The organism is Fictibacillus norfolkensis, assembly GCF_014836645.1.
Classification (GTDB): Bacteria; Bacillota; Bacilli; order Bacillales; family Fictibacillaceae; genus Fictibacillus; species Fictibacillus norfolkensis.
In genome coordinates this window covers 56,745-113,184 of record NZ_JACSQM010000002.1, presented here as the reverse complement: position 1 = coordinate 113,184, position 56,440 = coordinate 56,745, and the positions used below count along the sequence as shown (strand labels likewise).

Annotated in this window: 66 protein-coding genes, 3 pseudogenes, 1 riboswitch and 1 other annotated feature (2 of these 71 only partly in view); of the genes and pseudogenes, 46 read left to right on the top strand and 23 right to left on the bottom strand. The window is 38.6% G+C overall.

Going from position 1 to position 56,440, the window contains the following annotated elements:
* Window positions 1-700: the 5' end (the start) of an alanine/glycine:cation symporter family protein gene (locus H9648_RS04870; RefSeq protein WP_191752790.1), read on the bottom strand. The gene continues 707 nt to the left of window position 1, outside the view; only the first 700 of its 1,407 coding nucleotides appear in the window; the start codon lies at window positions 698-700; its stop codon lies off the left edge, out of view.
* A 298-nt stretch (window positions 701-998) separates the two neighbouring features.
* On the opposite strand from H9648_RS04870, the gene H9648_RS04865 reads away from it, so the two are divergent.
* Window positions 999-1,547: a class I SAM-dependent methyltransferase gene (locus tag H9648_RS04865; protein WP_318243485.1), complete on the top strand. Its 549-nt coding sequence runs from the start codon at window positions 999-1,001 to the stop codon at window positions 1,545-1,547.
* 49 nt (window positions 1,548-1,596) lie between these two features.
* Here the strand turns inward: H9648_RS04865 and H9648_RS04860 are convergent, their stop codons facing one another.
* Window positions 1,597-1,950, bottom strand: coding sequence for a DUF2512 family protein (locus tag H9648_RS04860; RefSeq protein ID WP_191752789.1), 354 nt, complete (start codon window positions 1,948-1,950; stop codon window positions 1,597-1,599).
* 225 nt (window positions 1,951-2,175) lie between these two features.
* Here H9648_RS04860 and H9648_RS04855 point away from each other — a divergent pair, with 225 nt between their 5' ends.
* The 6 genes from H9648_RS04855 to H9648_RS04830 all read left to right on the top strand — a co-directional run bounded on the left by H9648_RS04855 (window position 2,176) and on the right by H9648_RS04830 (window position 4,998).
* On the top strand, window positions 2,176-2,412 hold the full coding sequence (locus tag H9648_RS04855) for a glycine--tRNA ligase (protein ID WP_137790051.1): 237 nt from the start codon (window positions 2,176-2,178) through the stop codon (window positions 2,410-2,412).
* 99 nt (window positions 2,413-2,511) lie between these two features.
* Window positions 2,512-2,688, top strand: a complete 177-nt coding sequence (locus H9648_RS04850; RefSeq protein WP_191752788.1) for a hypothetical protein — start codon at window positions 2,512-2,514, stop codon at window positions 2,686-2,688.
* Window positions 2,684-3,112, top strand: coding sequence for a Nif3-like dinuclear metal center hexameric protein (locus H9648_RS04845; protein ID WP_191753216.1), 429 nt, complete (start codon window positions 2,684-2,686; stop codon window positions 3,110-3,112). The genes H9648_RS04850 and H9648_RS04845 overlap by 5 nt, the downstream gene beginning before the upstream one ends.
* 145 nt (window positions 3,113-3,257) lie before the next feature.
* A complete protein-coding gene (locus tag H9648_RS04840; protein ID WP_191752787.1) occupies window positions 3,258-3,818 on the top strand; it encodes a tyrosine-type recombinase/integrase in 561 nt (186 codons plus the stop codon).
* A gap of 22 nt (window positions 3,819-3,840) precedes the next feature.
* The gene (locus H9648_RS04835) at window positions 3,841-4,749 is read left to right on the top strand and encodes a YitT family protein (protein WP_404825646.1); all 909 of its coding nucleotides are present in this window, start codon (window positions 3,841-3,843) and stop codon (window positions 4,747-4,749) included.
* 18 nt (window positions 4,750-4,767) lie between these two features.
* The gene (locus H9648_RS04830) at window positions 4,768-4,998 is read left to right on the top strand and encodes a DUF3953 domain-containing protein (protein WP_191752786.1); all 231 of its coding nucleotides are present in this window, start codon (window positions 4,768-4,770) and stop codon (window positions 4,996-4,998) included.
* 38 nt (window positions 4,999-5,036) lie between these two features.
* On the opposite strand, the pseudogene H9648_RS04825 reads toward H9648_RS04830, so the two are convergent.
* Window positions 5,037-5,576 (bottom strand): annotated as a pseudogene (locus H9648_RS04825) (HAD-IIIA family hydrolase); the annotation flags it as partial.
* Window positions 5,577-5,596: 20 nt separating this feature from the next.
* Window positions 5,597-6,025: a PH domain-containing protein gene (locus tag H9648_RS04820; protein ID WP_191752785.1), complete on the bottom strand. Its 429-nt coding sequence runs from the start codon at window positions 6,023-6,025 to the stop codon at window positions 5,597-5,599.
* Between the two features lie 429 nt (window positions 6,026-6,454).
* Between H9648_RS04820 and H9648_RS04815 the strand changes: the two genes are divergently transcribed.
* Window positions 6,455-8,134, top strand: a complete 1,680-nt coding sequence (locus H9648_RS04815; protein ID WP_191752784.1) for a hypothetical protein — start codon at window positions 6,455-6,457, stop codon at window positions 8,132-8,134.
* Window positions 8,135-8,178: 44 nt separating this feature from the next.
* On the opposite strand, the gene H9648_RS04810 is transcribed toward H9648_RS04815, so the two are convergent.
* Window positions 8,179-9,201, bottom strand: a complete 1,023-nt coding sequence (locus H9648_RS04810) for a C40 family peptidase (protein ID WP_191752783.1) — start codon at window positions 9,199-9,201, stop codon at window positions 8,179-8,181.
* A gap of 885 nt (window positions 9,202-10,086) precedes the next feature.
* Window positions 10,087-10,648: pseudogene (locus H9648_RS21065) on the bottom strand (site-2 protease family protein); the annotation flags it as partial.
* 196 nt (window positions 10,649-10,844) lie between these two features.
* On the opposite strand from H9648_RS21065, the gene H9648_RS04800 reads away from it, so the two are divergent.
* Window positions 10,845-11,249 (top strand): hypothetical protein, encoded by a 405-nt coding sequence (locus tag H9648_RS04800; protein ID WP_191752781.1) that lies wholly within the window; start codon window positions 10,845-10,847, stop codon window positions 11,247-11,249.
* 39 nt (window positions 11,250-11,288) lie between these two features.
* On the opposite strand, the gene H9648_RS04795 is transcribed toward H9648_RS04800, so the two are convergent.
* The 3 genes from H9648_RS04795 to H9648_RS04785 all read right to left on the bottom strand — a co-directional run bounded on the left by H9648_RS04795 (window position 11,289) and on the right by H9648_RS04785 (window position 13,931).
* Window positions 11,289-11,651, bottom strand: coding sequence for a hypothetical protein (locus H9648_RS04795; protein ID WP_191752780.1), 363 nt, complete (start codon window positions 11,649-11,651; stop codon window positions 11,289-11,291).
* Window positions 11,652-11,841: 190 nt separating this feature from the next.
* The gene (locus H9648_RS04790) at window positions 11,842-12,420 is read right to left on the bottom strand and encodes a GNAT family N-acetyltransferase (protein WP_191752779.1); all 579 of its coding nucleotides are present in this window, start codon (window positions 12,418-12,420) and stop codon (window positions 11,842-11,844) included.
* 14 nt (window positions 12,421-12,434) lie between these two features.
* Window positions 12,435-13,931 (bottom strand): HD domain-containing phosphohydrolase, encoded by a 1,497-nt coding sequence (locus H9648_RS04785; protein ID WP_191752778.1) that lies wholly within the window; start codon window positions 13,929-13,931, stop codon window positions 12,435-12,437.
* Window positions 13,932-14,236: 305 nt separating this feature from the next.
* On the opposite strand from H9648_RS04785, the gene H9648_RS04780 reads away from it, so the two are divergent.
* On the top strand, window positions 14,237-14,965 hold the full coding sequence (locus H9648_RS04780; protein WP_191752777.1) for a TraR/DksA C4-type zinc finger protein: 729 nt from the start codon (window positions 14,237-14,239) through the stop codon (window positions 14,963-14,965).
* 41 nt (window positions 14,966-15,006) lie between these two features.
* Here H9648_RS04780 and H9648_RS04775 read toward each other — a convergent pair whose 3' ends face one another.
* Window positions 15,007-15,642, bottom strand: coding sequence for a LysE family transporter (locus H9648_RS04775; RefSeq protein ID WP_191752776.1), 636 nt, complete (start codon window positions 15,640-15,642; stop codon window positions 15,007-15,009).
* A gap of 144 nt (window positions 15,643-15,786) precedes the next feature.
* On the opposite strand from H9648_RS04775, the gene H9648_RS04770 reads away from it, so the two are divergent.
* Window positions 15,787-16,362: a cysteine hydrolase family protein gene (locus H9648_RS04770; protein ID WP_191752775.1), complete on the top strand. Its 576-nt coding sequence runs from the start codon at window positions 15,787-15,789 to the stop codon at window positions 16,360-16,362.
* 117 nt (window positions 16,363-16,479) lie between these two features.
* The gene (locus tag H9648_RS04765) at window positions 16,480-16,716 is read left to right on the top strand and encodes a hypothetical protein (protein WP_191752774.1); all 237 of its coding nucleotides are present in this window, start codon (window positions 16,480-16,482) and stop codon (window positions 16,714-16,716) included.
* Window positions 16,717-16,758: 42 nt separating this feature from the next.
* Here the strand turns inward: H9648_RS04765 and H9648_RS04760 are convergent, their stop codons facing one another.
* Window positions 16,759-17,313 (bottom strand): ribonuclease FAU-1 family protein, encoded by a 555-nt coding sequence (locus tag H9648_RS04760; RefSeq protein ID WP_191752773.1) that lies wholly within the window; start codon window positions 17,311-17,313, stop codon window positions 16,759-16,761.
* A gap of 118 nt (window positions 17,314-17,431) precedes the next feature.
* Between H9648_RS04760 and H9648_RS04755 the strand changes: the two genes are divergently transcribed.
* The gene (locus H9648_RS04755) at window positions 17,432-17,827 is read left to right on the top strand and encodes a hypothetical protein (RefSeq protein ID WP_191752772.1); all 396 of its coding nucleotides are present in this window, start codon (window positions 17,432-17,434) and stop codon (window positions 17,825-17,827) included.
* Window positions 17,828-18,706, top strand: coding sequence for an alpha/beta fold hydrolase (locus H9648_RS04750; RefSeq protein WP_191752771.1), 879 nt, complete (start codon window positions 17,828-17,830; stop codon window positions 18,704-18,706).
* Window positions 18,707-18,754: 48 nt separating this feature from the next.
* Here the strand turns inward: H9648_RS04750 and H9648_RS04745 are convergent, their stop codons facing one another.
* Window positions 18,755-20,056: a purine/pyrimidine permease gene (locus H9648_RS04745; RefSeq protein WP_191752770.1), complete on the bottom strand. Its 1,302-nt coding sequence runs from the start codon at window positions 20,054-20,056 to the stop codon at window positions 18,755-18,757.
* A gap of 237 nt (window positions 20,057-20,293) precedes the next feature.
* On the opposite strand from H9648_RS04745, the gene H9648_RS04740 reads away from it, so the two are divergent.
* The gene (locus H9648_RS04740; RefSeq protein ID WP_191752769.1) at window positions 20,294-20,554 is read left to right on the top strand and encodes a hypothetical protein; all 261 of its coding nucleotides are present in this window, start codon (window positions 20,294-20,296) and stop codon (window positions 20,552-20,554) included.
* Window positions 20,551-20,808 carry a flagellar biosynthesis anti-sigma factor FlgM gene (locus H9648_RS04735; RefSeq protein WP_171005494.1) on the top strand — a complete coding sequence of 86 codons (258 nt, stop codon included), beginning with the start codon at window positions 20,551-20,553 and terminating at the stop codon, window positions 20,806-20,808. The genes H9648_RS04740 and H9648_RS04735 overlap by 4 nt, the downstream gene beginning before the upstream one ends.
* A 3-nt stretch (window positions 20,809-20,811) precedes the next feature.
* On the opposite strand, the gene H9648_RS04730 is transcribed toward H9648_RS04735, so the two are convergent.
* Entirely contained in the window at window positions 20,812-21,219 is a 408-nt protein-coding gene (locus H9648_RS04730; protein ID WP_318243484.1) for a phage holin family protein, read from the bottom strand.
* Window positions 21,220-21,427: 208 nt separating this feature from the next.
* On the opposite strand from H9648_RS04730, the gene H9648_RS04725 reads away from it, so the two are divergent.
* From H9648_RS04725 to H9648_RS04705, 5 genes are all read left to right on the top strand, one after another.
* Window positions 21,428-21,709: a hypothetical protein gene (locus tag H9648_RS04725; RefSeq protein WP_191752768.1), complete on the top strand. Its 282-nt coding sequence runs from the start codon at window positions 21,428-21,430 to the stop codon at window positions 21,707-21,709.
* A 328-nt stretch (window positions 21,710-22,037) separates the two neighbouring features.
* Window positions 22,038-22,997, top strand: a complete 960-nt coding sequence (locus tag H9648_RS04720) for a GGDEF domain-containing protein (RefSeq protein ID WP_191752767.1) — start codon at window positions 22,038-22,040, stop codon at window positions 22,995-22,997.
* 101 nt (window positions 22,998-23,098) lie between these two features.
* Window positions 23,099-24,130 carry a YkvI family membrane protein gene (locus H9648_RS04715; RefSeq protein WP_191752766.1) on the top strand — a complete coding sequence of 344 codons (1,032 nt, stop codon included), beginning with the start codon at window positions 23,099-23,101 and terminating at the stop codon, window positions 24,128-24,130.
* Window positions 24,131-24,197: 67 nt separating this feature from the next.
* On the top strand, window positions 24,198-24,521 hold the full coding sequence (locus tag H9648_RS04710; RefSeq protein WP_191752765.1) for a nucleoside triphosphate pyrophosphohydrolase: 324 nt from the start codon (window positions 24,198-24,200) through the stop codon (window positions 24,519-24,521).
* Between the two features lie 246 nt (window positions 24,522-24,767).
* Window positions 24,768-25,565: a DeoR/GlpR family DNA-binding transcription regulator gene (locus tag H9648_RS04705; protein ID WP_191752764.1), complete on the top strand. Its 798-nt coding sequence runs from the start codon at window positions 24,768-24,770 to the stop codon at window positions 25,563-25,565.
* A 44-nt stretch (window positions 25,566-25,609) separates the two neighbouring features.
* Here H9648_RS04705 and H9648_RS04700 read toward each other — a convergent pair whose 3' ends face one another.
* The 3 genes from H9648_RS04700 to H9648_RS04690 are packed head-to-tail and all read right to left on the bottom strand — an operon-like array spanning window position 25,610 to window position 27,226.
* On the bottom strand, window positions 25,610-26,368 hold the full coding sequence (locus tag H9648_RS04700) for a DUF4097 family beta strand repeat-containing protein (protein ID WP_191752763.1): 759 nt from the start codon (window positions 26,366-26,368) through the stop codon (window positions 25,610-25,612).
* On the bottom strand, window positions 26,365-26,913 hold the full coding sequence (locus tag H9648_RS04695) for an HAAS signaling domain-containing protein (protein WP_191752762.1): 549 nt from the start codon (window positions 26,911-26,913) through the stop codon (window positions 26,365-26,367). The genes H9648_RS04700 and H9648_RS04695 overlap by 4 nt, the downstream gene beginning before the upstream one ends.
* 1 nt (window position 26,914) lies before the next feature.
* Window positions 26,915-27,226 (bottom strand): PadR family transcriptional regulator, encoded by a 312-nt coding sequence (locus H9648_RS04690; protein WP_191752761.1) that lies wholly within the window; start codon window positions 27,224-27,226, stop codon window positions 26,915-26,917.
* A 231-nt stretch (window positions 27,227-27,457) separates the two neighbouring features.
* Between H9648_RS04690 and H9648_RS04685 the strand changes: the two genes are divergently transcribed.
* Both H9648_RS04685 and H9648_RS04680 read left to right on the top strand, forming a co-directional pair.
* Window positions 27,458-27,634: a hypothetical protein gene (locus H9648_RS04685; RefSeq protein WP_191752760.1), complete on the top strand. Its 177-nt coding sequence runs from the start codon at window positions 27,458-27,460 to the stop codon at window positions 27,632-27,634.
* A 155-nt stretch (window positions 27,635-27,789) separates the two neighbouring features.
* On the top strand, window positions 27,790-29,112 hold the full coding sequence (locus tag H9648_RS04680) for an APC family permease (RefSeq protein ID WP_191752759.1): 1,323 nt from the start codon (window positions 27,790-27,792) through the stop codon (window positions 29,110-29,112).
* 66 nt (window positions 29,113-29,178) lie between these two features.
* Here H9648_RS04680 and H9648_RS04675 read toward each other — a convergent pair whose 3' ends face one another.
* Entirely contained in the window at window positions 29,179-30,207 is a 1,029-nt protein-coding gene (locus H9648_RS04675; RefSeq protein WP_191752758.1) for a YecA family protein, read from the bottom strand.
* A 194-nt stretch (window positions 30,208-30,401) separates the two neighbouring features.
* Between H9648_RS04675 and H9648_RS04670 the strand changes: the two genes are divergently transcribed.
* A complete protein-coding gene (locus H9648_RS04670) occupies window positions 30,402-31,307 on the top strand; it encodes a DUF4349 domain-containing protein (RefSeq protein WP_191752757.1) in 906 nt (301 codons plus the stop codon).
* A 131-nt stretch (window positions 31,308-31,438) separates the two neighbouring features.
* On the opposite strand, the gene H9648_RS04665 is transcribed toward H9648_RS04670, so the two are convergent.
* Window positions 31,439-31,669 carry an IDEAL domain-containing protein gene (locus tag H9648_RS04665; RefSeq protein WP_137790020.1) on the bottom strand — a complete coding sequence of 77 codons (231 nt, stop codon included), beginning with the start codon at window positions 31,667-31,669 and terminating at the stop codon, window positions 31,439-31,441.
* 367 nt (window positions 31,670-32,036) lie between these two features.
* Window positions 32,037-32,142, top strand: a riboswitch (TPP riboswitch).
* Between the two features lie 87 nt (window positions 32,143-32,229).
* Here H9648_RS04665 and thiD point away from each other — a divergent pair.
* The 9 genes from thiD to H9648_RS04620 all read left to right on the top strand — a co-directional run bounded on the left by thiD (window position 32,230) and on the right by H9648_RS04620 (window position 38,526).
* A complete protein-coding gene (gene thiD / locus H9648_RS04660; RefSeq protein WP_225218739.1) occupies window positions 32,230-33,054 on the top strand; it encodes a bifunctional hydroxymethylpyrimidine kinase/phosphomethylpyrimidine kinase in 825 nt (274 codons plus the stop codon).
* A complete protein-coding gene (thiM, locus tag H9648_RS04655) occupies window positions 33,041-33,943 on the top strand; it encodes a hydroxyethylthiazole kinase (RefSeq protein ID WP_225218738.1) in 903 nt (300 codons plus the stop codon). The genes thiD and thiM overlap by 14 nt, the downstream gene beginning before the upstream one ends.
* Complete coding sequence (gene thiE / locus H9648_RS04650; RefSeq protein WP_191752756.1) at window positions 33,940-34,614, top strand: thiamine phosphate synthase; 675 nt, start codon at window positions 33,940-33,942, stop codon at window positions 34,612-34,614. The genes thiM and thiE overlap by 4 nt, the downstream gene beginning before the upstream one ends.
* 6 nt (window positions 34,615-34,620) lie before the next feature.
* Window positions 34,621-35,133 (top strand): energy coupling factor transporter S component ThiW, encoded by a 513-nt coding sequence (gene thiW / locus H9648_RS04645; RefSeq protein ID WP_318243494.1) that lies wholly within the window; start codon window positions 34,621-34,623, stop codon window positions 35,131-35,133.
* 67 nt (window positions 35,134-35,200) lie between these two features.
* On the top strand, window positions 35,201-35,440 hold the full coding sequence (locus H9648_RS04640) for a hypothetical protein (RefSeq protein WP_191752755.1): 240 nt from the start codon (window positions 35,201-35,203) through the stop codon (window positions 35,438-35,440).
* 179 nt (window positions 35,441-35,619) lie between these two features.
* A complete protein-coding gene (locus H9648_RS04635) occupies window positions 35,620-36,222 on the top strand; it encodes a winged helix-turn-helix domain-containing protein (RefSeq protein ID WP_191752754.1) in 603 nt (200 codons plus the stop codon).
* The gene (locus H9648_RS04630; RefSeq protein WP_191752753.1) at window positions 36,219-36,428 is read left to right on the top strand and encodes a hypothetical protein; all 210 of its coding nucleotides are present in this window, start codon (window positions 36,219-36,221) and stop codon (window positions 36,426-36,428) included. The genes H9648_RS04635 and H9648_RS04630 overlap by 4 nt, the downstream gene beginning before the upstream one ends.
* A 15-nt stretch (window positions 36,429-36,443) precedes the next feature.
* Window positions 36,444-37,025: an ATP-dependent Clp endopeptidase proteolytic subunit ClpP gene (gene clpP, locus H9648_RS04625; protein WP_191752752.1), complete on the top strand. Its 582-nt coding sequence runs from the start codon at window positions 36,444-36,446 to the stop codon at window positions 37,023-37,025.
* A gap of 265 nt (window positions 37,026-37,290) precedes the next feature.
* The gene (locus H9648_RS04620) at window positions 37,291-38,526 is read left to right on the top strand and encodes an MFS transporter (protein ID WP_191752751.1); all 1,236 of its coding nucleotides are present in this window, start codon (window positions 37,291-37,293) and stop codon (window positions 38,524-38,526) included.
* Window positions 38,527-38,618: 92 nt separating this feature from the next.
* Here the strand turns inward: H9648_RS04620 and H9648_RS04615 are convergent, their stop codons facing one another.
* Entirely contained in the window at window positions 38,619-39,470 is an 852-nt protein-coding gene (locus tag H9648_RS04615; protein ID WP_318243483.1) for a DUF1206 domain-containing protein, read from the bottom strand.
* A 19-nt stretch (window positions 39,471-39,489) separates the two neighbouring features.
* Window positions 39,490-40,578, bottom strand: a complete 1,089-nt coding sequence (locus H9648_RS04610) for an AI-2E family transporter (RefSeq protein WP_191752750.1) — start codon at window positions 40,576-40,578, stop codon at window positions 39,490-39,492.
* Window positions 40,579-40,732: 154 nt separating this feature from the next.
* Between H9648_RS04610 and H9648_RS04605 the strand changes: the two genes are divergently transcribed.
* The 11 genes and pseudogenes from H9648_RS04605 to H9648_RS04555 all read left to right on the top strand — a co-directional run.
* Complete coding sequence (locus tag H9648_RS04605; RefSeq protein ID WP_191752749.1) at window positions 40,733-41,749, top strand: LacI family DNA-binding transcriptional regulator; 1,017 nt, start codon at window positions 40,733-40,735, stop codon at window positions 41,747-41,749.
* 88 nt (window positions 41,750-41,837) lie between these two features.
* Window positions 41,838-42,560 (top strand): ThuA domain-containing protein, encoded by a 723-nt coding sequence (locus tag H9648_RS04600; RefSeq protein ID WP_191752748.1) that lies wholly within the window; start codon window positions 41,838-41,840, stop codon window positions 42,558-42,560.
* Window positions 42,561-43,042: 482 nt separating this feature from the next.
* Entirely contained in the window at window positions 43,043-44,080 is a 1,038-nt protein-coding gene (locus tag H9648_RS04595) for a Gfo/Idh/MocA family protein (protein WP_191753208.1), read from the top strand.
* The gene (locus H9648_RS04590; RefSeq protein ID WP_191752747.1) at window positions 44,077-45,132 is read left to right on the top strand and encodes a Gfo/Idh/MocA family protein; all 1,056 of its coding nucleotides are present in this window, start codon (window positions 44,077-44,079) and stop codon (window positions 45,130-45,132) included. The genes H9648_RS04595 and H9648_RS04590 overlap by 4 nt, the downstream gene beginning before the upstream one ends.
* A 1-nt stretch (window position 45,133) precedes the next feature.
* Entirely contained in the window at window positions 45,134-46,102 is a 969-nt protein-coding gene (locus tag H9648_RS04585; protein WP_144701413.1) for a sugar phosphate isomerase/epimerase family protein, read from the top strand.
* 218 nt (window positions 46,103-46,320) lie between these two features.
* Window positions 46,321-46,545, top strand: a binding site (T-box leader).
* Between the two features lie 37 nt (window positions 46,546-46,582).
* Window positions 46,583-48,022, top strand: a complete 1,440-nt coding sequence (gene proS / locus H9648_RS04580) for a proline--tRNA ligase (protein WP_404825644.1) — start codon at window positions 46,583-46,585, stop codon at window positions 48,020-48,022.
* Window positions 48,023-48,143: 121 nt separating this feature from the next.
* Entirely contained in the window at window positions 48,144-48,464 is a 321-nt protein-coding gene (locus tag H9648_RS04575; protein ID WP_191752745.1) for a PadR family transcriptional regulator, read from the top strand.
* 13 nt (window positions 48,465-48,477) lie between these two features.
* Entirely contained in the window at window positions 48,478-49,515 is a 1,038-nt protein-coding gene (locus H9648_RS04570) for an HAAS signaling domain-containing protein (RefSeq protein WP_191752744.1), read from the top strand.
* A 93-nt stretch (window positions 49,516-49,608) separates the two neighbouring features.
* Entirely contained in the window at window positions 49,609-50,517 is a 909-nt protein-coding gene (locus tag H9648_RS20965; RefSeq protein WP_191752743.1) for a GNAT family N-acetyltransferase, read from the top strand.
* Window positions 50,518-50,606: 89 nt separating this feature from the next.
* Window positions 50,607-51,860 carry a dicarboxylate/amino acid:cation symporter gene (locus tag H9648_RS04560; RefSeq protein ID WP_191752742.1) on the top strand — a complete coding sequence of 418 codons (1,254 nt, stop codon included), beginning with the start codon at window positions 50,607-50,609 and terminating at the stop codon, window positions 51,858-51,860.
* Window positions 51,861-51,944: 84 nt separating this feature from the next.
* A pseudogene (locus H9648_RS04555) lies at window positions 51,945-52,214 on the top strand (pentapeptide repeat-containing protein); the annotation flags it as partial.
* A 25-nt stretch (window positions 52,215-52,239) separates the two neighbouring features.
* On the opposite strand, the gene H9648_RS04550 reads toward H9648_RS04555, so the two are convergent.
* From H9648_RS04550 to H9648_RS04540, 3 genes are all read right to left on the bottom strand, one after another.
* On the bottom strand, window positions 52,240-53,238 hold the full coding sequence (locus H9648_RS04550; RefSeq protein ID WP_191752741.1) for an inorganic phosphate transporter: 999 nt from the start codon (window positions 53,236-53,238) through the stop codon (window positions 52,240-52,242).
* Window positions 53,239-53,250: 12 nt separating this feature from the next.
* Entirely contained in the window at window positions 53,251-53,868 is a 618-nt protein-coding gene (locus H9648_RS04545) for a DUF47 domain-containing protein (protein WP_191752740.1), read from the bottom strand.
* Between the two features lie 260 nt (window positions 53,869-54,128).
* Complete coding sequence (locus H9648_RS04540; protein WP_191752739.1) at window positions 54,129-54,722, bottom strand: TetR/AcrR family transcriptional regulator; 594 nt, start codon at window positions 54,720-54,722, stop codon at window positions 54,129-54,131.
* 145 nt (window positions 54,723-54,867) lie between these two features.
* Here H9648_RS04540 and H9648_RS04535 point away from each other — a divergent pair, with 145 nt between their 5' ends.
* Window positions 54,868-55,755, top strand: coding sequence for an ABC transporter ATP-binding protein (locus tag H9648_RS04535; RefSeq protein ID WP_191752738.1), 888 nt, complete (start codon window positions 54,868-54,870; stop codon window positions 55,753-55,755).
* Window positions 55,752-56,440 carry the 5' portion of an ABC transporter permease subunit gene (locus H9648_RS04530; protein ID WP_191752737.1) on the top strand. It continues 118 nt past the right edge of the window, so the window shows 689 of its 807 coding nt (coding positions 1-689); the start codon lies at window positions 55,752-55,754; its stop codon lies beyond the right edge, outside the window. Before H9648_RS04535 ends, H9648_RS04530 begins: the two co-directional genes overlap by 4 nt.

Sequence of the window (56,440 nt, the reverse complement as noted above, 5' to 3'; positions counted from 1 at the left end):
CAGGAAGTTCTGTAAGATTTGTAACCATTACAAACAGAGCTATAAGGATATAAAGTCCAGCCATAATTGGAACGATGATTTCTGATACTCTAGCTATCCGTTTAATGCCACCAAAAATGATAATTGCAGTTACAATGGCTAAGAAAATACTTACATAAACAGGTTTTATATCAAAAGATTGTCCAAACGCACTTGCAATCGTATTCGATTGAACAGAGTTAAAGGCAAGTCCGAACGTGATTGAAATTAAAATGGCAAAAATAACACCCATCCAACGAGCATTCAATGCTTTTTCCATGTAATATGCAGGTCCACCGCGGAATGCGACCCCATCTCGAACTTTGTAGATCTGAGCTAACGTACTTTCTACGAATGCAGATGCAGAACCGATTAATGCGATCAGCCACATCCAGAATACAGCACCAGGGCCACCAGCTGTAATAGCAAGTGCTACCCCCGCCAAATTACCTGTACCTACGCGAGAAGCGGTACTGATACAGAAAGCCTGAAACGAAGAGACGCCTTTTTTATCAGCTTTTGCCCCTTCACCCAAAAGCCGAATCATCTCGCCAAACATGCGGAACTGAACAAACTTTGTTCGAACCGTAAAATAAAGTCCTAACCCAATCAACATAACAATTAGGATATACGACCATAAATATGTGTTAACACTTCCTATGAAATTGTTGATCCAATCCATACATACACCTCATTTAATCTTTTGTTTATCTCAGCTGTACACTTTTTTTAATGTAACAAAAGCTTACATATTAATCAATTATAATTTTTTCCACTAACATTTTCATAAAAGATAGATGATGAATGCCTTTGAGTCTCGGGATATTTTACTCCACTTAAATATTCCCTGAACGATGTATGTACAAACAGAAAAAAATGGAAAAAGATTTCACGGTTCTCTATTTTCTCACCAACTTTTAGCATCTGAATATACTAGATAAAATCGATTGTAATAATCGGAATTAAAGTAGGTGTTGAGGGTGGATGGCGGAACCCCTTTATTTATACAAAAGTTTTTACAATCACCAAAACAAGTTGGGAGTCTTTTTCCAAGCTCTCTTAGCTTAGCAAAGAAAATGACGGCTCCCCTTTGCTGGGATCATATAGACATCGCTGCTGAATTAGGAGCAGGTACAGGTGTAATCACAAAAGAGATCATTCGAAATTTAAAGCCTGGTTCAGAGCTTTATATCTTTGAAAAAGATGAAGAGATGAGAAAAAAACTTAAACTTCAGTTTTCTAGAAATACGGTCTGTGAAGATGCTCGTTACATCCTAACTAGCATAGAAAAAGAGGAAGAAACTTTAGATGCAATTTTCTCAGGGCTGCCTTTTGCAAATTTTACTCGTGACTTGCAAAGAGAGATTGTCGAGGAAGTATATCGGTCGCTTCGGCCAGGTGGAGTATTCGTAGCTTTTCAATATTCTACTCAGATGAAAAAAACGTTTCAAGATTTTTTTCGTACTGTCGAAATTGCATTTGTCCCGAAAAATTTCCCTCCTGCATTCGTATATACTTGTGAAAAATAGATGAGAACAATAAAAGTGATTCGTTTCAATAAGAACGAATCACTTTTTTTTAGCGATATGAGTGATCCATGTGATCTGAAATCAAATGCTTATGAACCATTGCTTCCATACAGGTTATCAAGATAGCCACAAGAAACGAACCCCATAATGAGATAGTTACCCCAGGCAATACAAGCCCTAGTAGATAGACGAGTACAAAGCTTACAGCAAAATCAACAGTTAGTTGTTTGCCATAGGAAATTCGAGGAACCATGATATACTCCAGCAATACACCTAAAGGAGCTAGTATGACGGTAATCCAAATATAAGGTTGAACGAACTCGAAATCCACGCTTCTAAATAAAAAGTTTGCTAAAACAAGTGCGAGTGGAATACCTAAAATTTTTATCATCAAACTTTGCATGTTTCTTTACTCCTGTCCTAAATATGTTTAAGAGTGATTTAATCATCTTCTATACTTCAACAGCACAATCTTAAACAAAAACTTTAATAACAATCCTTTATCAGAATGAACGTTGTAGCGTTGTTTTATACCTATTTTAAAAACTTCTAAATGAAAGTGTCATAAAACATCAAGAGAGTGGGTATTACTTCTGTAAGAAAGTAATGAACAAGGAGGCTATGAGAAGTGGAATATTCACTCTATAAGAAGGACGGAAAGTTTCCATGTGATGTTACCGTTGATTATGACAATATGGTCTTTACAGTGCGTGACAGTGATACAACAGGTGAAGTGTTCAACAGTGCGAGTGAAGTTGCTCAATGGATCAAACAGCATTGGTCTGTTGATCAGTTCCAAAGGCCAGATGACTATTATGATCTAATGAAGCACCTCGAGAATTCATTAGAGGATGAAACGGAATAAATACTAACCATCGACCAAGTATTAAGTACTTGGTCTTTCTTATAGCTCTATATGGAAAAACATGTAATAATGGGTGAAACAAGAAATGGAGATATCTTTATGAAAATGAATGATTTTGAAAATTTGATCACCCAACTATTTGGAGTATGGCTTAAGGAGTTTGAAAACGAGGGAGAATATGGTTTTACGCATAAAGTTGAGAAAGAGATCAACGTGATCGCTTATGCTACAAACTTAACGCCAGAGACCGAGTACAGCTTTATTCGAACAAATTAAAGTCGATGAAATTACGACCTTTTCCACATTTAAGGATAATCAAGAGTTTCCAGGTATCGGCCTCTATCATGAGCCACGTTCATTTATGGAACTTAAAGAGAGACTTGAACATGTGTTGGGAGAACCAGTAAAAGCATGGGAAAATCATGATCGTCCAATCAACAAGGTAGGAATCCTTACAGGTGCAGGAAATCATACAGCACTTATTCAATATGCAAAGAATCAAGATTGCGATGCATACATTACGGGAGAACAAACATTGTATTCCGTGCAGTATTCAAAATTTGCAGGCATTCACTTGTTTGTGGGAAGTCATACATTTACTGAAATTTTTGGATTAGAAAACTTGGTGATTCGAATGAAGGAAATCTATCCAGATGTAAAAATGGTTCAAATACAGGAAGAACATATAGAATCGTATTGAGTCAAACCTTCTAATTTTTAGAGGGTTTTTTCTTTTAGGAAAAGTAAAGATTAATAAAAGCAAAAAAGTGAGCATATCTTTTCTAATGTTACATAACCCTTTGGTATAATAGTATTAAGTAACATCATATAAGGTGGATATTCAGATGGAATATGTTGAAGCTTTAAGAGATATTAAAGAGATCAATGCGATTAAACGTTATTTAAAGAAAAACTCCGTGCGTGATTATGTTCTATTTGTTTTAGGAATCAACACGGGTTTGAAAATTACTGAATTGCTCTGCATGCAAGTAAAAGATTTACTATCGGAAGATTTAATCGTTCAAGATTTTTATTCTGTTCCTAATAAAGAGGGAAACAAAGAAGTTTTCTTAAACGAAACAGTGAAGAAGATCATTGTTCAGTATGTTGAATGTGCAGAACTAAAGCGAGAAGATTTTTTATTTCTATCCAGGAAAACTAAGTTGCCGATTACTCGACAGCAAGCATATCGTGTCATTCATCAAGCTGCAGAACATGCAGGGATCAAAGGTAAGATTGGTACAAACTCGCTGCGAAAAACATTCGGCTACCATGCCTATAAAAGGGGAGTAGCCATATCTCTATTACAAAGACATTTCAACCATTCAAGTCCTTCTGAAACACTTAAATATCTAGGGATCTCTAGGGAAGATCCTATTAAAACACAGATTGACGTAAGATTATAAGGGAAAGCGTGGAGGTACACTTATGACAGGAGAGGCGATTACAAATACGCAAGCCATGGAACAAATAAAAAAACAGCACAAAAAGTTAACGAAAGGAAAACTCGCTACAAGGGCCATCCTAATTACTTTCGGAGCCATATTGATGGCAGTCGGACTTGAAATATTCTTAGTGCCAAACAATGTTATTGATGGTGGGATTGCAGGTATCTCGATCATGCTATCTCACATAACAGGATTGAAATTAGGACTCTTTCTATTCGCATTGAACTTACCATTTATTTTTGTTGGTTATAAGCAGATCGGAAAAACATTTGCTTTTTCAACATTATACGGAATCATCGTTCTTTCGATCGCAACAACATTATTGCATCCCGTTCCACCGTTTACAGACGATTTATTATTAGCCACAGTTTTTGGGGGCATCTTTATCGGTGTCGGAATCGGAATGGTCATTCGAAGTGGTGGGTCATTAGACGGGACAGAAATCTTAGCTATACTCTCAAATAACAAACTGCCTTTTTCTGTTGGTGAAATTATTATGTTCTTTAATATCTTTATTCTCGGTGCGGCAGGTTTTGTTTTCACTTGGGATAGAGCGATGTACTCTTTAATCGCATATTTTATCGCATTTAAAACGATTGATTTAACAATTACAGGACTTGAGGAATCGAAGTCTGCTTGGATCATCAGTGATAACCATAAAGAAATTGGGGATGCCATTCTTCATCGTTTAGGACGTGGCGTTACATATCTAAAAGGAGAGGGCGCGTATACGGGTGACGAAAAAGGTGTCGTTTTCTGTGTGATCACACGTTTAGAAGAGGCAAAGCTCAAAGATATTGTCGATGAATTTGATACGAGTGCCTTTTTAGCGATTGCTGATATTGCTGAAGTAAAAGGCGGAAGGTTTAAGAAAAAAGGAATTCATTAAAGTAGAGGAGGGGTTTCTATGTTTCGTAAGTTGAAAATTGTTTTTTCTGCAGTCGTTTTATTACTTGCGTTATATAGCATAATTACAGATAATCCTGACATTGCACCTTTTACTTCTCTTGGATTAGCTTTTTTATTACTTGTTATGGGGTTTGAAGAACGACAAAAAAAGAAAAAGTGGATCAGCTATCTCTGTTTTTTTGCATTTGCTGTAAACTTTTATGTTTCTGTACAATCCTTTCTCATTTAAAAGTAAAACGCCTAGATTTTTTCGAGGCGTTTTTTTACTTATTGCACATGTTGGGTTGTATGCGTATGCTCAAACAGCCATGTCATTCCTTCTTTTAACGTTGCAGAGACATGATCTGGTTGAATAATAGAAGAGGTATGATTTTGATCCCATGATGCTTTGCCAGAACCGGTTAGAACTAATATGGCGATGCATCCAGCAGTTTTGGCAGCTGCAATGTCTGTCCATCGGTCACCAAACACGGCACACCTTGACAGATCCAGATGATGATCACTTGCTGCCTTTTTTAACATACCAGTAGAAGGTTTTCTGCATTCGCAACCTTCTGAATGGTGGTGCGGACATAGATACACATCATCAAATCCAAACGCATTTAATTCAGTGTGAAAGTCTGTTTCGGCTGCAGCACCACGACTGATTCCAGGCTGATTCGTGAATGAAAAAACAGGAATATTTCTGGATTTAAATGTTTGAATGACTTCTTCCGTATAATGAAAGAGTTTAAAATTCCCTGGGTACTCTATCTCGTCTGAACCACCGATCGTGCCGTCACGATCTAAAAAAACAGCTTGATAGTTTCTTTCATCAACAGCAGCTCCTAATCATATTTAATTGTTGCATTCGGACATCTCTCACTTAATTTTTGTAAAAATTCATCTCTATTTTTTGGAGAGATAAGAGCCATTCCAAACTGATACGTAATATTGATTCGTTTCAAAGAGAGTGCGGGACTCGATAGGGGATTCAGCGTCTTATGCGCAGATGAAATTTCACGATAGGGAATTCTTTTTTTGATCGGACCACTTCTAATGATTAGTTCTTTTTCTCCTAAAACGTAGTAGGTTGTAAACCAAAGCCAACTGATAAAGGCAATCAGGGTAAGATTAATGACGACTGTAATCAATATTCCTAATAGATCTGCTTTTTCTGTTAGCAAGGCATATGTACTGATGTAAGCGCCATAACCAATAGCGCCCCAAAGAAGTAAGCATAGCCACCAATCTTTTTTTGATGGGAATTTCATCATGTAACAACTCCTATAAAGTGAATAATGGACATCGTTAAAAGATAAAGAATTAAAAAGAAGAACAACGTAATGATCCCTGCATTTTTCTTTTGGTAAGCGAGTTTTAAAAAAAGAATCACTATAAAAAGTATAAGGATATTAAGAATAAATTGGACGGGAGCTCCTGTGCCTTCAGGTAGGTAGTTAGTGATTAAAAACGGTAATAGATTAGGGAACACGATAACGAATACTAAAGAACAGCCTAATAACCTAAACCTAAGGGACAAATTCCTCACATCCTTTTTATTCCATTATAAAGTAAAAACAAAACGGCAGGTCTTTAATTTTTCTAAGTTTTTCTCATTCGAAAATATGTTATGGAACTTTTTACATATTCAATCGTATTGCTTAATAGGGTTAAGAAGTAAATGTTAAAAAAGGGGATAGTTTATGAACATCTTGTTATTTTCCATCATTGTGGGGCTTGCTGCAGCATTGGTAATCTTTCCGATCACTAGCAGCAAAAAGCCAGTTAAAGAAGAGAAGAAAAACAATCTGACTGGGGCAATGATCGGTACTATCATTTGTACCGTTCCTGTTGTATTTGTTTTCTACTATATAACAAATCTCGATCGCAATATTTCTTCCATTTGGATTTTAGCGATTATTGTTACAGCCATTGGTGCGTTTTTTGCAACAGGTAAAGAGAGATTGATCAAGCTAGTCTTATTTCTTGTCAGCTTGATGATTGGTATCTTTATTCTTTCTGCTGGACTATTTAATTCGGATGAAAAATATCAGTCATCCAAAATGGCAGAAAAGACAGAGATCGAGTCTTTTGATGAGAAAGAAACTCCGGCAAGTGTGCCGCCTAAGTTTGCAAGAAATAAAATGAGAAAGTCGTTCGGTCAAGTACCAAACACGAGCTTTTATGAACTAGGAAATCTGCAGATTCAAAAAGTGGATGGTAAATATGTTTATATCGCACCCGTAGAGTTCTCTGGACTTTTTAAGTGGTGGAACGGTGATGTGACACCAGGGTACTTTACATTAAGCGCGACTGATTCTTCAGCAAATCCAAAGTTTATCAAATCTGAGATGAGCTATACACCATCTTCGTATTTTAATAAGAACGTTGAACGTCACATGCGTTCAAGTTTTCCAGAGTACATTTTCTACGGAGATCCGCAACTAGAGATCGATGATGATGGAAAGCCGTTCTACATTCGCTCCTATGGAGAGTTCATCTCAGCTCGTAACGGCTTTAAAGTAGAAGGTATTGTTGTAACAGATCCGGAGAATGGGAATACAAAGAAATATTTGATCAAGGATATTCCAGCCTTTATTGATGGCGCTGTATCTCCAGAAACAGTCAGTCTTCAAAACAGCTATTTTGGTAATTATGTACATGGTTTTTGGAACAGCAAATTCGGTAAAAAAGATGTAAAACTGCCTTCTGATGAAGGAACAGAAGCGAATGTGAGCCCGATTTTTGATGAGAATGGAGATATGTTTTACTTTACCGACTTCACAAGTCCGAAAGAGGGAGTCGACTCTATGCTCGGTTATTCATTAACAGATGCAAGAACGGGGAAGGCGACCTATTACACTGGTAATCTTGAAGAGTCTTATATGGATTCTGAAGGAGCTTTAGAGATCATAGAAAAGAAATTTATCGAGAAAAAATGGGACGGTGAGATGCCTGTACTCTATAACTTTTATGGAGAAGCAAGCTGGCTGACCCCTGTGCTAGATTCGAATGGATTCTTACAAAACTATTTTATCGTTTCTGCTGCAAACCCAGAGATCTCTGTATATGCAAATACACCGAATGCTGCAATAAAACAATATAAAACAGCATTGCAACGAGGTGGAGGAACAGTGGACGGAACATCAAATGCTGAAGAAAAACAGATTTCTGGAACCGTTCTTCGTGTATATAAAGAAAAAGTTGGAGATTATACGACTGTTTCCTTCTTGTTGGATAACCGTATGAGCTATATTGTATCTTCAGAAAGTAATCCGCTAGCCATCTATTTAAAAGAACAAGATAAGGTTAATGTAACCTATCAAAATACAGGGGAAGCATTCTTACCGGTAACGGAAATGAAAATAGAAGGTTTAGAATAATAGAAGGTAATAAAAAGGCAGAGCACATCGTGCTCTGCTTTTTATTATGGTTGTGGAATGTAACGACGTGCACCTGAGAACTCTACTGCATATGCAGGTGTTGAGATCGGATCCAGTCTTACTGTAGAAGCTGTATTTGGAGAGTGGATCATCATACCGTTTCCTGCGTACATCGCAACATGATGAACACGTCCTTTTCCTTCATCATAAGCAAAGAACATTAGATCCCCTGGCTGCAGTTGGTCTTTATCAACGATCAGCCCTTCTTTAGACTGTGGTCCAGAGTCTCTTGGAATCGTAATGCCATTTGCTTTATGGATAGTGTGTGTAAAGCCAGAACAGTCAAACCCAAATCCTGATGCACCAGCCCATAAATAAGGAAGACCGAGAAATTTCTTAGCTTCTTCTACAAGAGCTTCTCCAGTTGGAACTGGAATATTACTTTCACTTTTGTATACTTTTGCATCTTTCGCATCAAGCCAACGAACTTTTCCTTGTGGTGTTAAGACGGCGATTGTTTTTGAGACTTTCTTAATAACGGGTAACTTCGTGTTATAGCTTATTTCAAGATCTTTTTTATGTCCAAATGGTCCTTTTGAAAGAAACGCCGTTGGGCTCGTGATCAATGCAAAGTGCTTTCCTTCAGCTTTACTGTAATGCTTAGAATAAGTTAATTGTGAAAGAGGCATCCATCCCGGATAGCCGAGCTCGTTTCTAGGTGTAGGCTGGCCGTAGACCGCAACTTTTACCCAATCACCTTGTTGCTCTAAAATATGTACTTTTTGACCGTATAGGGCTTGTGTTTCAAGTTCCCCAACTAGCCAAAGCTTCTCTTCATACGTCATACTTGTTGTCCAGCTACGTAAGTCAACAGGGTTTGAAACGGATGGATCATCTACAGGTCTTACTGCATCAGGTCCAACCCAAAGAGTCGCTGCAGCAACATTTACATACATGTCTTTTCCAACAAGATCTTTGTTTGGTGTTCCTTTTTCAGCTGAAGCTGTGTTTGAAAATATACCAAGTATCACAGCGAGTGAAAATAATACTTTAAGAAATTTTTGCATCGTGATATTCGCTCCTTTTGTCTATTTTTCTACACCATTCGTGTTATTGATGAGGCATTCCTTTTATCTATCCAAAAGATAAGACAAAAAGCCCTTTGTACGTTTATGGATTTCTGTAGCCAATGTACTATAAACAAGTTGATGCAGGTAAAAAGAAGGGTATTAAAAAAACACCTCCATCAAGAGGTGCTTTCTAGGTCTAGCTGATTAAGAAACGATTTGCATCCATAAGTTCATTGCCGTATACAACAAAAGCAGATAAGACTCCCGCTAACAATAGGTACATAATCAACACGCTCACTTTTGTTTTTGTGTTGGAGACGTAATAGTTCTTTGTTTGCTCAAATTGTTTCTCTGTTTTCGCTTTTTCAGATAACAGGCTTTGTTCATAAGCTTCAAACAAGCTGCTATGGCTAAAGTTCTGAAGCTCTGGCAAAGATGCGATTTCTTCAGGATCAGCTTCTTGATACATGTTTTGAATATATTCTCTCTGACGTTGATTGCTCTCATATTCATTTAAAAGTGTTTGTAAGAAACGTTCACGATTGTTTAATATTTCAATTTCTACTAATGTACGATGCTTACGAATCTTCTTCTTATCCTGTAGAACAGGAAATGAAGAACCAGATGGCATATTTCGTTTTAGTCTATCTTTGGAAACTCGCACATCTTCTAAGTAAGTTCCGATGATATAACCAAAGTTCGGCATGTCTTTGTACTCATTCATCTCTTGATTGATCACAGTAAGTTTCTCTTGTTCGGATTGATACAGAGTAAGCGTTTCTTTTAACTTGTTTTGTTCGAAGTCTTCACGAACTCGTTTCCACCAAGTTAGGATACCGAAAATGAAGATTAAGAAAATGATGGGATCTGGTGATATGAACAAATAAGGCAGAACAAGTAATAAGCCAATGAACCAGATCTTAGTAGATAGAACCCCAACGATTCTTCCGCCATCGAGTGGTGAGACGGGGAACAAGTTAAATAAGTTGATCATTGCCCCTAAAAAGATGACCAAGCCCCAGAATGGTTCTGCAGTCGCTTCATACAGAAACACAGCTGGTAAGAAAGATAATAACCCGAACAATGGTCCTGCATACGCGATATACGCTTCGTCTTTAGCATTTTTAGGCATCTCTTTCATACCTATCGCCGCCCCCATAAAGGGGATGAAGATCGCTGGCGATGTTTTTATTCCTTTTAGTTTAGCTGCGACTAAATGGCCCATCTCATGCACAAATATAAGATAAACGATGGCTACTGCGAATTTCCAGCCATAAAATGCCGCATATGCACCAAGTGATATGAACATGGAGATGAGTGTTGCGAATTTCCCTAATTTAAGCAGGCCGAATACCCACTTTAATTTACTTAACAGAAACAAACCTATTCCCGCTATGATGGTCCATATACGGGATTGGTTTTGTTTTTCAGCTTTTTGAGCCATGTACGAATCCCCCAACTATAGTTTCTTATTTCTATCTTATAGGAAATACGTTGAAAGGGGAAAGAAGTTTCTCTTTTAGAAAAATCCTTTATAGACGGTTTTTTGATAGAAAAATAGGGGTATACGACATTTAAGTACCCCTCTATTGATGGGAAAGTGTTGCGAATGCTGTTATAGATAAGAAGGAGTGATGAGTTTGGCTTTACATGACCATCCATACATTAGTGATGCATTTGTTATGAACAAATCAGAAGTGATTAAAGCAGTAGAAGCATATTTATTACGCGAAGGCTATGAAACTGAAATGTGCAATGAGATAGACGGTGTAGATTTGACTGCAACGAATGAATATCATACACTTCTCATCGCAGCGCAAGGAAATATGTCTGAATTAAGTGGCTATCAAAACCAGAATGAATTTTTCCTTAAATTTGTAAATCTACTAAAAAGTCATGAAAAAAATCCTGCAAAAACCTTAGTACTTGCTCATCCTGACACTCCAAGTTATCGTGAAAAAGCGAATAAGATCAAGCATGCGTTGGATGATTTAGATATGGTAAGATTTTGGATTAAAGAAGATGGAACGATAGAGTGGGAATAATAATAGCTTAAAGAAAAGGCACCGGAAAAGATTCCGGTGCTATTTTACTTTTTCAATTGTATCATGGCTTGCTTCATACAATTCTGGCAAAACTTCCATCTCTTCAATTTCCCGCTTTGTTTTTTCAGTTCCTAATAAGTAGAGATATCTAAATAACTCGTATACAAGCTTGCTGTCTTTTCCTCGATGGTATTCAGCATGTGATTCGGAAAAGTGTCTTTTCGGTGAGAAAACATCCAAGCCTTCTTGTTTATTGTTCGCATGCATTTTAGCAAAAAGATGCTCTAGCTGTTGCTTCTCATCATAAGAAGCTAGAATCTCAAAATAATGAACATGGTCGTCAGTAGGAAGGGGCTGTAAATCACCTTTCGCTGTTACATAAAACGTTCCTTTTTGTTCCATACCTGATTACCTCCTTTTTCCTTTTCATACCTCTAGTAAGTTACTTTGAAACCTATTTTGGATTAATGTAAGGCTATCTTCTAAATAGGAATATAGACCATGAAGGCGCACTCTGCCTTCATGGTCTATTCCAAAGCAACAAGTTCTAATAGCACAATCCTTAATAAAAGAGTAAAAATAAAACAAGAAGCTAAAGACTATTAGCTTCTTGTTCATACAAATCTGCGTTCTTTTTTAGTAGGGAATAGATGTACATATCATAGTAGTGGTCACCGACTCTTTGATGTTCCTGTAGTAATGCTTCTTCATGAAAACCAAGTTTAGATACTAACGCACGGGAAACTTTGTTTTCGGGTCTGATCACAGCAGCAATCCGATTAAATTCCATCCCGTTGAATCCGTAATGAAGGATGGCTCGTAACGCCTCGATCATGAATCCGTTATTCCAATAGGCACGATTTAGTTCATAACCAAGCTCTGTTCTTCGATCTGATTTGCTCCAATTGTGAAATCCGCATGTTCCGATGAGTTTATCTTGTTCTTTTAAAATGATTCCCCAACGTATTGAACTTCCTGTAGTAAATCCTTTTTCAAACGCTTGAATAAGCTCATAGGCTTCTTCTTCAGTTTGTAAAGGTGCCATTCCATAATAACGTAATGCGTCACCATCTGAGAACGCTGCATAAATTTCCTTTATATCTGACTCAATGACTGGTCTTAGTCTTAGTCTATCTGTTTCAATAACTGGAAAATGATCGTATGTATTCAAAAATAACCTCCTGTTTAAGAAATGGATTTTAATGACATCTCTTCAATAAAAAGTTGGGCTAAGTATGGATCCCATTGTGTGCCTTTTCCATCTTCCAAAATGGCCAATGCCTTTTCATGAGTCATCCCTTTACGATATGGCCGATCAGACGTCATTGCGTCATAAGCATCGGCAACAGCAATGATCCTTCCGAAAATAGGAATGTTTTCTCCAGCCAGCTGTTCAGGATAACCTTTCCCATCATAACGTTCATGATGATAACGAACCCCAGGTAGCAACGGTTGCATAGCATCAAAAGGCTGTACTTGAGCAAGGATATCAGCACCTATTACCGGGTGTTTTTTTATTTGCTCAAATTCTTCTGATGTTAATTTAGATTCTTTTAGTAGTACTACATCGGGTATTCCAATTTTTCCAATGTCATGCAAAAGTGCGGCTTTCCGAAGCTGGACCAATTGTTGAAACGGCAATCCAGCCATCTGACCGATCTTCATTGCATAATCAGCAACTCGTAAACTATGTCCTGCTGTATATGGATCACGTGCATCCAAGGTTGCGGCCATCGTCGCGAAAAAACTTTCGAGCAGCTGTTTATTTTCATGCTCACGAGATTGTATCGCATGAGCCATATGGTTAAAACCTTTTATGAGTTTAGAAAATTCATCTGAATACAGATCATGAACTTTTGCATTAGAATTTCCCGTGCGGACTTCATACATTCCTGTTTGTAGTTCGTCCATAGGCTGCTGAATATCTTTAAACAACAAGTAGGCTCCGTAGATAGCAAAAGAAATACCGATCAATAAGATAAAGAAAGCCCAGCTCCAATACGATCCATTCACAGGCGCTGATAGATGGTATAGTCGTACTTGATTCGCAAGTGCGAATAAAAGAAGTGGAAACGTTCCAATAAATAAAGTACTCCATTGAATTTTTCGTTGAATAGATATGTGTTTAGCCGTTGCTAAAGACAGTATTTTCCCATGGTCCTTAAGCGTTCTTTCTTGAATGGTACGAAGCACAGGCTGAACGGCTTTGGTGGTTAAGAAGAATTCAATAATCGCATGCATACCTGCTACTAAAATCGCTCCCAATGATGCAAGGTACATGTAATAATAGGGAAGTGATAAATAATCTAGTGAGATCGCTATAGCAGTTAAGGATAGTGCTGGTATAGATAATCCTAACAGATGCGGACCGAGAATTCTCTTTACAGTTCTGATTGGGAAATGATGCGCGTGAAAATATGTTTTTTCAGCGAGCTGTAAAGCAGGTTTTTGTTTTGAAAAGTAATTTTTAAAAATAGCTGTATGCATACGAAAGAAAACATATTCGAGTGAAAACATAATCACACAAGAAGCAAGAAGAATACCACACAAGATCATAAATTCAAACATGGATAAACGGAGGGTAGTAAAAACAAATACTCCTCCTACTCCTAAAACGGCAGCGGTTGAACCAATCACATAATTTTTTAATAAACGTTTTTCAAAACTCTCATAAATTTTCATGATTCACCGCCTTTCTTACTATTACTTTAAAAGATATTATTAGCATACCTTACAAAAAGTTGGAAAAAAAGCAATTTTTCAACACTTTAGAACATTTTTTGCTAAAAAAATAGGTATTTCGATTTACAATCGACTATTTCATGATTAAGAAACGGAGAAACAAACGGTGTTGTTCTATATAACAGAGGTAATGAGTTGTTGATTAGTATAGCATGTATGATTATTGTGCAAAATACACAGGATGGATAATTATTCGGAATAAAGGGTATGAAATGGTATATCGAAGTAAGAAGGGAGATTGAATCATGGCATTATCTACACAAGAAATGGACCATTTTAAACAAATCTTATTATCACGAAAAGAAGAGATAAAAGGTATGAGAGAAAGAAACGAGTCTTTTGGTAATGATTCAGAATTTCCAAAAGAATCAACAGGCGAACTGTCTAATTATGATAATCATCCTGGTGATCTCGGCACAGAATTATTTGAAAAAGAAAAAGATATTGCTCTGAATGATCTACATGAAAAAGAGCTGGAAGATATCGACACAGCTTTAAAAAGTATCGATAAAGGTGAGTATGGAATTTGTAAAACGTGTGGCAATGACATTCTGAAAGAACGTTTAGAAATAGTCCCTTTTACGCTTTATTGTAAAGAACATAGTCCTGCACAAAACTCATCAGATGACCGTCCTATTGAAGAAGAGGTTATTGGTCCAGATTATAAAACGAGAAGCAATGATAATAAGGATGCTACGTTCTTTGATGGAGAAGATGCGTGGCAGTCCGTTGCTAAACATGGTACGAGTGAAACGCCTTCAGACTTTGCTGATCCTGATAAAAGAGACTATAACGAGATGTACGAAGACTCTAATGATGATGACGGATTTGTAGAGGAATATGAAAGTTTTGTTGCTACTGACATCACAGGAAAAGAAAGAAATGTTGTTCAGAACAGAAATCACGAGGAATATGAAGAAGAGTTAGACAGAGAAGAAGAGAAGCAATCAGATAGAGACAAATATGATAAGTAAAAGACTTGAGGCGCTGACTATTTCATAGCAGCGCCTTTTGTTTATGAAAGGAATGAAAATAATTTATATGCAAGAAAGCTAGAGAAACCAATTAGTCCGATTCCAGCAAATCTTGCTAGCCACCTTATCGTAATCTCATTGATCAAAAAACGAAAAAAATGGACGGTAAATGCCACGTTTAAATTCCACAGGACAATCCCTGCAATTATGCAGAGGCTTAAAGCGATTCTGGTGATTTCATTAGTGGTAGAAGGTATGCTTTGAAGTGAACCGCCATATATGCCAAACCAGAAGATAAAATTATAAGGGTTCATAAGAGCGATGACAAAACCAGTCCAGAAAGGTTTCTTGAGGTTTATCTTGTCGTCTATTAGCAAGGATAAGGTTGAGCCCGAATTTCTAATGGTCGAAATTCCTAAATAACTAAGCATAATCATTCCGATGATAAGCATGGAAATTGTAATCCATTCATGATGCAGAAAAGAAGTAAGTCCTAGAAATATCAAAAACATAAACAATAGATCCGCACATACTGCACCAATCCCGACGAACCAAGATGGCCAAAAACCACCAAATAGTCCGTATTTAATCATCTCAAGTTTAATTGGCCCGATAGGAATAGCTAAACTGATACCAAGCATAACAAAATGAATACTCAATATCATGGTCTCGTTCAAAAGTGATCCTCCTATTCAAGTAGCTTGTCTAAGTACTCCCAAAATATGAGAATCTCATCTGAAATAGTACGGCAGGAAAAATTAAAGTTACATCGAAAAAGGTATGTAATAAGAGTTATATTCTGAATATAAGGAGAACGAATTGTGAAAAAAGCATGTTTGCTCATTGTTGATGTTCAAAAAGGATTTGATGAAACAAATTTCTGGGGAGAACGAAATAATGCAAATGCTGAAGTAAATATGCTTACATTGCTTGGCGCCTCTCGAGAAGTGGGGATGCCGGTCATGCATGTGCAGCACCAATCAGAAAATGAACACTCACCATTGCACCCTTCAAAATTAGGTTATCAGTTGAAAACAGGCTTTGAACCTAAAGAAGATGAACCTTTGTTCATTAAGAGCGTTAATAGTGCTTTTATCGGTACGGAGCTTAAAGAAACATTAGAAACACTCGAAATCGAACACATCTTGATTATTGGTTTAACGACGAATCATTGTGTTTCTACTACTACAAGAATGGCAGCTAATTATGGTTTTAGCGTGTCTCTAATCCATGATGCTACTGCTGCATTCAAAATAAATTCTTATGATGGAACAGTTTTTTCGGCTCAAGATGTCCATGAGTCTGCTCTTGCTCATCTTCATAAAGAATTTGCAGAAATAATAAGCACAGAAGAAGCATTAACACGGTGGGTGAGGACTTCTCCATACGTGCAATAACAGACATAGACAATATTCCCCAGGAAATGTCGGATGTTGCTAATGGTTTAGAGGATTTTATTTAGGGTAAAAATGTATATACTAAATTAAATAGAGTAATCTAGAGGTGTCTTACAGATGAATAGTGATCAAATCGAACAATTGATGAAAAATCCTGAACAAGAATTAGAGTTTTGGAGAGAAGAAGATCAACAGCCGGAACTTGTCAGAATGAGGTATGTTCCACAGGGTGAGAGTGGTTATTTCCAAGTTACTTTTTTAGATGAGGAAGAAGGAATCATCGGATCACAAGTTTTAGATGAAGTAGAAGATGCTTTGCGTTTTTTAGAGAAAAATAAGAATGTAAATAAATAGATAAACACCAGAGGGAAACAGCCCTCTGGTGTTTTGTCATTTTCACTTATGATTGAACTTTTTTTCTTTTATCCATTCTTCAGCATGCTCAATGCATGTTTCTAATTGTTCAAACTTTCCTTCTTTATGCATGGAGATGATTTTTTGAGCTGTCTCATGTGCTAGCTTCATTTCATCTTCATTAATATCCCCTTTTTTGAAAGCTTCCATCAACTCATTGTCATCTAAAAGAAAGAGTTCTTTATTAGGGAGAATAACAATATCTAAATAAAGGTCATCAAACCAAGGGACACCATTTTCATCCACTCCATGATCGATACACATATCTATATAGAACTGTACAACGTTCCCGTTACCATCTATTACCGTTGTGATCGTATATTTTTCTCCCTTTGGAAAATGCTGCATCCATGTATATCCAGAGTCAGCGATACATACTTCATGATCTTTATAGTTAACAATTAATGGTTCAGAAACTTGCTTTAGATGGATTGCTGTTACTTTCCCGTTAAAACAAGAATTTTCCTTATGCGTTACTTCAAAATGTCTGTCTGTTACTCTTTTCCAATTAGGTCGGTTTGCCATTTTGCGTTCCATTATACAACCTCCATATTCTGGTAATATTATACCCTGTTATTCAAGTATGTAAAAAGGTTTTTGTTAAATTGTAGAGAATTATGTAGTGGGAAAGATGAAGAACGGAGGAATTTTAAATATGAGAATGATACATAAAGAGTTAGAGGATTTTCAATTGGAAAGAGGATGGGAGATTAGTAAAGAAAGTGCTGATAAGAGTACGGAATCTCTTTTGCTTAATCATTTACTATTAACTACAGAAATAGCGGAGATTGCAGAAGAATTAAGAAGAATGTTAAATCGGGCGTATGACATGAAAGAAGAAGGGGTTGAAGGGGAAAAAGCTTTCCAACTCGCAAAAGAAGAAGTTGCAGAAGACATTGGAAAAGAAATTGCTGATAGCATCGCTTATCTTTGCAAATTTGCAACGTTCTTTCAAAGAGACATTGAACAAGATATAAAGAATAAATTAAACGAGATCCAATCTCGTACAAAACCCAATCTGCAAAAGCGTATGAAAGAGGGGGTAAGATAAATGGATATTCTATTTGAAGAACATAAGATAAGATCTCATGATGGCACAATGCTTTCAGGTTATGATTATGGAGGTTCGGGGGATACGTTGATTTTAATTCACTACCTTGGTGGAACAGCTAAAGGATGGCATCCAGTGATTCCTTTTTTCAAGAGTCATTATAGATTAATAAGCTATGACCTTCGTGGACATGGAAAATCTGATCAACCCGATCATGGATATTCATTCGAAGACACTGCAAACGATTTAGAAAGTGTAATGAATCATTTCGAGATTAATAAGGCTCATCTCGTAGGAAGCTCGTACGGATGTATGATAGGTTTATACTTTACAGCGATGCGGCAAGATCGCGTGTTGTCACTAGCCAACATAGATGGTGCGATCATTAATGATTCTGGTGAGCATGGTCTTTACGATGAGACCTTAGATGAGCATCTTACTAAGTTTGAAGGACAATTAGATCCAGATTACGAATCGGTAGAAGAATATCAGCAAGTTTATCAAGAACAATGGTTACCATGGAACAAGGAACGAGCTGATTATATTGCTGCGTATGAACCTCGTATGAAAGAGAACGGAAAAGTAGGCAATATTACTACCGGCCAAACGATGGAAAAGATCATATCTGAAATCTATTATATAGATTTCTTAACTTGGTATAAGGAGGTTCAGTCTCCTGTTCTATTCCTGCCTGCTGAAAAAGAAAATCACTTTCAAAAATCTTTAAAGTTTATTGATTCGGCAAAAAAAGATTTGCCTTACAGTGAGACTGTTGTTATTCCTAACACGACACATTTAATGATGTTTGATCATGGAAAAGAATTAGCAGAGGCGGTGTTCAAATTTCACTCGAAAATTCCGGTAACAGAAAAACTTTAAGAGAAGAAGGGCTCCCAGTATTAAGGGAGCCCTTCTTTATTTTCATTTTCAGTCTTCTTTTTGGATATGCTGATGCGAACTTCTCCGTTTATAAAACTGTTCAAGAATCATGCAAGTGAGCATTCCCATGATTAGGCCATTGCTTAATAAAGTTACAATAATATTTGGCCAATCTTTTAATGCGGCAGCAGGAATAAAGAGACTACCGATTCCAACCATAAGGGAAGTACTGATTATAAAAAGATTGTTTTCCGATTTTAATTCACTTTTATATTCTTTGAAAGCTAGACCGATCATACTTGAAAAAGGAAGGAAGATCGTTGCATATCCTACCGGTGCAGGAATACCAGCAAAGAAAAAGGTAAGTGGCGGAAAAAAACTAATCAAGATAATAAGTCCGTTACCTATGATGAATGCTAATTTGCTAAACATTTTTGTCGTTAAGATGAATCCAGCAGCACCTGAGATCGGTACACTTGCAACAGCTGAAAATAGACCTGCTATCCATGTGTTTATCCCCATCATGATGGATGAGCGATTGTAATTGATAGGTTCATAATCATTGTTTTCTGTTTCATAGGCTTTTTCGACGACGTTAATACTAGCTACCATGTTCGTTAGTAAGAGCATTCCCACGAATAGGGAAGTTACGATCGTTCCGGAAGATAGTTCTGGCATTCCCCAAGCGAATAATTCTGGAAAAGCAAAAGTCGTATTACTATGCATCGTTTCTTTTGTTAAATTCAAGAGTTTAAAAAGTCCCCAACCGAGTAACAAAGAAATCAAGATGGAATAACTTCTTAACCATTTCACACGGGATTTTCCAAGTACGATAGACAAAACTAAGATGAAGAGTGAAGTAAGAGCTACTTTGGTATCTGCGCCTTCCTGTAGATACCCAATACCGAGCATCCCTTTAATAAAAGAGCCACTCAATTGTGAGACAAGAAGGATTAAGTAAGTACCCGTTACTAAAGGAGTAAAAAGAGCTCTGACCGAACTGATAATACGAAACATGCCTAGCAGTAAAAAAAGGATTCCGCTGATCAGCATGCCGGCTGTCAGTTGCTGCAGCCCGTCAGCCACCGTTAATGCCCCAGAAGCTACAATGCCCGCATAAACTGTAAAAACACCCCACCATAATCCAGCTGGGCCTTCATTGATCGGGAGCTTATGACCAAATAGTGCTTGAAGAATCGCAGACGCACCAATAATTAAGAATGACCGCTGTAATAGTTCTGCGGTTTCCGCTTGTGTCATTCCAAACGCATCACCAATTGCGATGGGAGCAACTAAACTACCCGCAAGGATAAATACCATCCATTGAAGAGAAGAGAACGTTAATTTCATGTAAACACCTTCTGTTATGTATTTCTTTACTTCTCATTATAGACCTTTCATTTGATTCGTAGAAAGGAAATAGGTTTATACATACTGTGATAGCGGGTAATTCATTAAAGCAAGAAGGTACCAACAACGAATATTAGAAAAATTTGTGAAATATTTTTTCGTATACCCTCAAAAAATAGATTGTGGCCGAAATATATAGTCACAGGTTAAGACGACCACAAACAAAGGACGATTCTAATGATGCATAAACTTACACATGATGATGTCATTCAATTGTTAGAGAAACATCTATTAGACTTTGAACAGTTTACGCCTTACTTGTTTACTTCACAGTGGATTCATTCTTTTTGTAAGGATAAAGAAAACGGAAATGAGTTTGAAGTAAAATGGGATACATCAGGACAAGAATTGTTCTTCAGACTGTTGGACAACTTAGATTATGATGACAAATGGAAATGGCTTGGCACATTTCAATATTCAGAAGAGGTGAAATCATGAGAATTGACGGACAACAACCCGTTCAGCGAAAATATGATGTGAATAAAGTATATCAGCAGCCTTCTGTAAAGCCGCCATCATTTGCTAAAGACGAACTATACATATCTAATGAAGCAAAAGTGCTGCATGAAAATGCTCAATTGAACATAAGAGAAAAGAAACTATTAGATATTAAAAAACGCATTGATGCTGGTGAATACCAGATCGATGCGCAAGCGATCGCAAAAAAGATCTCACAATTTTATTCCAATTAACAATTACTTATTTTGATTGTCGTTTTTCTGTCTTAACAGAGAAACGGCATTTTTTATGAAAGAAGGAATTGGAACATTCATTCTTCCAGCATTCTCAATGATTGATAACAATTCATTAGATAGATAAAAAAAGATGGTGGCACTGTGGATATAGTTTCCACCTAGCAATTGGTCGAGAGAATGGGCCGCTGCCACGATTGCGAATATGATCATTTTTTTTAGTATACCTCTAAAGCCTTCTTTGCTGTTCAATCTACCTTCGTAAGCTGAAGCAGCCATGCCGGTTAAATAGTCTAATACAATGAATAAGATAAGTGTCTTGAATAACATGCCGGGTGTACCAAATAGGAAGCTCGCAACTGCACCTAATGATACTACAGTCATATTGTATAGTGTGGACCATTTTTCCACTCGTTTGTTCCTCCTTTGAACTCCAATTTGTATAGTATATGTTTGTACGAAACGATACGCTTTGGCGATTACCTACTACTTGTCCCCTAATTTTTTGAAGCATTATTTCAAATGTGTTAAATAGTCAAAAAATTTAAAAAATAAGGAGTCAGACATGCACTATATCTGTTACAATGAAACAAATCCGGAAAGGGAGGAAAGAAATGCAATGAATAAAATTACGTTAGGCTTGCCTCCACATTGCCACAAAGTAACTTGTGACGGAAGAATGATTAAGATTAAGGACCCTGGTAACAATAAATGGGCGTTTCCGCTCTCGGGTACCGAAAATGCAGTTGTTGATCAAGTGAACGATGAGACAGGATTACTTACCATTCATGGAAAGGATAAGATACTCGCGACACTTGAGATGCCGATTCGTTTTTGTGAAGTAGGCAGAGGCTGGCTCCTTGATAAACTACCTAAAAAGAAACGTGTGAAAATCAAATAAATAATGTATAAAAATAACCGCACAGCAGATTCATTTTGCTGTGCGTTTTTCATTTTATATGTGCAGAAATTTATTAAAAAAGAGCTATGTGTTGGAAAAAGAATAATTTAGAAAACAAAATGAAAGAAGGAAAAAAATGTTATAATGATTTTGGATACGTGTAGATGAGGTGAATGTATTGGAAAAAAAACACCTGCCTGCACACTTAAATCACATCGCCTGGAATCGGAAAATGATAAATGTATTTTGGGTTGTAATCTTTGTGTCAGTGTGTATAGAGGTCATTAACAGTTTTTTTACATCTAAACCATTAGAAGAGTTTATTGGGATGTACATTGTTCTACCAACAGCACTTTTAATTTTTATGATTAGTTTGGCTGAATGGAGTTTTAAAAAGAAAACAATATACATTGATTACATTATAATTTGGACAGCAAGCATGTTCTCTGCCATCTTAATCAGCGTTCATCATGAAATGTATGTTATGTATACGAGTCTGTTCTTTCCTATGTTGATTTCGACGATATATTTTAAAAAGAAAAAAGTATGGTTATCTTTTGCTCTCAGCTCAATTACCTATCTGCTGCTTTCGACTTTCCATCCGGTCTTAAAGAGCATGAATGATGTGATGGATCAGATCTCAATGATATGTATTCTCTTAACCTCAACAGCTATCTGTGTTGGGATTATGAGTCGAGGGTATGAGATGGCGAAAGAACTAAACAAAGCGCAGGCAGATCATCAAGATCTAATGGTGAAATCGACAATTATGGAAAAGCAAGTGAAGACAGATGCTCTAACAGGTTTATACAATCACATGGCTTTTTATGAATATATGGACGTGCTGTTGCTTCAAGCGGAAACGTATCATTACCCCGTTCATTTAGCGGTAATGGACATAGACAATTTTAAAAAAATTAACGATACATATGGTCATGGCATTGGAGATATCGTGTTGAAACGAATTGCGAAGGCTATAAAAGATAATGTGACCACAGATGATTTTGTCGCACGGTACGGCGGAGAAGAGTTTGTGGTTATCTTAAATGATATAAGTGAAGAACAAGCCTTTACATTATTTGAAAAGGTTAGATTGGTCATACAAAGGCTAGAGCACCCTGAAGTGAAGCAAGAGAACATAACAATCAGTACTGGGTTACAAACGTACAGAAGAGGCATGCATAAACAAGCGTTCTTTGAAGGTGCCGACAATAGCTTGTACGTTGCAAAGAGACAGGGAAAGAACAGGGTAATAACGGAAGGATACAGTGAAGCAATACATATTTAATAAGTGATCTATGGCAGCAAGAGAAATCTTGCTGTTTTTTTTCTTCTAAAATCCTTGTCCATGCATATGTTTGTAAAAGATATGGCCATGGAGGTGAGGGCATGAGTAGTCGATTGAAACAAATATTGCAGATAGCCGCCACTTACATCGGCACTGTTGTAGGTGCTGGATTCGCTACCGGAAGAGAAATCGTTGAATTTTTTACAAGATACGGCTCAGCTGGTTTTGTTGGGATTTTGATCAGTGGCTTTCTTTTTATCGTGATTGGTACAAAACTTATGATTATGGCAAAGCGGCTAGGTGCAACCTCTTTTGATGAGATGAATCAATATTTGTTTGGAGCGGTCGCCTCACGAATCGTAAACGTATTAATGCTGATCATGCTCTTTGGAGTAACGGGAGTCATGTTATCAGGTGCAGGAGCCTTGTTTTGGGAACAGCTTCATCTTCCTTATCAAATGGGAATTCTATTAACGTTACTCGTAACCTACTTCGTTATGAAAAAAGGGATAGACGGTATTCTTTGGACAAACTCATTGATCGTCCCCATCATGATATTCTTTTCTATCGTATTGTCAGTATCCATGTTTGATCTTTCTTCAGGAAGGCAGTTATTTGTTGAACGAGACTTTGTTGGTGATTGGAGATGGATTGTAAGTCCGTTTGCCTATGCAGCATTTAACTTAACCTTGGCACAAGCCGTTCTTGTTCCACTTTCACGAGAAGCTAAAGATGAATCCGTTATTAAATGGGGCGGTTTTTTAGGAGGACTAGGATTAACGTTCATTCTAATAAATAGCCAGTATGTGCTCTATTCTGTTCCGCGTGTCATGAGCTATGAGATACCGATCGCTGAAATAGTAGGGAGTCTTGGTGTAGTAGTTCATTATATTTTTGTCTTCGTGATCTACGGTGAGATTTTCTCGACACTGATCGGAAACATCTTCGGGCTAGCAGGAGCGTTGCAAAGAAATGTCAGGTTATCCAATCAAGTCATCTTAATCGCTTTAATGACAGGGAGCTACTTGTTAAGTCAAGTAGGATATTCTGAACTTCTTCATTATTTGTATCCGGTATTCGGTTTGATCGCCATCATTTTTTTGGGAGTTGTTTCTGCTAAAAAACTAACTTGATGCATATCGTTTATATAGGTAAGTTTTTTTTTAGATGCTGTGAAATTGCTGGAAGGGAAAAGAGCCAATGGCGTATTACAATAAATTAGTGAGAGACAAGATCCCAGAACTGCTTGAACAAGCGGGGAAGAAGGGAACTTTTCGGATCCTTGGAAATCAGGAGTTTGAAAGTGAACTTAAGAAAAAGCTTACTGAAGGCGTAAAAGAGTATCGTGAAGCCAAAAGTGAGATAGATGCAGCGGAAGAACTGGCAGAGCTGTTTGAGATCTTAATCGCGTTAACGAAAGTGCATGAACTTACTTTAAAAGAACTGGATGAGATCAGGCAGGAAAAGGCCCGAAAACACGGCCGATTTCACGAACGCCTCTTCCTGATCAAAGTAGAGGACTAGGGGTCTGACCCCAGACAAATACAAATGTAAGGAATTTGTATTTGTCAGAAGTACAAACTGGAAAACTTCCATATAATAATCTATTTATCTTCCAATTCGGGCTAAAACAAGCTACCATGAGTGCTTGTTTTAGCTTGTTTTTATCTAAAGTCAGGAAAAAACATGCAGAATATGTTTGACAAACAAGCATGAAACAGCATATTATTATGGTACCACGTGGAAATAACAGGTAATGGAGGAAAAATTATGTTTTCTGAAGAAAGAAGAGAGAAAATTTTAGAAGTGCTTAAGAACGAAGGACGAGTGCTTGCAAAAGAATTATCAGATGCCCTCCAAGTTTCGATTGATTCTATTCGCCGAGACTTATCATCTCTCGAGGATAATGGGCTGCTTAAACGTACACATGGTGGCGCTATTCCTGTAACTGAAGTAAAAAAAGGCCCTTCGCCGAATGAAGTTCGTTTTGGAGCAGGATCAAAGTATGAGAAAGCTATTGCGAAGGAAGCTGTAAAGTACATCAAAGAGAACGATACCATTTTTCTAAGTGGAGGAGGCATGCACCATGAGATTGTAAAGCATCTTCCTCAGTACCGATTAACAGTTGTGACCAACTCACTCGAAACTGCTGATGCACTTCGCAAGAATGAAAACATTGATCTTTACATGGTCGGTGGAAAAGTGAAGAAATCAGGCAATATGACGGATGCCTTAGTAACCAATCTCGTAAGTCAGTATTCTTTTGATGTTTCATTTGCCACAGGTGGCGGGATCTCCGAAAGAGGAATAAGTACGGCAACGCCAGAAGTAGCTGCTTTTATGAGTGCTGTTGGAAAGGTCTCTCGTAAAGTAATTGGTGTATTTCCTCATTACAAAATAGGAGTTAACGCTTTTGCAAAAGTTGGTCCTGTTACGAATATAGATGTTGTTATCACAGATGATGATGCACCGAGAGACCATCTATCAGCCATTGAACAACAAGGAGTTTCTGTCGTTATTGCTCAATCAGATTTAAACCATGAGCAACCAGCTTCAAGAACAGAATAATTTTTCCGAACAAGAAAAAGCCCCCCCAATGTGGAGGTCTTTTTTCATTCGTTCATCATCAGGGCAAGATCTCCGACTTCTGAAGATAAAAACACGAGAGGTCCGCCAGTTTCTATTGAACCATTCTTTAAACCTGGTAAGTTGATCTTTTCGTCCCCAATTGTATTTCTCAGATCTGTTCGTAATTGTTTAGGTTCATTCTTTGTTTTAATCGTAATATCACCAAGATTTGATTTAGCGATAATATCTTTTTTAATATGAAGTAGCTGTATGTCGATATCACCCACATCAGACTTTACAGAAACAGCACCTGTCACGTCTTTAAGAAGGATATCTCCTAAATTTGTTTGAAGTTTGATGCTACTGGCTTCTATATCTTGCATTTTAATATCTGATGTATCAGATCTTGCTTGAAGTCGGTTATAATCTGCTTTTGGAAGCTTAACGAGTAATTCGTAATCACCAGAAAATAAGGAGAATAATTTTGTTTTCTTTTTTTGTTTTGCTTGAATCATTAGCTTGTTATTATTCTTTTTTACAGAGAGTGAAAAGTCATCTGAGTATTTCTTTTCCGTTTTACCTTTCATCGATACGTTTATTTTGTCACCATTATGAGGAAGAACGAATATGTCACCTACACTGCTCTCAATCGTAATCTCTTTAATAGATGATGCCGCAATCGATTTTTGTTCATTTATTTTCGCAATATTAAAGGGAGATTCCCCCATCATGAAGAGAAGGACGTTTCCAATAATTGAAATACCGATCAAGATAAATGCTGTTCGTAAAATCTTTTGCGTCATGAGTATTTCCTCCTAATGATTCTTAGGTTGAACGTAAGGTATCTTAAGGTGAGCTTGTAAACTATTTTTGAAGATCTGATCGATCCTACAAGCAATAAGAGACCTAGACCTACTAATCCGAGAATAAGAAAAATTTCTTTTAATAAGATTAGTGTCAAACCGTCTTGAATGAGCAAAAGAATAGGTGAGATGAGGAGCGCAGCTGATAGTACGATCATAACGAACGGCCACAATAATAATACGATAAACGGCGCTAGGACAAATATAAGGTTAAATAAACCTAATCCCAATGTTGCTGCGACCGCACGAAAGACGTTCGTTAAAGAAGGATCTTCTTCTGCTTTTGTAATTTCTGATTGTGCCATGATCTCTTTTGCGATCTTGAGTGGATTACCTAATCCTGAGATGATGTCTTCATCTGTTCTTCCATTCTCATAGCCCATCTCAAAATATTCTTCGTAATCATCTAAAACTTCGCGTTGTTCACGAGCTCCAAGTGGTTTTATCTGCTTAGCTAATTGCTGTAAAAATTGATTCTTATCCACGTTATTCCTCCTCTAACATTTCACTTACACCTTTTGTGAAAAGCGACCATTCATCAACAAGGACCTTCTTCATCTCTAGCCCTTTTTCCGTAATCTTATAGTACTTTCTTGGTGGCCCTTCGGTTGATTCCATAAGGTAAGTAGAAAATAGACCTTCTTTTGTTAATCTTCTAACGAGTGGATAGATCGTGCCTTCTGAGATCTCAAATTTCTTTGATATTTCTTCCACCAATTCATAGCCATAGCGGTCTTTTTGTGAAGTAAGAACTAAAACGCATAGTTCAAGAACTCCTTTTTTAAATTGAACATTCACTAATTACATCACCACTTTACTTAGTACTGTTTATTGCAAGGTACTGTTAAAACAAATATTACCATCTATAGTGATGGAACTCAAGCTTAAATTTGGTTTTTTTTTGAAAATGAGCAAATACCTATAAAAATAGTGTCAGATTATATGACACATCAAATGTTCTGGTGGTCAGATTATCTTATCCTTAAGACAGAGGGAGGTTCAGTGGATCAAATCTGAAATGAGGTGAACATGGTGCTGCATTCTTCTCATTTTTCATCAGAAGAAAAGCTTATGATTCGTGAACTGAAGAAAAAGATAAGGCATGAAGCAGATGTGCAAGAAAAAAAGGAGCTAGAACGACAGCTTAATCATCTGATCGAGAAAGCTTTCATAAAAAAACAGTTAATGCGCAGAAAAGAACTTTAAGCAATATCACTCTCTAGAAACACTTTAAAAAAACTGAATTAATTGTCTTTTTTAAGAAGTAGTGACATTTGATGAGTGTATGTGTTAAAGTGACACTAGTCTTTTTCAGATGGACAATTCGTTATTTAAAAGTCTTTTTAAGGAGTGAACACAACATGAATCAAGAAACAGCGTTGAAAAAAGACATCGGGCTTTCTGTAGCCATGTCCATCGTGATTGGAACGGTTATTGGATCAGGCATTTTCATGAAACCTGGAAGTGTTCTCGAATATACAGGAAATTCTAATCTTGCTCTATTAGCCTGGACTCTTGGAGGGTTGATCACGTTAGCAGGAGGGTTAACGGTCGCTGAAGTGGCAACACAGATTCCAAAGACAGGTGGTTTGTATGTCTATATGGAAGAAGTATACGGTAAGCTCTGGGGATATTTGAGCGGTTGGGTTCAGACTGTTATTTACGGTCCAGCCGTAATCGGGGCTTTAGGATTATACTTCGGTTCATTGATGGTTAACTTGTTTTCATGGGATGAATCCTTTGGACCTTGGATTGGAATAGGTACGGTTCTTTTCCTCACGATTATCAATAACTTTGGAACGAAGTATGGTGGTTTTATCCAAAATTTATTTACGATTGGAAAACTGGTTCCGATCGGTTTGATTATTATTTTTGGGATAACTAAAGGAAATGAACAAATATTAAATGCTTCAAGTGGAGCTGCTGTAGAGATTTCAATGGGTGCAGCGATCCTTGCTACACTTTTTGCTTATGATGGATGGTTGATGGTTGGATTCGTAGCGGGTGAGATGAAGGATCCAGGAAAAACGTTACCTAAAGCCATCATTGGTGGAATCTTAATCGTCATGGCAGCCTATTTGCTGGTTAATGTTGCACTTCTGCACATTTTGCCTGCATCAGAAATTGTAAGACTAGGAGAGAATTCGGCGGCATCAGCAGCAACGATTCTATTTGGACCATTAGGCGGAAAATTAATAGCAGTGGGAATCGCAGTATCGATTTTTGGCTGTCTAAACGGTAAAATCTTAACCATTCCACGTGTTCCTTTTGCAATGGCAGAACGAAATCAGCTTCCGATGTCAAAAACGTTTAGTCAGGTTAGTGAAAAATATGGTACACCTATTGCGGCTACGTATTTACAAGTCGTGATCGCGATCATCATGATGATTGTAACGGATCCAGAATATTTATCAGAAATGGCGATATTTGCTGTATACATTTTTTATATTTTTGCGTTTTATGCTGTGTTTAAACTGCGCAATAGGAATCGTGATAAAAAGAGAACCTACAGTGTCCCATTATTTCCTGTTGTTCCTATTTTTGCGATCTTAGGCTCTTTATATATCGTAGTCTCAACGATACTCAACGATCCTTTAGATAGTTTTACAGCCATCTTTATTACAGTTGCGGGACTTCCCGTGTATTATTGGCTAGAGCGAAATAACAAACAAGACTCTTTTTAGGGAGGGTCTTGTTTTTTTATAAAAAAAACCCACCTGAAGGATCAGGCGGGGTAGTGGAAAAAACGTTTATACGCTTAAAAGTTCTTTCATCTCACGATATCGTGAGGATAGACTAGCAGGTGATACACCATATTTTTTAGCTGTTTCTGCTTGAGTAGAAGCGATTCCTCGAATATCTTTTGAAACAAGATAATCAAGGGCAGCTGCGTAAATTTCTTCTTTACGAATAGCAGGTTTGCTTTCTGTAACGTACTCACTCCAAAGCTTTTCTGCTTCTTCTACAACTTCTGTTTCGGCATTCGCTTTAACGAGCTCGGTTACAGCATTGTATTTTTCATCTTTCAAATCCGCTGCTTCTTCTGCTTTTTCTACTTTGGTAGAAGTAGCGTCAGTCTCCTTCTTCTCAAGTTGAGATTGAGGTACACCAGCACTGATATCAATCAATGCGAGCTGCAGAACAGCAGGGAATTCGTTCTTGAATGTATCTTTTGGATCTTGTTGAGGCTGAATCTTTTCTATCGCTGCTTTTAAAGGCGGAAGTTCAGTCATCGGCATCTCTACATATCCAACGTAAAACTCATGGTTGATTCCGTTTGAAACGAGTGTTCCAAGCAGTGCACTTTCTGTTTTTGGCTTTTCAGCGGCATTGATCGTTACATCATACACAGCTTCTGTCCAAATATCCTGAACGGTAAAGATGAATCCTGTCTTTTGCTCTAAAACTTTATATAGAGATGGTGTAGCAGTAGTCCAGCTAGCTAGAATTTCAGCTACTTCTGGTTTAACAGAACTTTTCACTTTTTCTACATAAAATTGAACAGGCGTCTTGTTTTCCTTAATCTCTGAGCAGAAGATCTCCCAACAAACGGCAATGTTTGCGTATGTTTGTTCTTGATCTTTAGCAACTGGATATTTTTTCACATACTTAGAAGTACGCGCAGCTAAATCCTGCTGATAGTTCTCTAGAGCATATTTGATGAGTCCTTCTTGATGAAAGGATACTTCACGTGTTTGCTCTTCTTTATGTAAGCAACATTTTTTATATTTTTTTCCGCTGCCACAATAGCACGGATCATTTCTTCCTATCATTGACATGCTATTCCTCCAGTAAACCACTTACTTATCCTGTACATACTAGCATAAATCGGTTTTTTTTCAAACTACAAATCATCAGACACTATTTTATCATAAATATGTCTCAAAAAAAATCATTCAATAGGTTGGTTTTTCTGGGAACTGAAACCTTTTTCTTGTAAAAAGCGTCTAAGCGAAAAAGGGGGAAATACGATATGTGGAAGAGATGGAAATTGTGGGCATTCATAGCAGTGTTATTGTTAAGTGCATGCAGCAGCGACAGCAGTTCAAAAAGTGATAAGGCTATAGACCGAGATAGTGGCAGCAAGTCTGAAGCAAACATGGATAACTCTACAGAAGAAAGTCAGAGTTCTGAATCAGAAAAAGGAAAAGAAGAGCAACAAATAAAGAACCAAAGAAAAGTGATCTATCACGCTGATATAGAGATTACAGTAGATAGATTACAAACATCGATGGAAGCCGTTCGGAAAAAGTTAGAATCAATGGACGGATATATGGTTGAGTCGAACACGAGTACAGGAGAGAAAGATTATGAATCTGGTGTGATGGTTGTTCGTGTTCCGATGAAAAGTTTTCGCCGTTTCTTAGACGAGGTTCGAAGTTTGAGTAAGGGTACTCCAAACGAAAATATTCGTGGAGAAGATGTTACAGAAGAATACGTAGATCTATCTTCACGGTTAAAAGCCAAACAACAAGTAAGAGAACGGCTCGAAGCATTTATGAAGAATGCTCAGAAAACAGAAGATTTGTTGAAGATATCGGGTGACCTGGCTGCTGTTCAAGAAGAAATCGAACAGGTAGAGGGGCGCTTGAATTTTTTACAAAACCAAAGTGATTATTCAACAGTTACGATACAATTTGAAGTGAAAAATTTAAAAGCGAAAGCACTTCAAACTGAAGGTTTAAATACGTGGGCAAAAACGAAGGTCCTTTTTATGGATACAGTTAACTTTTTAATGTCTGCTATTTCGTTTGTTGTAGTAAGTTTATTGGGCCTTGCGCCGATCTGGGGGATAGTAGCCATTGTGATTTATGTGTGGTGGTTAAAACGGAAAAAAGAGCAAAAGAAAAAGCCGGAATCACCGACAACTTTGACTTAGAAAATAGGTTTTAACTTGTCAGTAACGGGGACGTCAGAAACACCCTCTGCAGCACGGATGATTCCACCGTTTGCTGAAAGGGTGTTTTGGCTTTTACGGCACCTTTTTAAAGAGTGTGCCGCCCAAAAGCACTAACTGAGAAACGCTTTGTACTCTGCGCTCAATTTCATAAATCGTTCTTTATCTTTTGTATCCAAGGCATTGTCAATTTCTCTTTCATAATACTCTCTGTAATAATTGTGAAGGGCCTCATCCAGTACCATTTGGGCAATAAGGCTGAAGGCAAATGGGTCTCTTTTTTGTTGTTTGTACTGCACCATTTCATTTTGGTTCTTGTTAAAAGAAGCATTTTTGTCTTTCATCCTGTTTCCCTCCTTAAATTATCTCCCTATCCAATTTAACCTTTTATGTTTCTAGGTTTCTACTAGTATACTGAGCAAGATGCTTAATGACAACCATTTTGTTTGAAAATTCAGAAAAAATTTCTTTATTGCTTCTAAAGTACCTTACTTTCACCCCCTTTTGGGAAAAATGTTAATGAATTGTCATTGTTATTTCTGGTATAACTTTTTGTTACGAATGTTTTATTTCTATGTTTTTTATGTTGTAATTCTGTGTTAGTTATTATTTCCCCGTATTTCAAGAGGGTTAAACTTTTTGAAACCGATAACCTAAAAAATATTGACATTGCTGTTTATGTATGAGTAGGATTGTGTTAACTCAATATTGATATTTCGCTAGGGGTGCTTATTTTAAGCTGAGAGAAGGTAATGACTTTCGACCCTTTGAACCTGATCCAGTTCATACTGGCGTAGGGAAGCGGCGTGGATAAACTATCGTTTCCTTTATGATTTGAAATTTAAAGCCACCCGCTAAATAAGCGGGTGGCTTTTTTGCATAGAGAACTAGGAGGTAGAAGGGTATGGGACAATTGATAACAGTAAGTAAAGCCCTCACGATCGCAGGATCAGACAGTGGTGGTGGAGCAGGCATTCAGGCCGATTTAAAAACGTTTCAAGAACTAGGTGTGTACGGTATGTCGGTTCTTACTGCAGTTACTGCACAGAACACGACAGGTGTCCAAGGGATATTTCCAGTCGCAATAGAGGGATTAGAAGCTCAGTTGAAGTCAATAGGGACTGATCTGACACCGGATGCCATTAAGACAGGAATGCTTTTTTCGGGTGAATATATCGAGAGAACAGCATATATGATAAGGAAATTTCAATGGGAAAACGTAGTGGTCGATCCAGTCATGATAGCAAAAGGAGGCGCAACGCTGTTAGGTGAAGAAGCACTTCATGCGATGAAAACACGCATGCTTCCACTCGCAAAAATCATTACACCTAACATTCCAGAAGCAGAAGCATTAACAGGGATAAAGATAGACTGCAGTGAAGCTAGAATTGAGGCGGCAAGAGTTTTATTTGACGCTGGTGCTGATCATGTTGTTGTTAAAGGTGGACACTTTGGAGATGGTGAATTTGTATCAGATCTCGTCTTTAATGGTATTGAAATGATCGAACTTGTAGAGAAGCGGATTCAAACAAAAAATACACACGGAACAGGGTGTACGTTTTCAGCGGCTCTAGCTGCAGAGCTTGCTTCTGGTAAGAAAGCAGAGAATGCGATAGTGAACGCAAAAAAATATATACAAACCGCTATTGAACATGGAATCGATGTTGGCTCAGGTCATGGACCGGTCAATCATTTCGCTTATAGGAGGGTTATACATGAACAATACTAGAATACAAGAGTGGAAAACGTTCGTATCACAGATCAGAGAAGAAAAGCCGCTCGTTCATCATATAACGAATAATGTAACCATGAACTTTCTAGCTAATGGTGTCCTCTCAGCAGGAGGAAGTCCAATGATGGTGCATGACGCATGTGAAGTCGAAGAAGCAGTAGGTGTGGCCGATGCTTTAGTACTAAACATCGGTACTTTAGATGAAGCATCAGCGAAATCTATGATACTCGCTCTACGAAGAGCAATGCATGCAGAAGTACCTGTAGTCCTTGATCCAGTGGGGGTAGGATTATCATCGTTCAGGCAAGAGCTTGTAAGAAAGTTGTTGTTTGAATATTCAGAATTTAAGGGGGTCAGACCCCACACGATTCTGACAATTTGCGGTAATGCTGCGGAGATGCAGTTTTTGGCTGAAGGAGCATGGAACGGCAGAGGAGTAGATGGTGATCTAGCTAACTCGGAAAAGGATCTGATCAAGCTTGCTGAAGCTGCTGCGAAGCAAACAGGCTGTCTTATCGCCATGACTGGAACTAAAGATGTTATTTCAGATGGCGAAAGGGCAATCGTTCTTTCTCATGGAGATCCCATGCTTTCCTATGTTACTGGGACAGGATGCTTTGCTACATCAATGGTAGCTCTCTATCAGGGAACTCAGAAAAAAGAAGTTACAAGAGATAAAGTAGACCTGCCGATACTAGAAAGAACAGCACTAGCACTATTGATGCTCACTAAAGCGGCGGAAGAGGCTGTGAAAACGGCCAAAGGCCCTGGAAGCTTTCAGCAAAACCTTCTCGATCAGCTCTATAGTTTAGAATCTACTCATGAGATATTTCATGGATCCATCCACTGGCAAGATCACGTGTTGAAGGAGGGAGCGAATCGATGAAAACTCAAGCAAAGACACGTTTAAAACAAGATTTATCACTCTATTATGTAGCAGGAACGATGAACTGCTGTTCACCAAAAGATTTTTATCGTATTCTTGTGCAAGCAATTCAAGGTGGGATTACCACGTTTCAGTTTCGTGAAAAAGGTGTTAACTGTTTAAGTGGTCAGAAACAGTTAGAAATGGCAAAGCGTGCAAAGGAAGTATGCCACAAACATGATGTGCTATTTATCGTGAATGACGATCTAGATTTGATGAAAGCTGTTGATGCGGATGGCCTTCATGTTGGTCAAACAGATGGTAATCTGGCGTATATTCGTAGACAAACAGAAGGTAAACTTCTAGGTGTGTCTGCTCACACGCTTGCTGAGGCAAAGGATGCCATTGTACATGGGGCCGATTATATTGGTGCTGGCCCGATCTATCAGACGAGTACAAAACCTGATGCGAAGAAACCTGTAGGCGTTGATCTAATCGCAGAAATTCGCAGCAATCAAGTGAACATTCCGCTTGTTGGAATCGGCGGGATTACGCTGCAAAACGCGAGTGAAGTCATTAAAGCAGGTGTAGATGGTGTAGCCGTTATTTCAGAAATAAGTGGTGCAGTAGATCCTTCTTCCGTTTCAAGCAACCTTCTTTTTGTTATTCAAACAGCGAAAAGAGATGTGTAAGTGAAGATATCTGTTCAAAAACTTACTGTAATGGCTATGTTAGTCGCGATCGGGACGATCTGTTCACATCTGTTTTATATACCTGCTGGAGTAGCAAAAGCGTTTCCCGTTCAGCATTCGATCAACGTCATGGCTGGTGTGATGCTCGGACCCATTCCGGCGGTAATCGTCGCATTTAGTATCGGTTTGCTTCGTAACTTATTTGGAATCGGCTCTCTGCTTGCTTTTCCAGGAGGAATGATCGGTGCATTTTTGGCCGGTTACCTTTATAAAAAAGGAAGAAAATACACGTTCGCAGTAATAGGGGAATGGGTTGGGACTGGAATTATTGGAGCTGTTATTGCAGTGCCGGTTGCTACCGTTTTCTTAGGATCAAAAACGGGTGCATTCTTTTTTGTCACTCCCTTTTTGGTTAGCAGCATTGTTGGTGGAGTGATCGGGTTGGTAGTTCTCCGTCTTCTTCTTAAAAATGCAGCGGCAAAGAACTGGCTAGGTTCGAACGAAGAAAAAGCTCTATGAAGTTATGCACCGGATAGGCTCACATACCGTACAATGTGTACTATCAACCTGAATAGGGGGGGATAGGATGAAAAAACGTCCAAAACCCTGGGTGTATACAGAGATGATTCTTATGTTTTTCGGACTGCTTTTCGCTATTTATAACGGTAAGACTTGGGAAAACCCCACTGTATTATTTTCAATCTTGATGGTGATCTTCATCTTTCGTGCGATTGAGCGTAAAATTTTTAATCAAAAAACTGAGTTTTGGTTAAACACAGGAATGGCCATGGTCTTTTTTATTCTTGGAATCGTACCGTTTGTATAAAAAGGATAATGTATAGAAAGCAGGCTGAAATGGAAATCAGTCTGTTTTCTTTATTTATAGGCAAACGTATATTTTTTTCAAATCTTTGACAAAATGATACTGAACGTAATAAAATAATTTTACGTAAAGAAATATTTTTACGTAATGAACATATATTATAGTGAAGTGAGGTGATGAGAGTGAAAAGGAATCAAAGCATGCCAGAGACGTTTATTGTCACAGAACCGGAACAAGCAGCTTCACTATTGCATCCTGTAAGATCTGAGCTCATAAGTTTGTTGAAAGAGCCGCGTTCTGCGACAGAGCTATCAAAAAGAATGAACGATTCCGCTCAAAAAATTAATTATCATCTTAAAGCACTGGAAAAAGTGGGTCTTGTGGTACGCGCAGGCACAAGGAATGTTAGGAACCTTGTAGAAGTTCTATATGTAAGTGCCGGCCGTTCTTTTTTATTGTCAGATTCATTAGGTCTCTCTTCTGACACGATAAAAAAACTCCAAGATCAAACCGCTCTTGCTCATGTGTTATCACTTACAGAGAAGATGAAGCGGGATGCCATTTCTTTGATGGAGCAGTCGGAGGATGAAGAGATACCAAGCGCAGTAATGGAAATGGAACTAGCACTTTCTACCATGGATCACCGCAATGCTTTTTTACAGGAATATGCAGATATGCTCACCACTCTCATACAAAAACACCACAGACCAAACGAAGAGAACGCAAAAGTGTATCACGTTTCAATGGCGATGTACCCAAAACCTGAAGGAGGCGGCACAACGTGAATAAGAAGAGCAAAGGTACTGTTTTCCCGATCAATTCTGAAGCGGCAAATGAGGATGCGAACATTCTTCCTATGAAAACGGAAGTACAGGTGAAAGAAACAGAAACCGTGCAGGAGCCGGCTAAGATCATTTTTATCACGTCAGGATTTGGTAAAATACATGTTTCACCAAAAACAAATACAAACCCAATGGCAATTGCAGCCTAACTAGGAGGAAAACAGATGAATCTAATCCCTATGGTAGTAGAGTCGACAAACCGTGGAGAGCGGTCTTATGATATTTATTCGCGTTTATTAAAAGACAGAATTATTATGCTCGGAAGTGCGATCGATGATAACGTGGCAAATTCTATCGTTGCTCAATTGCTCTTCTTAGCTGCTGAAGATCCAGATAAAGATATCTCCATCTACATCAACTCACCAGGAGGATCTGTTACAGCAGGTCTCGCGATCTACGACACGATGCAATTCATCAAACCAGATGTTTCAACGATCTGTATCGGGATGGCGGCGTCAATGGGAGCTGTACTCATGGTAGCTGGTGCAAAAGGAAAACGCTACGCGCTTCCGAACGCAGAAGTGATGATCCATCAGCCATTAGGCGGAACACAAGGGCAGGCATCAGATATGGCAATTCACGCGAAACGCATCCTGCAGACTCGTGAGTTGTTGAATAAGATCATCTCTGAACGTTCGGGTCAACCGATCGAGAAAGTAGAAAAAGACACTGACCGTGATTATTTCATGTCTGCAGAAGAAGCATTGAAATACGGGATCATTGATAAAGTGATCGAGAAGATCTAAGAAATGAACGAGAGAACAGAATAATAAAGAAAGAAGCCAGCTGTGAAAAAATCGGCTGGCTTTTTTATGGGCTTCTTATGGGGTCAGTCCCCAAAAAATTTATTTCCCTTGTTGTTTTACGATTTTCTCTACGAGTGTTTGCTTCATTTTGAACTTCAGATGTATGCCATTTCGTTTTGATCAAGCTGAATATGGTAATCTAATGTAAGTTACATTGTTTAACAGTGTATGAGTTTGTAAAGATAAACGAAAGAAGGAATGAAGCATGTCAGCTGCCACAGGCAAGTCAACAGATACTTCTAACCAACAAAAAACGATCTATTCTATTCTTTTTGCGATAAGTTTTGTACATTTATTAAATGATTCTATGCAGGCGGTTATTCCAGCCATCTTTCCCATTTTAGAGAAATCAATGAATCTTTCATTTACTCAGCTTGGTTGGATTGCTTTTACTTTAAACATCACGTCTTCTATCATGCAGCCAGTGATCGGTTGGTATACGGATAGAACGACTTCACCTTATATACTGCCTGTTGGTATGATGGCGAGTTTGATAGGTATGTTAGGCATCGCGTTTGCAGATTCTTTTTACATGATCATCATTTCTGTTATTGGAATCGGTTTAGGGTCTGCCGTGTTTCATCCTGAGGGGTCTAGAGTCGCTTATATGGCAGCTGGAAACCGTAGAGGGTTAGCTCAATCCATCTATCAAGTCGGAGGGAATACGGGAAGTTCTCTTGCTCCTGTGATGACGGCACTCGTATTCGTGCCGCTCGGACAGTTTGGAGCTGTATGGTTTACTTCACTGGCGGCTATCGCTATTTTTGTATTGTTTTATGTTTCAGGCTGGTATGCTAGACAGCTAGTGCATTTTCCTCGTGTTCAAAAGCAAACTGGCGAGAAGAAAAAGATTGATAGAAAGCGAAAAAAACAAGTAATAGGAGCGATGGCATTACTCGTGTTTTTAGTATTTGCTCGTTCATGGTATTTCTCTGGCATCGGAAACTATTATCAATTTTATTTGATCGATGATTATGGGTTAACGATTAGACAAGCTCAAGTTTATTTATTTGTTTTCATGGCCTCTGGTGTACTCGGAACATTCTTTGGAGGACCGATCGCAGACCGGCTCGGAAAGAGAAACATGATCTTTTGGTCGATGGTCGGAACTGCTCCACTTGCTTTACTTCTTCCACATGTAGGATTATGGGCAGTTATTCCTTTGTTCTTCTTGATCGGCTTTATCTTGAACACGAGTTTTTCAGTGACGGTCGTATATGCTCAAGAACTAGTGCCAGGCAGAATAGGTATGGTATCAGGGTTAATCGTAGGTCTGGCGTTTGGTATGGGAGCGCTCGGATCGGTAGTGCTTGGTAAGATCGCTGACGTTACAAGCATCTCAAACACGATGTTCTTGATCAGCTTCTTGCCGTTAGTCGGATTGTTAACTGTTATGCTGCCAACAGATAAAACGCTTAAGAAATGGTCTTCAGGGGTCTGACCCGGGTCAGACCCCCAAGAAAGACATTTTCTCGATTATGTCTTTCCCACAAAGACAAAGGCCCCGGTCTCTTATGAGACCGGGGCCTTTGTCTAGTTATTCAATCGTCTATATCGGGCACTTGCGAACATGAAAATACCATACGATATAAAGCCGATTGCTACGATGGCGAGAAGAACGGGGCCGAACGGCTGTGAGGCAAGTTCTAGGAGTGCACCATCCAAACCGCGCGTTTCATCAGGATCAGCCAAAACGGCTGTTCGTATGAGAAAGAACGCAATGATTATAAAAACGATTCCGCGTGCAGCCATTCCGAGTGTTCCAATGTAACCGCTCCACTTCCACTCTTTCTTGTTCATTTCATTCTTTTTTAAATCACGTTTGAATCGGTGTGTGAAACCTTTAAACATGAAGACTATACCTGTAATAGCAAAAACAATCCCACCTATAGCGACCAAAAGCTGACCAAACGGCTGTGAAAGCATTTGTGCTGAAAGAGTTTGGTATGTTTCATCAGAAGATTTTGCTCTTGCACGAAACAAGATGCGTAATGAACTGATACACATTGCAATATAAATCCCTGCAATGATTAAAAAACCTAATCGGTTGAACCATCTTTTCCAATCGTGTTTTGCACACTCAGGATCAAAAAGAGCTTTAACAATCTGCCAAAAAGCGAATGCACTCAAACCTAAGGAAAGCACGATTAATAATGCGGGGCCGAATGGCTGTTGAGCGATTGTGTAAAGTGCTCCGTTTGAACTCGCTTCATTCGGGTGTTTTCCTATAGACATGATTAACGCTAGAATGCCGATGATGATGTAAACGATACCTTTTGAAAGATACCCGATACGAGCAGAACGGTGGACCCAAGGGCGATACGATTCATAATGAGTTTTCATTTTATCTATGAATGTTGGTTCTTTTACAAAAGGCTGTTTCACGATAAGCACGTTTCTCCTTTCAGAGTAGATTACTTCTAGTCTCTGGTGGGTTGTATAACAAGTAAATGCGGTACACGTTACTGATAATCGTCTTCAAAACCGCATAAGTAGGGATGGCTAAAAGCAGACCGATAAATCCAAATGCTGCACCTGCCATGAGTACGACTAGGATGATGGTGAGCGGATGGATCCGAAGCTGTTTTCCCATGATTTGAGGAGACAAAATATTTCCTTCTACTTGTTGAACAACGAGCGTTACGATAGCGACTTTAACTGCCATAAAAGGATCTTGGATCAAACCTACTAAAAGAGCTGGAAATACTCCGATAAATGGTCCTAAAAAGGGGATCACATTCGTTAGAACAGCAAAAAGTGCAAGAACTAAAGCGAACTTTAACCCGATCAATAAATACCCGGCATACATAAAGATGCCGACAAACCATGCCACAAGAACTTGTCCCTTAATATACGAAGATAAGGTCGAATCAATATCTCGCAAAATAGCGGCAACGTCATACTCCATGTGATGAGGAGCAAACTTTAAGAAATAATTAAAAAACTTCTTGTCGTCAAGCAACAAATAAAAGAGGATAAAAGGCACCACTAATAATACTAAAGCGATGTTCGTCAATGTGGCTACAAGGGCAATCACATCTTTTGATACGGTATCGGTAAACTTTTCTAATCGTTTTGTGGCTAGTTTTGATATCTGTGTGCTATCGACGAATGATTTTTTGCTGCCGGTAATCATCGTACCTGTTTTTTCAGTAGCTTCACCAATCTTTTTGGGGAAATCGTCTGTGATATTAGAAAGCTGATCGGCTACAACGGGGACGGCTAGCGTGGCAATACCTGTTACGGCTAAGATCAATCCGACCATCACTACAAGTATCGCTACAAACTTAGGAACTTTTTTCTGAATGAAGAAACGTATGACTGGTCTAAGCAAATAATAAAGCAACCCTGCAATAAATAGAGGGAAGAAAACGCTAGATATTACGAGATAGAGGAAGTCAAGCAGGTAATCAATTTTTCCTAGTAAATAAAGGATGGTTAACAGTAAGACTGAACCTGCGGCGTACTTAAAGAATGAGTGCTGATACCACATTAAATCTGACCTCCATTTCATATTAGTAGTCTTTTCCCTTTTTAGTAATTCGTAATCTTTTTTTGATAATAAATTAATTGACTTTTTCTGAGAGCGCTGATAGATTGTAAGAGTAAATGTAAACGTTTACGTAACAAGAAAGCAGGGAGATGTTTTGAATCCGACAATAAAAGATGTTGCCAAGCATGCAAACGTTTCAATCGCTACAGTATCTCGAATTGTGAACGGATTGCCTGGCTATTCGGAGGAAACAAAGAAAAAAGTGCAGCAATCAATTGAAGCACTCGGCTATCAGCCTAACGCGATCGCGCGCGGGCTCATCAACAAGCGGACACAGACGATCGGGGTTCTTTTTCCAGATGTATCCGGAATGCTTTCATCAGAAGTATTAGAAGGTGTAGAGAATGCAGCGCATGACGGAGGATTCAGCGTAATCGTCTGCAATACCACTTCGAGTGGGAAGAGAACTGTGAAGTATTTGAGGTTGCTGCAAGAAAAACGAGTAGATGGAATCATCTTTGCTTCAGAAGATGTTAAAGAAGAGTACTATAAAATCTTTCAAGAGATGAAAGTACCTGTTGTCCTTGTTTCTACGGCGTCATCCAAATACGATCTGCCATTTGTTCGAGTAAATGATTTTGATGGAGCTTTTCAGGCTACAGAATATTTGATTCAAAAAGGGCATAAAGTGATCGGCATGATCGGCGGAAGCGATGAGGATCCGATAGCGGGAGTACCTAGGATGCAAGGTTTTCAAAAAGCTCTTGAGAATAATGGTCTTTCATTTACTAATAGTCATATTAAAAAAAATGAGGGCTATCGTTTTCAAAACGGAAAAGAATCACTGCCACTTCTGCTAAAAAAACTTCCTGACATGACTGCACTATTCGCAGCAAGTGATGAGATGGCCATTGGTGCAATGTCTGCCGCACATGAGTTAGGAATAAGGGTGCCAGAGGAACTATCAATCATCGGTTATGATAACTTGAAGATTGCTGAGATGTGTTATCCTGCACTAACAACTGTATCTCAGCCGTTAAAGGATATGGGACAAACCTCAGGTGAAATGCTAGTCAGTTTGATTATAGGTGAACAACAAGAAGCAAAAAGCCGTTATATGCCTTTTACCATAGTGGAAAGGCAATCAGTCAGTAATTTTCGTGACAAGTAAAAAACGGGTTTACTCAAAGCTTCATTTTTATTTGGGAATTACGTAAACGTTTACGTAAAACGCTTACACATATAGGAGGATGTTATACATGATAAAAGTTACAGTTTGGAATGAAAATCGTCATGAACAGAAAAATCCGGTAGTTAAAGATATTTACCCAAAAGGAATTCATGGTGCTATTCAAGAATTCCTTGAAAAAGCAGGACATGATGTGAATACAGCAACACTTGATGAAGCTCAACATGGTCTAACAGAAGATGTGTTAAACAATACAGATGTTTTAGTATGGTGGGGACACTTAGCTCATGATGAGGTAGAAGATGAGATCGTAAATAAAGTTTATCAACGCGTTCTAGATGGTATGGGTCTACTCGTCCTTCACTCTGGTCATTTCTCTAAAATCTTTAAAAAATTGATGGGAACTTCATGTGATCTAAAGTGGCGCGAAGCAGATGAAAAAGAACGCATCTGGATCGTTAATCCAAGTCATCCGATTGCAAACGGACTTGGGGAATACATCGAGCTTGAAAAAGAGGAGATGTATGGAGAGCATTTTGATATCCCTGCACCAGATGACCTAGTATTTGTTAGCTGGTTTGAAGGAGGAGAAGTGTTCCGATCAGGAGCGGCTTACAACCGTGGTAAAGGAAAAGTGTTCTATTTCCGTCCGGGACATGAGACGTATCCGACGTATTATAACGAAGATGTACAAAAAGTAATCACGAATGCTGTATCTTTCTTAGCTCCTTCAGGCAGTGAAACGCCAAAGTACGGAAATGCTAAGCCGCTTGAAGCGATTGGAGCAAAATAAAAACAAAGTAGCAACTATGATGCACTTGAGAGTGGTTGATCTCCGTTTCAGGTGCTTCGCTTTCCGCGGGGCAGGCGGTGAGCCACATTCGTAACGTTTCACTTTTAAGTGTCTCACTAGCCCGCCTGTCCTGCAGGAGTCTTGCACCTTACACTCCAATCAATAAACAATGAAGCAGTCTTAGAAATTCTTTAGTAGCAAGAATCACTTCAGAAAAGTCCAATTTTGTTTTTGTAAGTAGTTATTCTTTTTTTGAGAGAAGATTGATATTCAAAGTAAGCATTCTTGCTCCTACGTCTACAAGCAAAGCAAGCCAAGTGGGCTTCCACGTCGCATGCCTTGCGAGGAATTTCTCAAGTGGTAGGCAAGCACCTTGCACTTCGATCAACAAGCAATGGAGCAGTTTTAGAAATTCTTCAGCAGCAACAATAACAACAAATTTTAAAAAATGGATTAAAAACGATTCATTCCGAGGAGGAAATATCATGACAATTAAAGTTGGAATTATCGGTTGCGGTAGTATCGCACAGCATCGCCATCTGCCAGAATATGCAGCGAATCAGGACGTAGAGATCGTTGCGGTTTGTGACATTGTAAAAGAACGTGCTGAGTCAACACAAGCGGTTTATGGAGGAAAGATCTTTACGGATTATAACGAACTTCTTGCGCTTAAAGATGTAGATGCAGTAAGTGTTTGTACACCTAACTTTCTTCACGCGCCGATCTCAATTGCAGCTTTAAATGCTGGAAAGCACGTTTTATGTGAAAAACCGATGGCAACGTCGCTTCAAGAAGCAGAGGAGATGATCGCTGCAGCAGAAAAGAGCGGAAAAACGCTAATGATCGGTCATAATCAGCGCTTTGTTCCGGCACACCAAAAAGCGCGTGAGCTAATTGCCTCTGGTGATATTGGGAAAATTTACAGCTTCCGAACGGCTTTTGGTCACCCAGGACCTGAAGGCTGGAGCGTAGATGGTGTGAACAGCTGGTTCTTTAAAAAGGATGAAGCGTTTATCGGCGCAATGGGAGACCTAGGTGTTCATAAAACAGACTTGATTCGATACGTTCTTGGAGAAGAGATCGCCGAAGTGGGTGCTTTTGTTGAGACGAGCGCAAAAGAGTTTGCTTCAGTGGATGATACAGCTGTTTGCGTGTTGAAAACAGAGAGTGGAATTATCGGAACATTAGCTGCTAGCTGGTCTTATACGGCAAAAGAAGATAACTCTACGATCATCTATGGAGAAAAAGGCATCCTTCGATTAGAAGATGATCCGAAGTATTCTTTAGTCGCACAGTACACGAATGGAAATGTTGTACGTTATGAGATGGGTGCGATCCAAACGAATGATAACCAGTCTAACTCTCACGTGGTAGATCATTTTATCGAGGCGGTTGAAGCGGGGCAAGCACCACTGATCACGGGCGAAGAAGGAAAACGCTCATTGGCCGTCATTTTAGCTGCGCTAGAATCAAACGAGAAGAAGACGATTGAAAAAGTAAAAACAGGAGTTCACGCATGAAACTAAGAGTTGGGATCATAGGGGCAGGCGGCATCGCACAAGGCCGTCATATCCCCGCTTTTCAAAGTTTAGTTGAAAAAGCAGAAGTGACGGCCATTAGTGATGTAAACGTGGATGTTGCGAAAAGTGTTGCTGAAAAATTTCACGTACCGAACTATTTTACGAGTTATGTAGAGATGTGGCCGCATGTGGATGCGGTAGTGATCTGTACGCCTAACAAGTTTCATAGAGAGATCACTGTTGCGGCATTGGATGCAGGTAAACATGTTCTGTGTGAGAAACCGATGGCAATGACCGTTGAAGAATGTGCTGAAATGGCAGAAGCAGAAAAGCGATCAGGAAAAGTATTATCGATCGCTTATCACTATCGATACATGAAAGAGTCTCAAGCTGCAAAACGAATCATGGAGTCTGGAGAAGTTGGTAATCCTCTTGTCGTTCGTGTACAAGCGCTTAGAAGAAGAAAAGTTCCGGGTTGGGGCGTATTTACAAATAAAGAACTTCAAGGTGGCGGCAGCTTGATCGACTATGGCTGCCATCTGCTGGATCTGACACTTTGGCTTTTAGATAACCCGGTTGTGAGTGAAGTATCTGGTCAAACGTATAACACCGTCAGCCGTGAAGCGGAACAAGTAAACCAATGGGGTTCGTTTGATGCAGAAACATTTGAAGTCGATGATCATGTCACCGCGTATATTCGTCTTGCAAACGGTGGTACGATTCTGTTTGAAACATCGTGGGCGGCAAATATTCCGGACGATGCAGAACTGCTTCGCATTTCTGGTGATAAAGGCGGACTGGATGTATTCCCGTTTGCGGTAAACAAAGCAGTAAACGGTATGATGACTACAACTAAAGCAGATTGGATCCTTGGAGAAGACAATCCCGGTATTCCTCAAGCTGAGAATTTTGTGGACAGCTGTTTAGGTAATGCAGAACCTCTTGTGAAAGCTGAGGAAGCGATGAATACTTCACGCGTTATCGAAGCGATCTATGCCAGCAGTCTTATGGGAAAAGGCGTTCAACTAGGACTTGAAAAAGGAGTGAAATAGTATGAAATTAGGTGTGTTTACGGTTCTGTTTTCACAAAAATCATTTACAGACATGCTTGACTATGTGAAAGAAGCAGGCGTACAAGCCGTAGAAATTGGAACGGGTAACTATCCAGGAAACGCTCACTGTCCGCTTGATGAACTACTTCAGAGTGAAGAGAAACGATCACAGTACCTTCATGAAGTAGAGAAGCGTGGTTTGACGATCTCAGCCTTCAGTTGTCACGGTAATCCGTTATCTCCAGACGAGGCTTTTGCAAAAGAGTCACATGAAACTTTTGTAAAAACTGTTGAACTGGCTGAGTTAATGAACGTACCGGTGGTAAACTGTTTCTCTGGTGTACCTGGTGACTCTGAGAATGCAAAATATCCTAACTGGCCAGTTTCCCCATGGCCGAACGAGTACAGTGATGTGTTAAAGTGGCAATGGGAAGAGAAGTTGATTCCATATTGGCGCACGTGGGGTCAATTTGCAAAAGAACATGGAGTGAAGATTGGGTTAGAGCTTCACGGTGGTTTCTTAGTGCATACTCCATATACGTTACTTAAGCTGCGTGAAGAAACATGTGACGCGATCGGTGCGAACCTTGATCCATCCCATCTTTGGTGGCAAGGCATCGATCCTGTGGCAGCGATCAAGATTCTTGGAAAAGCTGGAGCGATCCACCACTTCCATGCAAAAGACACATACTTAGACCAAGATAATATTAACATGTACGGATTAACGGATATGCAGCCATATGGCGCTGTTCAAAACCGCGCATGGAGCTTCCGTTCAGTAGGCTGTGGTCACTCTGTTCAAGATTGGTCCGATATGATGAGTGCACTTCGTACGTATGGATATGACTATGTAGTAAGCATTGAGCATGAAGATCCAATTATGTCGATCGATGAAGGATTCAACCGCGCGGTGAAGAACCTCCAGTCGATCCTCATCGCCGAGCAGCCAGCGGAGATGTGGTGGGTCTAGGGGTCTGACCCCACACAAATACAAATTCACTAAATTTGTATTTGTGGAGTGGACACTCCGTAGCATTACATTCTAGTCTCATCGTTTTGAGAAAACCTGTATCCCTTTTAATGGGATACAGGTTTTCTGTTTTATTGAATTAAATATTTAACCTCATCAATAAAAAAAGATTTGACAGTTCATCCCAATATCACATATAATTTCAAAAACATATGACGAAGAAAACGAAGAAGAGGATTAGTAGATTGAATCTGTCTTTTTAGAGAGGGAGCTGTAGCGCTGGAAGGCTCCTACTGACAAACGATTGAACCTGCCTCTGAGTTCTGTATCTTATTTCAGTTATTACAGTTATAAGATAATCAGCGGTTAAATACCGTTATCATGAAAGAGTGTAAAGCTATGCTTTGAATTAGGGTGGTACCGCCAAGAAATTGGTCCCTAATGAAAAGTGTAGCTTTTTTTATTTTCATTTGGCGAGGAGTGCAACCAATGACAAAAGAATTTGTAAAGAATGTAACGAGTATGCAAGACGATTTTGCTCAATGGTATACAGATGTAGTAACAAAAGCGGAACTTATTGATTATTCAAGTGTTCGGGGATCTATGATCTTAAGACCATACGGCTACGCAATTTGGGAAAACATTCAACAAGAACTTGATAAGCAAATCAAAGCGACAGGTCATGAGAATGTATATATGCCGCTTTTTATTCCAGAAAGTCTGCTTCAAAAAGAGAAAGACCATATTGAAGGATTCGCTCCTGAAGTAGCATGGGTCACACATGGAGGAGAAGAAAAGCTGACAGAACGCCTTTGTGTTCGTCCGACATCAGAAGTTCTTTTTGCAGAACACTTTAAAAACATCATCCATTCACATCGCGATCTTCCAAAGCTTTATAACCAGTGGTCGAACGTTGTGAGATGGGAAAAGACCACTAGACCTTTTCTGCGTACTCTTGAGTTCCTCTGGCAGGAAGGACATACTTGCCATGAAACAGATGAAGAAGCTCATGATGAAACCGTAAGAATGCTTAATGTGTATGCTGATCTCTGTGAGGAATTCCTTGCAATACCGGTCGTGAAGGGTCAGAAAACAGAAAAAGAAAAGTTTGCTGGAGCGAAATATACGTATACGATTGAAAGCCTAATGCATGATGGGAAAGCGTTGCAGTCTGGAACTTCTCATCATTTAGGAAATGGATTCGCCAAAGCTTTCGGTATTGAGTTTACGAACAGAGAAGGAAAACTACAGACTGTTCAGCAAACATCATGGGGCTTTACGACTCGTATTATTGGGGCGATGATCATGGTTCATGGTGATGAACGCGGGCTCGTTGTTCCTCCAAAGATAGCACCAACTCAACTCATGATCGTACCGATTGCTCAACATAAAGAGGGAGTTCTCGATTTTGCATACGATTTAAAAGAAAAGCTATCACAGACCATTCGAACGGGAATTGATGCAAGTGATAAAAAGCCAGGATGGAAATTTAATGAGTATGAGATGAAGGGAATTCCTCTCCGCCTTGAGGTAGGGCCGCGTGACATCGAACAAGATCAAGTGATATTAGTGCGAAGAGATACAGGGGAAAAAGAAACCGTACCTCTCAAAGGCTTAGAATCCTACATTCAAAATACATTAAGTCATATTCAGGATAATTTGTTTAAAAAGGCGAAGACTCATCGGGAAGATCAAACAACAACGGTTACTACATTTGATGAATTCAAAAACAAATTAAGTGAAATAGGCGGATTCATGAAAGCGATGTGGTGTGGTGATGAGGCTTGTGAAAGCTTTATAAAAGACGAAACAGGGGCAACATCAAGATGTATACCGTTTGAACAAGAAAAGCTCTCAGATAAATGTATTTGCTGTGATCAACAAGCAAAACACCTTGTGTATTGGGCAAAAGCATATTAAAGAGAAGGGGTCAGACCCGGAGTCTGACCCCTTCTCTTTTTTACAAATATAATAATTTTAACTATATTAGTAACTTTACATTACTGTACGACATACACTATAATATAATCGAGGTGATTGCATGAGCGAATTAATTTTCTCTCTAAAGACAGAACTGCGAAGAGGAACATTAACTTTAGCAGTCTTAAGCCAGCTACAAACACCGCAATACGGATATTCACTCGCACAGCGGTTAGAAGAGAACAACGTATCTATTGATCAAAGCACATTGTATCCACTTCTTCGAAGGCTTGAAAAGCAAGAGCTGCTGACGAGTGAGTGGGATACAACCGAGAACCGACCTAGAAAATATTATCTTCTGAGCGAGTTTGGTCAAGAAGTGTTCAGACAACTGAAAGAAGAATGGCAAAAAACGTCTATGCAATTAAATTCGATGTTATAAGGAGGAATTCCAAATGAATTTGATTGAAACGTATATCAGTGAAGTGACACAAAGACTTCCCGAAAAAATAAGGGATGACATCGCGATGGAGTTAAGGTCTACTATTGAAGATATGCTCCCAGATCAACCCACAGACAAGAATGTTGAAGCGGTTTTAATGAAACTAGGAGATCCTGTAAAACTCGCAGGCGAATACAATAATAAGCCTCGTTATCTCATAGGTCCTATGTTTTATGAAAGTTATATCAATGTCTTGATCGTAGCAGCAATCATTTCTGTCGTAATCAGCAGCCTTACTCTTTTTGTAAACGGTATGATCTCTTTTGAAGGTGACAAGTCTCTTTTTACTTTAATGGCTTTTATCGGTCAGCTTTGTTTGAAGATGCTCTTATCCAGCTTGACTGTTTTGTTTCAAGTTTTCTTCTGGGTAACGATTGTTTTTATCATGCTAGAACGATCAGGAGTTTCAAATGGTGATATCTATACTAGAAAAAAGAAAACATGGTCTCCATCCGATCTATATCAACTTAAAAAAGTAGTGACAAAAAGACAGATTCCAAAGGCGGAAGTTTTCTTTAGTTTATTCTGGACAGCAATTTGGGCCATAATCCTGTTTAACTCGTCTGAAATGATCGGCTGGTATGAACAAAGTGGAAAAGGATTAGAAGGACTTACGCTCAAAGCACCACTATTCAATGAAGAAGTGTTGTTCTCATATGCTCCTTTTATAGTGCTGCTTATTCTCATTGAAGTGGGGTTGGCAATCTATAAATTCTTTATTGGAAGATGGACGTATCTACTTGCTTCATTGAACTTGATCTATCATTTTATCTCGGTAGGATTACTTTGTTTTATGCTAACGGATGAAACTCTCTATAATAAGTCATTTACTGAAAAACTATATGCCACCGTCCCCGATGTACCTGCATTTTGGTTTATATCTACAATTGCAGCATTATTAGCGGTTTTTTCTATCATAGATATCATTTCGGGTTTCAACAAAGCAAATAAATCCAACACCTTAATCGATCAATGGATGAAGAACGGATAAGCAAAAAAGACTTCTATCATGAAGTCTTTTTATTTTTGAAATGGAACAATATGTTAAACTTAAATAAATAGAAAATGACTTAGGAGGAATATCGTGATTACACTCGTAAAAGCAGATTCTTCAAAAGATAAAGAAATTGCAAAGTTCATCGCAGTCCAAAACAGAATGGCATCCAAGCATTGCGGTTATTGCGGTGAAATGGAACACGAGATTCTTCATTCGCTGAAAGAAGACCTCTCAGATGTTCCTTATCAAGAATCTTTTGTGCTGGCCTATGAGAATGACTTCCTAGTGGGAGTTGTTGGATTTGATGCCGACCTTGAAAACCGGAACGCCGAAATATGGGGTCCTTTTATTAGGCATAGTGAGCACCAGCAGATTACAAAAGAGCTTTGGGATTTCCTACTCCAGCTCATACCTCAAACGATTGAAACGGTTCATTTCTTTATCTCTACAGACCATACAGACCTCAAACAGTTTCTAACTCATAACAATATGATAGACCAAAAAAGCAAACACACCATTCTATCAATCACCAAGGAAGCAATAACAACCACCATTTCAGTAAAGAACATAAAAGAACTGACAGAAAAAAATAAGAATGATTTCAAGAATTTGCATGATACACATTTTCCTTTGACGTATTACAATTCACAACAGATCATTGAACGATTGAACGAGTTTCATAAAGTATTTGTATATCAAATTGAGGATGAAGTGATGGGTTATATTTATGTAGAGATCCAGCCACAGTTTGGTGAAGGCTCAATTGAGTTCTTCGCTGTAGATGAAATGCATAGAGAAAAAGGAATCGGTGTGCAGCTTTTAACGTATGCTGTCACATGGATGCTCTGCAATCCGCATTTGAAGCATATTGATCTGTGCGTCAACAATGAAAATAAGCTAGCACTCCATCTTTATAAAAAAATAGGTTTTGCTATTCAAAGAGAACTATTCCATATAACTAAGCATCTTTCTGTAGAGACATTGTCTAGAAAATAGTACTATTTTGATTTGGCCTCTATGAAAAATATTTTTTCCGTATAAAATAGATAGAGTGATTATGAATCTATTTAAGGGGAGAATGTTTTATGAAAAATACTTGGAAAGCATATCGCTCGCCGATCATATTGCTGCTCGCGATTATTGCAGGAAGTATAATCGGTTCTACGATGGGAAAGGACGCTGCAGTCCTTAAACCGTTCGGCGATCTGTTTTTAAACGTTATGTTCATGATTGTTGTTCCACTCGTGTTCTTTTCAATCTCATCGAGTGTAGCAAGTATGGCTGGAACAAAGCGTTTCGGTAAAATTATCAGCTCTATGATGATCGTCTTTTTATTCACTGGAACGGTTGCAGCTATTATTAGTATGACTGGTATAAAGATCTTTCCGCCCTCAGAGGGTGTAAAGATTGATCTAGTGAAACCTGATTCAACGGGTGAAGAAGTATCGATTGGTGATCAGCTAGTAAGTACAGTTACAGTACCTGATTTTGTCGATCTATTAAGTCGTGCCAATATGTTAGCACTAATCCTTTTTTCTGTGTTGTTAGGTCTTGCAACTTCAAAAGTAGGAGAAAAAGCAAAGCCGCTCGCGAACTTCCTTTCAGCGGGAAGTGAGGTTACCCTTCAGATGGTGAAATATGTGATGTATTATGCACCGATTGGTCTAGGAGCCTATTTTGCTGCACTTGTTGGTGAATTTGGACCAACATTGCTCGGTTCCTATTTTAAAGCAGTCTTATTCTACTATCCGTTCTCTATTATTTATTTCTTCGGCTTCTTTACGCTTTACGCGTTTATGGCTCATGGAAAGCTTGGTATTCGTGTATTTTGGAAAAACATGCTTTCCCCATCTGTTACGAGTCTTGCAACGTGCAGTTCTGCTGCGAGTATTCCCGTTAACCTAGAAGCTACTAAGAAAATGGGGGTACCTTACGATATTAGTGAAACGACGATTCCTCTTGGTGCAACACTGCATAAAGACGGATCTGTTATTGGTGGGGTATTGAAGATCACGTTCCTTTTTGGAATTTTTGGAATGGATTTCTCTGGCATCAACACGTATCTGTTAGTTGGTGGAGTAGCACTTTTAGTGGGTATGGTAATGGGAGCGATCCCTCAAGGTGGACTGATCGCGGAAATGCTGATTCTATCACTGTTCGGTTTTCCTCCAGAAGCACTGCCGATCATCGCTGCGATCTCTGCCATTATTGATCCACCAGCGACACTGCTGAACGCGACAGGTGATAATGTCGCAAGTATGATGACGGCACGTTTAGTCGAAGGTAAGAACTGGCTCTTGAAAAAGACAGGTTCGTTAACAGAACAAAAAGGCGCATGATCTAATTACATCTCTAACTCATCCTATGTTGAGTTAGAGATTTTTTTATGGGGAAAATGGGAAGTTCTCTATCCTCAAATCATTGTGAAAAAAGCAGATCTTCGTGGCGCAAATTTACGAGGTGCTCTTCTCATAGCGGCAGACTTAAAAAACGCGGACTTAAGAAAATCAGATTTAATAGGGGCGGATTTACGTGATGCTGATTTAAGTGGTACAGACTTAAGAGGGAGTATCTTTTTAACACAAGCTCAAGTAAATTCGGCTAAAGGAAATGCTGATACAACACTCCCTGGTAGGTTAACTCATCCCAATCACTGGCAAAGAGTAAAACAAAACAAAGAAGCCTTCCGTTAACTAATAACGGAAGGCTTAACTGTGACTAAAAGATTAAGTTTAATACGAAATAAGATAGAGCTGCTAAAGTTGCGGAGATCGGAAGTGTGATGAACCAAGTGATGACCATTGTCTTAGCAGTTCCCCACTTAACACCTTTCAAACGGTGAGACGCACCAACCCCTAGGATAGAAGAAGTGATAACGTGCGTTGTACTTACTGGTATACCTAAGAAAGATGCTCCAAAGATAACAGAAGCTCCCGTTAAATCAGCAGATACCCCGTTAACAGGGCGGATTTTCATGATCTTTCCGCCAACCGTCTTGATGATTTTCCAGCCACCTACAGATGTACCAAGACCCATTGCAAGTGCACAGGAAATCTGTACCCAAAGCTGAATATCAGTGCTTTCCGTGTAGCCGTTCGCGATTAATGCCATCGTGATGATACCCATCGCTTTTTGCGCATCATTCGTACCGTGGGAATAAGCTTGAAGCGCGGCAGTAGCTACTTGTACTTTACGAAAACCGTTATTCGTTTTCGTTAGATTCGTATTCTTAAATACCATCTTAATAACGTTATAAAATATAAAACCTACGATAAATGCTAGGATTGGAGAAAGAAGCAAACCATAAATAATTTTTAGAAAACCAGAATAGTGAAGTGCTTCAAAACCAGCAGCAGCAATCGCAGCACCAGCGATTGAACCGATGATCGCATGTGAAGATGAACTTGGAATACCGTAATACCAAGTAATTAAGTTCCAAGCGATGGCCGCTACAAGTGCAGCTAGAATAACAACTGACCCGTTAGGAAGTGTAAATGGGTCTACAATATCTTTTGTGATCGTTTTTGCAACACCAGTGAATGTCATGGCTCCGACAAAGTTCATGACAGCAGCTAGAATAATTGCTCTTCTTGGTGTTAAAGCTTTAGTAGAAACAGATGTTGCAATCGCGTTCGCTGTATCATGAAAGCCATTGATAAAATCAAAAGCAAGCGCACAAACTACAACTAGAATGGTAATGAGTAATACTGTATCCATAGCAGCTACCCGTTACGCGTTTTTCATGATGATAGATTCTAAAGTATTTGCAACGTTCTGGCAGCAGTCGGCAATGCCTTCAAGCACTTCATACATCTCTTTATACTTAATAACTTTGATCGGATCTGTTTGAGTAGCGAACAATTCGCGTTGTGCTTCACGGTAAAGATCGTCACATTTTGATTCGTAATCTTTAATCCTGATTGCATGTTCACGCATATCAAGAAGTTTTTTCTCTGATAACAAATTAACAGTAAGCAGGATTTCTTCCGCACTTAACTTAATGTATTCTACAAATTTAACCATGTATTGATCTGGTTTTGTAATTGCGTAAATGTCAAACAAAGCAGAAGATTGCTCGATACCATCTAGGATATCATCCATGCTCATAGCAAGTGATAAGATATCTTCTCTTTCAATAGGTGTAATAAATACTTTGTTCAGTTCCATGATAACGGTATGAACATAAGAATCACCTTTTGATTCAAGTTCTTTTAAATGGTCTGCGAATTCACGAAGATCATTTTCGTTATTAATCTTAAAATCGTGGAAATAACCAGCAGAATCTTTTAAGTTGCTAGCAATATCCGTTAGCATGACCATGAACTTGTCCTTTTTCTTTGTAAACATAGTACCCTCCAAAAGAAATGTCTTTTATCCTTTTTCTTTTACGTTTTTATAGTGGTCATTTTTTTCTATTTTTTAACCACCCAACACATTATACAAAAAAATAAGAGTTTTTGTCGAAAAAGAATGAATTGTAATCAATAATTTACAAAAGTTTTACTAAGTTAAGCTTTCTTTTAACGTTCAACTAACATGGAATTAACAAATGTTTAGAAATGAAATAAAAACTTTACATTCTTTTCTTTCACCATTCCCTAAACGAACTATTTGGAATCCATGGGCAGTGAAAGCCCATAGAAAAACATTTGAAAGATATCTGATGCGAGTTTTTTTCCGTTCTCGCCTGTAATCATCGAGATGAGCATATTGTTATTAAAAAGCCGGATGTATACCATGATGGACTCCATAGAAAGGTTAGGATTGATCTCACCATTGTTTTGAGCATCCTTAATCAGGTCAACTAGTAACGGAATGCTATACTTCGTTTGAAAGTCAGCTAGAAATATTTTTAAATCTTCATCGTTTACCATCATCTCTTCTATAACTTCAGGATGAATGTTTAGTATGTTATTCGTTTTATGAAGAATGCTTGAGGTTATTTTTTCTTTAAAAGAAAGATCCTTATGAAAGAGCTCTTTATGAAAATCGTATTCATCAGCAACGAACTCTTTAATTACTTCCCTAAACAAGGCTTCCTTGCTTCCAAAATGATTATAGATGGTAACTTGAGATACCCCAGCGTGTCTCGCTAGATCTTCTATTTTTATTTCTTTGATGCCTTGTTTTTGAAACAGGGAGAAAGCAGCTTTCTTAATGTCTTTTTTCTTTTGTTCCTTTCGTCGTTCATATCCGTTCAAAACTCTTCACCTCTTTACTAGGATAAAACATATTTTGAAAAATAACAAATAACATATTTCAAAAAGTATTGCTTAGTGTGAAGAAAAGACTTATGATTATTTTGAAATATACATTATTAAATATTTCAAAAAGGTGGGTGTGAGGATGATTCAGGTAAAGGGACTCTCAAAGCGGTTTACGAAAGAAAAAGGATTGTTCGATCTGAATTTCGAAGTAAAAAGAGGCGAGGTGTTTGGATATATTGGTCCGAATGGAGCAGGTAAATCAACAACCATTCGTCATTTAATGGGTTTTATGAAACCAGATAGTGGCTATTCTTCAATCGATGGAATGGACTGCTGGAAAAACGCTGCACGTATTCAAGAAAAAACAGGATACTTGCCAGGTGAGATTGTCTTTCTAGAAGGAATGACAGGCCTTGGCTTCTTGTCCCTCGTTCAAAAGATGCGAAAGCAAGAGAGTATAAAACGCAGAGACGAATTAATAGAACGTTTTCAATTAGACATAAACTCACCAATAAGAAAGATGTCTAAAGGAATGAAACAGAAAGTGGGGATCATCGCTGCGTTTATGCATGCTCCTCAAGTCCTTATCTTAGACGAACCTACATCTGGGCTAGACCCACTCATGCAACGCGTCTTCATCGATCTAATCTTGGAAGAAAAACAAAATAACAAAACGATACTCATGTCATCACACAGTTTTCAAGAGATCGAACGAACGTGTGATTCGGCTGGAATCATAAAAGATGGAAAGTTAGTGGCGTTAGAAGATATGCATCTGTTAAGAAGAGTACAACGGCGTATATTTGAAGTGAAAGTGAAGTCTGAGGATGATATGAATCACATCCTTCAATCATCGCTCGTTACAGAAGTAAAAGGTGATAGAACCATTCATGTTACGGTACAAGGTAACGATCAGGAATTCGTACAGTTGTTAAGCCGCTGTGAGGTTCAGCATATCGATACACGGCCACAGGATTTAGAAGATATATTCATGCATTATTATGACAGAAGGGAAGTGGAGAGATGAGCTTGCCTTTATATCTTACGATGATGAAAAGTCACGGAAAGATGTTAGGGGGATTCATTTACGGTGCTGCAGCTTATATTGTACTGATCATTTGGATATATCCCTCTATTGCTGATATGAAAGGATTTAACGAAATGATCGCTGCATTGCCAAAAGGTATGCGGAAGCTGATCGGTATGGAGAATGGCATAAATTCCTTGTCAGATTATATAGCGGGTGAATTTTATGGCATGTTGTTTCTGATCATATTGATGGTTTATGTCATTTTGACTTCGACTCGAGTGATGGCACGGCTTGTCGACCAAGGATCTATGGCTTACTTGCTTGCCACACCTAATTCAAGAGTAAAGGTTGCCATTACACAAGCAGCAGTCTTGCTTACCGGGCTGGCATTAATCGTAGGTTTTACAACACTAAGTGGTATTGCAGCAAGCGAGTGGCTGATCGATGGCTACCAATTAGACGTTGCTTCTTTTATTACATTGAATCTACTCACTTTCCTTGTATTCGCGTCGATTGCTGGTTATTGCTTCTTCATCTCCTCTGTAAATAATGATGAGAAGAAAGCGCTCGGGATCTCTTCAGGAATTACGCTTTTATTTTATATGTTGAACATGGCCGGAAAGTTAAGTGAGAAAACAGAATGGATGTTAAACTTTTCGATCTTTAAATGGTATGATCCGGT

What these genes read in the sequence shown, in the direction of transcription:
- H9648_RS04750 (WP_191752771.1), top strand. Translation starts at nt 17,828, where the DNA reads ATGGATATTCTATTTGAAGAACATAAGATAAGATCTCATGATGGCACA.
- H9648_RS04600 (WP_191752748.1), top strand. Translation starts at nt 41,838, where the DNA reads ATGATAAAAGTTACAGTTTGGAATGAAAATCGTCATGAACAGAAAAAT.
- H9648_RS04680 (WP_191752759.1), top strand. Translation starts at nt 27,790, where the DNA reads ATGAATCAAGAAACAGCGTTGAAAAAAGACATCGGGCTTTCTGTAGCC.
- H9648_RS04715 (WP_191752766.1), top strand. Translation starts at nt 23,099, where the DNA reads ATGAGTAGTCGATTGAAACAAATATTGCAGATAGCCGCCACTTACATC.
- H9648_RS04785 (WP_191752778.1), bottom strand. Translation starts at nt 13,931, where the DNA reads ATGAAAATTTATGAGAGTTTTGAAAAACGTTTATTAAAAAATTATGTG.
- H9648_RS04550 (WP_191752741.1), bottom strand. Translation starts at nt 53,238, where the DNA reads ATGGATACAGTATTACTCATTACCATTCTAGTTGTAGTTTGTGCGCTT.
- H9648_RS04760 (WP_191752773.1), bottom strand. Translation starts at nt 17,313, where the DNA reads ATGGAACGCAAAATGGCAAACCGACCTAATTGGAAAAGAGTAACAGAC.
- H9648_RS04560 (WP_191752742.1), top strand. Translation starts at nt 50,607, where the DNA reads ATGAAAAATACTTGGAAAGCATATCGCTCGCCGATCATATTGCTGCTC.
- H9648_RS04795 (WP_191752780.1), bottom strand. Translation starts at nt 11,651, where the DNA reads ATGGAACAAAAAGGAACGTTTTATGTAACAGCGAAAGGTGATTTACAG.
- H9648_RS04810 (WP_191752783.1), bottom strand. Translation starts at nt 9,201, where the DNA reads ATGCAAAAATTTCTTAAAGTATTATTTTCACTCGCTGTGATACTTGGT.
- thiM (WP_225218738.1), top strand. Translation starts at nt 33,041, where the DNA reads ATGAACAATACTAGAATACAAGAGTGGAAAACGTTCGTATCACAGATC.
- H9648_RS04755 (WP_191752772.1), top strand. Translation starts at nt 17,432, where the DNA reads ATGAGAATGATACATAAAGAGTTAGAGGATTTTCAATTGGAAAGAGGA.
- H9648_RS04780 (WP_191752777.1), top strand. Translation starts at nt 14,237, where the DNA reads ATGGCATTATCTACACAAGAAATGGACCATTTTAAACAAATCTTATTA.
- H9648_RS04735 (WP_171005494.1), top strand. Translation starts at nt 20,551, where the DNA reads ATGAGAATTGACGGACAACAACCCGTTCAGCGAAAATATGATGTGAAT.
- H9648_RS04830 (WP_191752786.1), top strand. Translation starts at nt 4,768, where the DNA reads ATGTTTCGTAAGTTGAAAATTGTTTTTTCTGCAGTCGTTTTATTACTT.
- H9648_RS04665 (WP_137790020.1), bottom strand. Translation starts at nt 31,669, where the DNA reads ATGAAAGACAAAAATGCTTCTTTTAACAAGAACCAAAATGAAATGGTG.
- H9648_RS04535 (WP_191752738.1), top strand. Translation starts at nt 54,868, where the DNA reads ATGATTCAGGTAAAGGGACTCTCAAAGCGGTTTACGAAAGAAAAAGGA.
- thiD (WP_225218739.1), top strand. Translation starts at nt 32,230, where the DNA reads ATGGGACAATTGATAACAGTAAGTAAAGCCCTCACGATCGCAGGATCA.
- H9648_RS04575 (WP_191752745.1), top strand. Translation starts at nt 48,144, where the DNA reads ATGAGCGAATTAATTTTCTCTCTAAAGACAGAACTGCGAAGAGGAACA.
- H9648_RS04590 (WP_191752747.1), top strand. Translation starts at nt 44,077, where the DNA reads ATGAAACTAAGAGTTGGGATCATAGGGGCAGGCGGCATCGCACAAGGC.
- H9648_RS04705 (WP_191752764.1), top strand. Translation starts at nt 24,768, where the DNA reads ATGTTTTCTGAAGAAAGAAGAGAGAAAATTTTAGAAGTGCTTAAGAAC.
- thiE (WP_191752756.1), top strand. Translation starts at nt 33,940, where the DNA reads ATGAAAACTCAAGCAAAGACACGTTTAAAACAAGATTTATCACTCTAT.
- H9648_RS04710 (WP_191752765.1), top strand. Translation starts at nt 24,198, where the DNA reads ATGGCGTATTACAATAAATTAGTGAGAGACAAGATCCCAGAACTGCTT.
- H9648_RS04700 (WP_191752763.1), bottom strand. Translation starts at nt 26,368, where the DNA reads ATGACGCAAAAGATTTTACGAACAGCATTTATCTTGATCGGTATTTCA.
- H9648_RS04850 (WP_191752788.1), top strand. Translation starts at nt 2,512, where the DNA reads ATGAAAATGAATGATTTTGAAAATTTGATCACCCAACTATTTGGAGTA.
- H9648_RS04740 (WP_191752769.1), top strand. Translation starts at nt 20,294, where the DNA reads ATGATGCATAAACTTACACATGATGATGTCATTCAATTGTTAGAGAAA.
- H9648_RS04585 (WP_144701413.1), top strand. Translation starts at nt 45,134, where the DNA reads ATGAAATTAGGTGTGTTTACGGTTCTGTTTTCACAAAAATCATTTACA.
- H9648_RS04725 (WP_191752768.1), top strand. Translation starts at nt 21,428, where the DNA reads ATGAATAAAATTACGTTAGGCTTGCCTCCACATTGCCACAAAGTAACT.
- H9648_RS04610 (WP_191752750.1), bottom strand. Translation starts at nt 40,578, where the DNA reads ATGTGGTATCAGCACTCATTCTTTAAGTACGCCGCAGGTTCAGTCTTA.
- H9648_RS04670 (WP_191752757.1), top strand. Translation starts at nt 30,402, where the DNA reads ATGTGGAAGAGATGGAAATTGTGGGCATTCATAGCAGTGTTATTGTTA.
- H9648_RS04570 (WP_191752744.1), top strand. Translation starts at nt 48,478, where the DNA reads ATGAATTTGATTGAAACGTATATCAGTGAAGTGACACAAAGACTTCCC.
- H9648_RS04720 (WP_191752767.1), top strand. Translation starts at nt 22,038, where the DNA reads ATGTACATTGTTCTACCAACAGCACTTTTAATTTTTATGATTAGTTTG.
- H9648_RS04745 (WP_191752770.1), bottom strand. Translation starts at nt 20,056, where the DNA reads ATGAAATTAACGTTCTCTTCTCTTCAATGGATGGTATTTATCCTTGCG.
- H9648_RS04835 (WP_404825646.1), top strand. Translation starts at nt 3,841, where the DNA reads ATGACAGGAGAGGCGATTACAAATACGCAAGCCATGGAACAAATAAAA.
- H9648_RS04765 (WP_191752774.1), top strand. Translation starts at nt 16,480, where the DNA reads ATGAATAGTGATCAAATCGAACAATTGATGAAAAATCCTGAACAAGAA.
- H9648_RS04620 (WP_191752751.1), top strand. Translation starts at nt 37,291, where the DNA reads ATGTCAGCTGCCACAGGCAAGTCAACAGATACTTCTAACCAACAAAAA.
- H9648_RS04685 (WP_191752760.1), top strand. Translation starts at nt 27,458, where the DNA reads ATGGTGCTGCATTCTTCTCATTTTTCATCAGAAGAAAAGCTTATGATT.
- H9648_RS04860 (WP_191752789.1), bottom strand. Translation starts at nt 1,950, where the DNA reads ATGCAAAGTTTGATGATAAAAATTTTAGGTATTCCACTCGCACTTGTT.
- H9648_RS04545 (WP_191752740.1), bottom strand. Translation starts at nt 53,868, where the DNA reads ATGTTTACAAAGAAAAAGGACAAGTTCATGGTCATGCTAACGGATATT.
- H9648_RS04820 (WP_191752785.1), bottom strand. Translation starts at nt 6,025, where the DNA reads ATGATGAAATTCCCATCAAAAAAAGATTGGTGGCTATGCTTACTTCTT.
- H9648_RS04675 (WP_191752758.1), bottom strand. Translation starts at nt 30,207, where the DNA reads ATGTCAATGATAGGAAGAAATGATCCGTGCTATTGTGGCAGCGGAAAA.
- clpP (WP_191752752.1), top strand. Translation starts at nt 36,444, where the DNA reads ATGAATCTAATCCCTATGGTAGTAGAGTCGACAAACCGTGGAGAGCGG.
- H9648_RS04840 (WP_191752787.1), top strand. Translation starts at nt 3,258, where the DNA reads ATGGAATATGTTGAAGCTTTAAGAGATATTAAAGAGATCAATGCGATT.
- H9648_RS04815 (WP_191752784.1), top strand. Translation starts at nt 6,455, where the DNA reads ATGAACATCTTGTTATTTTCCATCATTGTGGGGCTTGCTGCAGCATTG.
- H9648_RS04640 (WP_191752755.1), top strand. Translation starts at nt 35,201, where the DNA reads ATGAAAAAACGTCCAAAACCCTGGGTGTATACAGAGATGATTCTTATG.